Annotated in this window: 54 protein-coding genes (1 of these 54 cut by a window edge); 31 read left to right on the forward strand and 23 right to left on the reverse strand. The window is 35.3% G+C overall.

Annotated elements, in window-relative coordinates; translation table 11 throughout:
- Nucleotides 1-382: 382 nt before the first annotated feature.
- From hemE to NST77_RS02295, 6 genes are all read left to right on the forward strand, one after another.
- Nucleotides 383-1441: a uroporphyrinogen decarboxylase gene (gene hemE, locus NST77_RS02270; RefSeq protein ID WP_095330095.1), complete on the forward strand. Its 1059-nt coding sequence runs from the start codon at nt 383-385 to the stop codon at nt 1439-1441.
- Nucleotides 1442-1508: 67 nt separating this feature from the next.
- Complete coding sequence (gene hemH, locus NST77_RS02275) at nt 1509-2453, forward strand: ferrochelatase (RefSeq protein WP_095330094.1); 945 nt, start codon at nt 1509-1511, stop codon at nt 2451-2453.
- A gap of 269 nt (nt 2454-2722) precedes the next feature.
- Nucleotides 2723-3307: a TetR/AcrR family transcriptional regulator gene (locus tag NST77_RS02280; protein ID WP_123259082.1), complete on the forward strand. Its 585-nt coding sequence runs from the start codon at nt 2723-2725 to the stop codon at nt 3305-3307.
- 111 nt (nt 3308-3418) lie between these two features.
- Nucleotides 3419-5638 (forward strand): YhgE/Pip domain-containing protein, encoded by a 2220-nt coding sequence (locus NST77_RS02285; protein WP_095330092.1) that lies wholly within the window; start codon nt 3419-3421, stop codon nt 5636-5638.
- 251 nt (nt 5639-5889) lie between these two features.
- The gene (locus NST77_RS02290; protein ID WP_341122704.1) at nt 5890-6879 is read left to right on the forward strand and encodes a lipoate--protein ligase; all 990 of its coding nucleotides are present in this window, start codon (nt 5890-5892) and stop codon (nt 6877-6879) included.
- A 220-nt stretch (nt 6880-7099) separates the two neighbouring features.
- On the forward strand, nt 7100-8377 hold the full coding sequence (locus tag NST77_RS02295) for a M48 family metallopeptidase (RefSeq protein WP_095330090.1): 1278 nt from the start codon (nt 7100-7102) through the stop codon (nt 8375-8377).
- Between the two features lie 90 nt (nt 8378-8467).
- Here the strand turns inward: NST77_RS02295 and NST77_RS02300 are convergent, their stop codons facing one another.
- Nucleotides 8468-8698, reverse strand: a complete 231-nt coding sequence (locus NST77_RS02300; protein ID WP_341122705.1) for an IDEAL domain-containing protein — start codon at nt 8696-8698, stop codon at nt 8468-8470.
- A 187-nt stretch (nt 8699-8885) separates the two neighbouring features.
- Between NST77_RS02300 and NST77_RS02305 the strand changes: the two genes are divergently transcribed.
- Nucleotides 8886-9455: a competence protein ComK gene (locus NST77_RS02305; RefSeq protein WP_095330088.1), complete on the forward strand. Its 570-nt coding sequence runs from the start codon at nt 8886-8888 to the stop codon at nt 9453-9455.
- A 33-nt stretch (nt 9456-9488) separates the two neighbouring features.
- Here the strand turns inward: NST77_RS02305 and NST77_RS02310 are convergent, their stop codons facing one another.
- Nucleotides 9489-9854, reverse strand: coding sequence for a hypothetical protein (locus NST77_RS02310; RefSeq protein WP_095330087.1), 366 nt, complete (start codon nt 9852-9854; stop codon nt 9489-9491).
- Between the two features lie 241 nt (nt 9855-10095).
- Here NST77_RS02310 and NST77_RS02315 point away from each other — a divergent pair, with 241 nt between their 5' ends.
- The 6 genes from NST77_RS02315 to addA all read left to right on the forward strand — a co-directional run bounded on the left by NST77_RS02315 (nt 10096) and on the right by addA (nt 22253).
- On the forward strand, nt 10096-12081 hold the full coding sequence (locus NST77_RS02315) for a S9 family peptidase (protein ID WP_341122706.1): 1986 nt from the start codon (nt 10096-10098) through the stop codon (nt 12079-12081).
- Between the two features lie 328 nt (nt 12082-12409).
- Nucleotides 12410-13351 carry an LCP family protein gene (locus tag NST77_RS02320; protein WP_341122707.1) on the forward strand — a complete coding sequence of 314 codons (942 nt, stop codon included), beginning with the start codon at nt 12410-12412 and terminating at the stop codon, nt 13349-13351.
- A 217-nt stretch (nt 13352-13568) separates the two neighbouring features.
- Complete coding sequence (locus tag NST77_RS02325; RefSeq protein ID WP_095330084.1) at nt 13569-14189, forward strand: TVP38/TMEM64 family protein; 621 nt, start codon at nt 13569-13571, stop codon at nt 14187-14189.
- 38 nt (nt 14190-14227) lie between these two features.
- Nucleotides 14228-14782, forward strand: a complete 555-nt coding sequence (gene lepB / locus NST77_RS02330; RefSeq protein ID WP_095330083.1) for a signal peptidase I — start codon at nt 14228-14230, stop codon at nt 14780-14782.
- A gap of 252 nt (nt 14783-15034) precedes the next feature.
- Nucleotides 15035-18526, forward strand: a complete 3492-nt coding sequence (addB, locus tag NST77_RS02335; protein ID WP_095330082.1) for a helicase-exonuclease AddAB subunit AddB — start codon at nt 15035-15037, stop codon at nt 18524-18526.
- Nucleotides 18513-22253, forward strand: coding sequence for a helicase-exonuclease AddAB subunit AddA (addA, locus tag NST77_RS02340; RefSeq protein ID WP_095330081.1), 3741 nt, complete (start codon nt 18513-18515; stop codon nt 22251-22253). The genes addB and addA overlap by 14 nt, the downstream gene beginning before the upstream one ends.
- Nucleotides 22254-22340: 87 nt before the next feature.
- Here the strand turns inward: addA and NST77_RS02345 are convergent, their stop codons facing one another.
- From NST77_RS02345 to NST77_RS02375, 7 genes are all read right to left on the reverse strand, one after another.
- Nucleotides 22341-22559, reverse strand: coding sequence for a spore germination protein (locus NST77_RS02345; RefSeq protein ID WP_095330080.1), 219 nt, complete (start codon nt 22557-22559; stop codon nt 22341-22343).
- A 49-nt stretch (nt 22560-22608) separates the two neighbouring features.
- A complete protein-coding gene (locus NST77_RS02350) occupies nt 22609-22827 on the reverse strand; it encodes a spore germination protein (RefSeq protein ID WP_047943094.1) in 219 nt (72 codons plus the stop codon).
- A gap of 129 nt (nt 22828-22956) precedes the next feature.
- Nucleotides 22957-23469, reverse strand: a complete 513-nt coding sequence (locus tag NST77_RS02355; RefSeq protein ID WP_341122708.1) for a spore germination protein GerPE — start codon at nt 23467-23469, stop codon at nt 22957-22959.
- A 2-nt stretch (nt 23470-23471) separates the two neighbouring features.
- Nucleotides 23472-23651 carry a hypothetical protein gene (locus NST77_RS02360; RefSeq protein ID WP_016202027.1) on the reverse strand — a complete coding sequence of 60 codons (180 nt, stop codon included), beginning with the start codon at nt 23649-23651 and terminating at the stop codon, nt 23472-23474.
- Nucleotides 23648-24283, reverse strand: a complete 636-nt coding sequence (gene gerPC, locus NST77_RS02365; protein ID WP_095330078.1) for a spore germination protein GerPC — start codon at nt 24281-24283, stop codon at nt 23648-23650. Before gerPC ends, NST77_RS02360 begins: the two co-directional genes overlap by 4 nt.
- Nucleotides 24284-24316: 33 nt before the next feature.
- Nucleotides 24317-24556 (reverse strand): spore germination protein GerPB, encoded by a 240-nt coding sequence (locus tag NST77_RS02370; protein ID WP_095330077.1) that lies wholly within the window; start codon nt 24554-24556, stop codon nt 24317-24319.
- A 27-nt stretch (nt 24557-24583) separates the two neighbouring features.
- Nucleotides 24584-24805, reverse strand: a complete 222-nt coding sequence (locus tag NST77_RS02375; protein ID WP_095330076.1) for a spore germination protein — start codon at nt 24803-24805, stop codon at nt 24584-24586.
- A 382-nt stretch (nt 24806-25187) separates the two neighbouring features.
- Between NST77_RS02375 and NST77_RS02380 the strand changes: the two genes are divergently transcribed.
- The 4 genes from NST77_RS02380 (at nt 25188) to NST77_RS02395 (ending at nt 28324) form a co-directional block, all read left to right on the forward strand.
- Nucleotides 25188-26093: a fumarylacetoacetate hydrolase family protein gene (locus NST77_RS02380; protein WP_171509428.1), complete on the forward strand. Its 906-nt coding sequence runs from the start codon at nt 25188-25190 to the stop codon at nt 26091-26093.
- A 65-nt stretch (nt 26094-26158) separates the two neighbouring features.
- Complete coding sequence (locus NST77_RS02385; protein WP_171509429.1) at nt 26159-26497, forward strand: DUF1516 family protein; 339 nt, start codon at nt 26159-26161, stop codon at nt 26495-26497.
- A complete protein-coding gene (locus NST77_RS02390) occupies nt 26481-27677 on the forward strand; it encodes a sensor histidine kinase (protein ID WP_171509430.1) in 1197 nt (398 codons plus the stop codon). The genes NST77_RS02385 and NST77_RS02390 overlap by 17 nt, the downstream gene beginning before the upstream one ends.
- Nucleotides 27678-27679: 2 nt before the next feature.
- The gene (locus NST77_RS02395; RefSeq protein ID WP_095330072.1) at nt 27680-28324 is read left to right on the forward strand and encodes a response regulator transcription factor; all 645 of its coding nucleotides are present in this window, start codon (nt 27680-27682) and stop codon (nt 28322-28324) included.
- A gap of 160 nt (nt 28325-28484) precedes the next feature.
- Here the strand turns inward: NST77_RS02395 and NST77_RS02400 are convergent, their stop codons facing one another.
- Together NST77_RS02400 and NST77_RS02405 are read right to left on the reverse strand one after the other, a co-directional pair.
- The gene (locus NST77_RS02400) at nt 28485-29324 is read right to left on the reverse strand and encodes a YitT family protein (RefSeq protein WP_095330071.1); all 840 of its coding nucleotides are present in this window, start codon (nt 29322-29324) and stop codon (nt 28485-28487) included.
- Nucleotides 29325-29678: 354 nt separating this feature from the next.
- On the reverse strand, nt 29679-31007 hold the full coding sequence (locus NST77_RS02405; protein ID WP_171509431.1) for a hemolysin family protein: 1329 nt from the start codon (nt 31005-31007) through the stop codon (nt 29679-29681).
- A gap of 214 nt (nt 31008-31221) precedes the next feature.
- Between NST77_RS02405 and NST77_RS02410 the strand changes: the two genes are divergently transcribed.
- The 7 genes from NST77_RS02410 (at nt 31222) to NST77_RS02440 (ending at nt 38245) form a co-directional block, all read left to right on the forward strand.
- Complete coding sequence (locus NST77_RS02410; RefSeq protein WP_095330069.1) at nt 31222-32154, forward strand: ABC transporter ATP-binding protein; 933 nt, start codon at nt 31222-31224, stop codon at nt 32152-32154.
- 11 nt (nt 32155-32165) lie between these two features.
- Nucleotides 32166-33422: an ABC transporter permease gene (locus NST77_RS02415; RefSeq protein WP_171509432.1), complete on the forward strand. Its 1257-nt coding sequence runs from the start codon at nt 32166-32168 to the stop codon at nt 33420-33422.
- Nucleotides 33419-34513, forward strand: a complete 1095-nt coding sequence (locus NST77_RS02420; protein WP_171509433.1) for an ABC transporter permease — start codon at nt 33419-33421, stop codon at nt 34511-34513. Before NST77_RS02415 ends, NST77_RS02420 begins: the two co-directional genes overlap by 4 nt.
- Before the next feature lie 92 nt (nt 34514-34605).
- Nucleotides 34606-34734 carry a hypothetical protein gene (locus NST77_RS02425; protein WP_268877119.1) on the forward strand — a complete coding sequence of 43 codons (129 nt, stop codon included), beginning with the start codon at nt 34606-34608 and terminating at the stop codon, nt 34732-34734.
- 171 nt (nt 34735-34905) lie between these two features.
- The gene (locus NST77_RS02430) at nt 34906-35667 is read left to right on the forward strand and encodes a class I SAM-dependent methyltransferase (RefSeq protein WP_249937916.1); all 762 of its coding nucleotides are present in this window, start codon (nt 34906-34908) and stop codon (nt 35665-35667) included.
- A gap of 179 nt (nt 35668-35846) precedes the next feature.
- Nucleotides 35847-36629 (forward strand): ABC transporter ATP-binding protein, encoded by a 783-nt coding sequence (locus tag NST77_RS02435; RefSeq protein ID WP_095330123.1) that lies wholly within the window; start codon nt 35847-35849, stop codon nt 36627-36629.
- On the forward strand, nt 36626-38245 hold the full coding sequence (locus NST77_RS02440) for a hypothetical protein (RefSeq protein ID WP_171509434.1): 1620 nt from the start codon (nt 36626-36628) through the stop codon (nt 38243-38245). Before NST77_RS02435 ends, NST77_RS02440 begins: the two co-directional genes overlap by 4 nt.
- A 64-nt stretch (nt 38246-38309) precedes the next feature.
- Here NST77_RS02440 and NST77_RS02445 read toward each other — a convergent pair whose 3' ends face one another.
- Nucleotides 38310-39164 (reverse strand): MurR/RpiR family transcriptional regulator, encoded by an 855-nt coding sequence (locus NST77_RS02445; protein WP_171509435.1) that lies wholly within the window; start codon nt 39162-39164, stop codon nt 38310-38312.
- Between the two features lie 166 nt (nt 39165-39330).
- On the opposite strand from NST77_RS02445, the gene NST77_RS02450 reads away from it, so the two are divergent.
- Both NST77_RS02450 and NST77_RS02455 read left to right on the forward strand, forming a co-directional pair.
- A complete protein-coding gene (locus NST77_RS02450; RefSeq protein ID WP_171509436.1) occupies nt 39331-40347 on the forward strand; it encodes a Gfo/Idh/MocA family oxidoreductase in 1017 nt (338 codons plus the stop codon).
- 1 nt (nt 40348) lies between these two features.
- Nucleotides 40349-41347: a Gfo/Idh/MocA family protein gene (locus NST77_RS02455; RefSeq protein ID WP_171509437.1), complete on the forward strand. Its 999-nt coding sequence runs from the start codon at nt 40349-40351 to the stop codon at nt 41345-41347.
- A gap of 114 nt (nt 41348-41461) precedes the next feature.
- Here NST77_RS02455 and NST77_RS02460 read toward each other — a convergent pair whose 3' ends face one another.
- The gene (locus NST77_RS02460; RefSeq protein ID WP_095330063.1) at nt 41462-42364 is read right to left on the reverse strand and encodes an ArsR/SmtB family transcription factor; all 903 of its coding nucleotides are present in this window, start codon (nt 42362-42364) and stop codon (nt 41462-41464) included.
- A gap of 168 nt (nt 42365-42532) precedes the next feature.
- Nucleotides 42533-43396 (reverse strand): AraC family transcriptional regulator, encoded by an 864-nt coding sequence (locus NST77_RS02465; protein ID WP_123257232.1) that lies wholly within the window; start codon nt 43394-43396, stop codon nt 42533-42535.
- Between the two features lie 139 nt (nt 43397-43535).
- On the opposite strand from NST77_RS02465, the gene NST77_RS02470 reads away from it, so the two are divergent.
- The 3 genes from NST77_RS02470 to NST77_RS02480 all read left to right on the forward strand — a co-directional run bounded on the left by NST77_RS02470 (nt 43536) and on the right by NST77_RS02480 (nt 46729).
- Nucleotides 43536-45500 (forward strand): glycoside hydrolase family 127 protein, encoded by a 1965-nt coding sequence (locus NST77_RS02470; RefSeq protein WP_171509439.1) that lies wholly within the window; start codon nt 43536-43538, stop codon nt 45498-45500.
- 217 nt (nt 45501-45717) lie between these two features.
- Complete coding sequence (locus NST77_RS02475) at nt 45718-46248, forward strand: NUDIX hydrolase (protein WP_163187646.1); 531 nt, start codon at nt 45718-45720, stop codon at nt 46246-46248.
- Nucleotides 46238-46729: a GNAT family N-acetyltransferase gene (locus tag NST77_RS02480; protein WP_095330059.1), complete on the forward strand. Its 492-nt coding sequence runs from the start codon at nt 46238-46240 to the stop codon at nt 46727-46729. The genes NST77_RS02475 and NST77_RS02480 overlap by 11 nt, the downstream gene beginning before the upstream one ends.
- A gap of 77 nt (nt 46730-46806) precedes the next feature.
- On the opposite strand, the gene NST77_RS02485 is transcribed toward NST77_RS02480, so the two are convergent.
- Nucleotides 46807-47370, reverse strand: a complete 564-nt coding sequence (locus NST77_RS02485) for a DUF2777 domain-containing protein (protein ID WP_095330058.1) — start codon at nt 47368-47370, stop codon at nt 46807-46809.
- A 239-nt stretch (nt 47371-47609) separates the two neighbouring features.
- Between NST77_RS02485 and asnB the strand changes: the two genes are divergently transcribed.
- Nucleotides 47610-49457, forward strand: a complete 1848-nt coding sequence (gene asnB / locus NST77_RS02490) for an asparagine synthase (glutamine-hydrolyzing) (RefSeq protein WP_163187648.1) — start codon at nt 47610-47612, stop codon at nt 49455-49457.
- A gap of 49 nt (nt 49458-49506) precedes the next feature.
- On the opposite strand, the gene NST77_RS02495 is transcribed toward asnB, so the two are convergent.
- From NST77_RS02495 to NST77_RS02520, 6 genes are all read right to left on the reverse strand, one after another.
- Nucleotides 49507-50607: a GerAB/ArcD/ProY family transporter gene (locus NST77_RS02495; protein WP_171509440.1), complete on the reverse strand. Its 1101-nt coding sequence runs from the start codon at nt 50605-50607 to the stop codon at nt 49507-49509.
- Nucleotides 50608-50863: 256 nt separating this feature from the next.
- Nucleotides 50864-51769: a DMT family transporter gene (locus NST77_RS02500; RefSeq protein WP_123259789.1), complete on the reverse strand. Its 906-nt coding sequence runs from the start codon at nt 51767-51769 to the stop codon at nt 50864-50866.
- A gap of 137 nt (nt 51770-51906) precedes the next feature.
- Nucleotides 51907-53685, reverse strand: coding sequence for an alpha-glycosidase (locus tag NST77_RS02505; RefSeq protein WP_341123726.1), 1779 nt, complete (start codon nt 53683-53685; stop codon nt 51907-51909).
- Nucleotides 53686-53843: 158 nt separating this feature from the next.
- Nucleotides 53844-54719 carry an SDR family oxidoreductase gene (locus NST77_RS02510; protein ID WP_047943119.1) on the reverse strand — a complete coding sequence of 292 codons (876 nt, stop codon included), beginning with the start codon at nt 54717-54719 and terminating at the stop codon, nt 53844-53846.
- Nucleotides 54720-54888: 169 nt separating this feature from the next.
- On the reverse strand, nt 54889-55023 hold the full coding sequence (locus tag NST77_RS02515) for a hypothetical protein (RefSeq protein ID WP_341122709.1): 135 nt from the start codon (nt 55021-55023) through the stop codon (nt 54889-54891).
- A 131-nt stretch (nt 55024-55154) separates the two neighbouring features.
- Nucleotides 55155-55649 (reverse strand): YajQ family cyclic di-GMP-binding protein, encoded by a 495-nt coding sequence (locus tag NST77_RS02520; protein ID WP_095258820.1) that lies wholly within the window; start codon nt 55647-55649, stop codon nt 55155-55157.
- Nucleotides 55650-55848: 199 nt separating this feature from the next.
- Here NST77_RS02520 and NST77_RS02525 point away from each other — a divergent pair, with 199 nt between their 5' ends.
- Nucleotides 55849-56730 (forward strand): CvfB family protein, encoded by an 882-nt coding sequence (locus tag NST77_RS02525; protein ID WP_341122710.1) that lies wholly within the window; start codon nt 55849-55851, stop codon nt 56728-56730.
- 556 nt (nt 56731-57286) lie between these two features.
- Here the strand turns inward: NST77_RS02525 and NST77_RS02530 are convergent.
- Both NST77_RS02530 and NST77_RS02535 read right to left on the reverse strand, forming a co-directional pair.
- On the reverse strand, nt 57287-57418 hold the full coding sequence (locus NST77_RS02530; RefSeq protein WP_082138337.1) for a DUF3941 domain-containing protein: 132 nt from the start codon (nt 57416-57418) through the stop codon (nt 57287-57289).
- 90 nt (nt 57419-57508) lie between these two features.
- A protein-coding gene (locus tag NST77_RS02535) for a DegV family protein (RefSeq protein ID WP_095330044.1) crosses the window boundary here: on the reverse strand, nt 57509-57671 show its end. It continues 698 nt past the right edge of the window; 163 of the gene's 861 nt are visible here — the last part of the coding sequence; its start codon lies off the right edge, out of view — the gene reads right to left on this strand; its stop codon occupies nt 57509-57511.

Raw genomic sequence — 57671 nt, forward strand, 5'->3', positions numbered from 1 at the left:
TCTTATGATTTAACTTTTTGTGTGCGCTACCACATAATTCATAAGAGGTGTAATCTCCTTTATTTTCGGGTAAAAAATGTCTAAATTGTGACAAAGTGATAAGTTATCTATGCAAAGATAGTAAAAAAGATATATTATTGAAATATATGCATGATTGAGAATGAATATTTTTACATATAGTAAGGAAAAAAGAATGGAATGTCTAGGACAGGCATTCCTTTTTATTGGGATGGTAATAACTTGGAAAGAAACATAAAAAATTAGTTTAAAAACTTTTTACTTGCATATTATTTATAAATATTATAACTTAATAATTATTATAAATAACATTGATCACTATATAGAATGAAATACATACCTTTGAAAGGTGGACATCAAAAGGATGAATAAACAAATGAAAGATACATTTATTAAAGCGGCAAAAGGACAGCCCACTGAATATGTTCCGGTATGGTATATGCGACAGGCAGGTCGTTCGCAGCCTGAATACCGAGCAATTAAAGAGAAATATTCTTTATTTGAAATAACGCATCAGCCAGAGCTATGTGCTTATGTTACGAAATTACCGGTTGATCAGTATGATGTCGATGCTGCAGTATTATATAAAGATATTATGACACCACTGCCTGCCATTGGGGTAGATGTGGAAATAAAATCAGGAATCGGACCTGTGATAGAGAATCCTATTCGGTCAATGGAGGATATTACAAGACTTGGTATGTTACATCCTGAGCAAGATATTAAATATGTCCTTGACACGATAAGCCTGCTTACAACCGAGCAATTAAATGTTCCGTTGATAGGCTTTTCCGGTGCTCCTTTTACTCTTGCTAGTTACATGATTGAAGGTGGACCATCCAAAAACTATCATAAGACAAAAGCGTTTATGTATGCTAAACCAGACGCTTGGCATGCTTTAATGGAAAAGCTTGGTGATATGGTGGTTACTTATGTGAAGGCGCAAATTAATGCAGGTGCTAGTGCGATTCAAATTTTCGATTCATGGGTAGGCGCATTAAATGTGGAGGACTACCGCTTATTTATAAAGCCTGTTATGCATAGAATTTTTTCTGAGCTGGAGAGTGAAAATGTTCCCTTCATTATGCACGGAGTCGGGGCGAGTCATTTGGCACTTGAATGGAATGAGCTTTCCTTGGATGTAGTTGGCTTAGATTGGCGCTTACCTATATCAGATGCAAGGAAAATGGGAATAACTAAAGCTGTCCAAGGAAATCTAGATCCCGCAGTCCTTCTTGCACCATGGAGTGTTATTGAGGAAAGAGCGAAACAAATCATTGAACAGGGAATAGAACAGCCAGGCTTTATCTTTAATTTAGGACATGGTGTGTTCCCAGATGTAGATCCAGCTGTGTTAAAAAAATTGACTGGTTTTATTCATGAATATTCCGGTGACTTACTAAGTAAGCGTGCGCGCAAATAAAAGATATATTAAGGATAGCTAAAGTTAAAAAAATACAAAATAATACAATGAAATGAGGTAATGAAAAATGAGTCGAAAAAAAATGGGCCTTCTTGTTATGGCATATGGAACACCATATAAGGAAGAAGATATTGAAAGATATTATACAGATATTAGACATGGAAGAAAGCCGACAGATGAAATGCTTCATGATTTAAAGAGTCGCTATGAAGCAATTGGAGGAATCTCTCCATTAGCAAAAATTACGATGGAACAAGCAAAGGGACTAGAAGCGCATCTTAATGAAATACAAGACGATATTGAATTTAAAATGTATATAGGATTAAAGCATATTGAACCATTTGTAGAAGATGCAGTAAAGATGATGCATGAAGATGGAATCAAAGAGGCAGTGAGTATTGTGTTAGCCCCTCATTACTCTACCTTCAGTATTAAGGCATATAATAATCGTGCAAAAGAAGAAGCAAAAAAATTAGGCGGCTTAACCATTCATAGTATTGAAAGCTGGTATAAGGAGCCTAAATTTATTAGCTATTGGGTTAATCAATTAAAAGAGACCTACGCTAAAATGTCGCAAGAAGAACGAGAGAATGCAGCGTTAATTGTCTCTGCACATAGTTTACCAGAAAAAATCCTTCAATATGGAGATCCATATCCAGACCAATTAAAGGATACAGCAGAGTTAATTGCAAAGGGAGCAGGTATTTCTACTTATTATCTAGGCTGGCAAAGTGCGGGGAATACACCAGATCCTTGGCTTGGTCCAGATGTTCAGGATTTAACAAGAGATTTACATGCGAAATATGGATATAAAGCATTTGTATATGTGCCAGTAGGATTTGTAGCGGAACATTTAGAAGTCTTATATGACAATGATTATGAGTGCCTTGTTGTGACAGAAGAAGTTGGAGCAAGCTATTATCGACCAAAAATGCCAAATGCTCAGCCGGAATTTATTGATGCATTAGCGACAGTGGTTTTAAAAGAAATTGCAGTGCCAATTAAAGGATAAAATGCCGCAAAATTATTTTTTGTTGATGCTATTATGTTGTAAACGGAACCAAGTGATTTTTTCGAAAATCACTTGGTTTCTTTTGTTGCAACGAGTTTAACTCTGTGATATATTCTTTTTTGTACTAACTGACTGAAATGTTATTTTAGTCAGTTTTTTGATAAATCAATAATTAAGCTGTAATGGCGAATAAATGGATGGAGATAAAATTTATTCTACATAACTGGAGAGACTATCTTTATTCGCATGGAAAGAAAGAGGTGGAATATTTGGCTGTTGACCGTAGGAAGCTTATTTTAGAAGCGGCGACTAAATCATTTTCTATGTTTGGTTATAAAGCAACAACTATGGATCATGTTGCTAAAATTGCAAATGTAGGTAAAGGAACGATTTATACTTTTTTTAAGAATAAGGAGGAGCTCTTTTTTGAAATAGTTAATGATTTAATTACAGAAATGAAGGAAAGAGCTGATGAGTCATTTGATTCTTCTTCTACGTTTATGGAAAATGCCCATCGTGCAGTGATGAATATGCTTGAATACCGCAAAGAGCATCATCTGACGGTTAAGCTTTTTCAAGAACAGCGTGAAATTGGTACGCTGGAAGTAAAAGAAGTAATTAGCCATTTAGAAAATGCGATCTTAAATTATATGAAAACACGTGTACAAGAAGCAGTAGATAAAGGAGAAATTCACACACAGAATCCAGAGCTGACATCCTTTATTATTATTAAAGTATACTTAGCGCTCATTTTTGAGTGGGAGAAACATCATCCACCGCTTACTACAGAGGAAATCGCATCGAGTTTTGAATTACATCTATTTCATGGAATAGCAAATCCGCTTAATAAATGAGAAAATAGTCCGTTAGTTATTAACGTTAATAACGAGGATTTTTTTCTTTTAACAAGCTACTAGAATTGTTTTTTAAAGGATAAATGATTGATTAAAAATGGAGGGAATTATATGAAACAAAGTTTACTAAAGGCAGAGCTGTCCTCTATTTTTAAAAATAAAATGGTGCTGATCTCTGTTATCGCTATTGTGTTTGTTCCAATACTATATGCAGGTATTTATTTATGGGCCTTCTGGGATCCTTATGGAAACTTAGACAAATTGCCTGTTGCTGTTGTAAATGAAGATACAGGGACAGAGATGAATGGAAAATCATTAGATATCGGAAAAGATTTAGTAGAAAATTTAAAGGATAGCGAAGACTTTAATTTTAAATTTGTCGATAAAGAAACTGGTTATAAAAATTTAGAAAATCAGAAGTATTATATGCTGATAGAAATTCCAAAAGATTTTTCAAATAATGCGACAACATTGCTTGAAGATAATCCACAAAAATTGGACCTGAAATATGTTTCTAATCCAGGATATAATTTTATTTCTTCTCAAATAGGCAATTCCGCAATTGAAAAAATAAAGCAAGGTGTTAGTAAAGAAGTGACAGAAACTTATGCGGAATCTATTTTTGAAAATATTACGAAAATGTCAGACGGCTTAAAAACAGCAAGTAATGGTGCAAAAGATTTAAAAGATGGAACAGATAAAGTAAAGTCGGGTACCGAAGAAGTGTATAAAAATCTAGAAACACTTGCTGAAAAGTCTATACAATTTTCTGATGGTGTTAATAGTGCTAATAATGGAGTGAAAGAGCTCGCCAATGGAGCAGATGATTTAAATCAAGGATTAACGCAATTGCAATCAGCCCAAGGGAAATTAAATGATGCTGCACAGAAATTGCAAGGGGGAGACCAGGCAATTCTTGATGGTGTTTCGCAAGCGAAAGATGGAATCAACACAGTTAAAGCCAATATTCCTTCGTTAATTGAAGGGACAAATAAGCTGCAAACAGGCTCCAATACTTTAACGCAAGGCTTAACAGACTGGAGCGATAAATCAGCACAATTAGCTGCTGGAGCTAATCAGTTGCATGAAGGTGCAACAACCTTACAGGAAACAGTTAATGCGATAATGCCTATGCTGCAAGGGTTACCAGAAGAAAATAAGCAACAGCTTGTAGCAGCACTTAAAGGGTTGGTGGATGGTAGTTCTTCCATTGCCACCAATACAAAAGCGTTAAGTCAAGCAGCAGACCAGCTGGCAGCCGGCGGAACAAGCTTGTCTAATGGCATAACAGACTTAAATAAAGGGCAAAAACAATTGCAAACAGGCATTAATCAGCTGAGTGATGGAAGCAGCCAGCTAGAAAATGGGGTAAAACAGCAGGTAGCTGGTCAGGAACAATTTGTAGCTGGTATGAATAAGTATGCTTCTGAATTCGCAAAAGCTGTTAATGGTTCTACTAAATTATCCACTGGTGCAAACACCTTAGTATCAGGAATGAATACACTTGCAACAGGATCGAATGCTTTATCAGATGGAACCGATTTGCTAAAAGACGGATCAAAAAAATTGGTAAATGGAACATCTTCTTTATTAGATGGAAGCAAGGAGCTTTCGTCTAAATTATCAGACGGAGCTGAGGAAGCAAGTTCCATCCATTCTGATGAAAAAACATATGACATGATAGCAGAACCAATCTTAGTTGACCAAGATAAAGTATCGGATGTACCAAACTATGGAACAGGCTTAGCGCCATATTTCATTTCGCTAGGACTATTTGTTGGTGCATTAATGCTCTCTATTGTGTTCTCTTTTGCAGAACCAGAAGAACAGCCGAAAAGTGGAATTCGTTGGTTCTTAAGCAAAACGATTATTTTGATTGGGGTAGGAATCTTACAGGCTTTAGTTGCCTGCTTTGTGTTGCTAGTCATCTTAGGAATGGAAGTGGAAAGTGTACCATTATTTATCCTATTTACTATTCTAACTAGTTTAGTATTTTTCTCGATTATTCAATTTTTGGTTACTTTATTTGGAAATCCAGGACGATTTATTATTGTCATCATCATGATTTTCCAATTAACAACTAGTGCGGGTACTTTCCCGTTAGAGTTAATACCAAATGTTTTACAACATATTCACAATCTCTTGCCAATGTCTTATTCAGTAGCTGGATTAAAAGCAGTTATCTCTACTGGGGATATGGACTTTATGTGGCATAATGCAGAGATTCTTGGTATTTATCCACTTATATTCTTTGCGGGTACAGCTGCTTACTTTATTTTTAAATACAAACGGTATTATACAAATAAGGAAGTAGAAGTAACGGTAGAATAATTTGAAAAAGCTGCTAACTTTACTCTTCTTAAGTCACATCTATTGTGCGAAGCCTTGATAGAGTGTGGGGAAGATACATAGTTGCAGCTTTTTTGTGCTTAAAATATCACTCCATTTCTTAAACTTTGCCAATTCTATGAAAAAAGTACAAATGAAGTGATTATTTCCCGTTTTTTCGTTATAGTATAAAAGGGTAATTAAATTCGGGAAAATTGGATATAATTCTACAAAATTATAAGGGGTGTCTTTTTATGCTGTTTATAGATAATAAAGGGATAACAGATCCACGCATTAATCTAGCAATTGAAGAGTATGCTTTGAAAAACTTAGACATAAATGAAACGTATCTTTTATTTTATATAAATGAACCTTCTATCATTATTGGGAAAAACCAGAATACGATAGAAGAAATTAATACTGATTATGTAGAATCAAATGACATACATGTTGTTAGAAGATTATCTGGTGGCGGTGCCGTCTATCATGACTTAGGTAATTTAAGTTATAGCTTTATTACAAAAGATGACGGGAATAGCTTCCATAACTTTAGAAAGTTCACTGAGCCTGTTGTTCAAGCACTTAAAAGCATGGGAGTAAATGCTGAATTAAGTGGTCGTAATGATCTTCTTGCTGAAGGTAGAAAAATTTCTGGTAATGCACAATTTTCTACAAGAGGAAGAATGTTTACGCATGGAACATTATTATTTGATTCTGAAATGGATCATATTGTGTCAGCATTAAAAGTGAAAAAAGACAAAATTGAATCTAAAGGGATCAAATCAGTAAGAAGCAGAGTAGCGAATATTACTGAATTTCTTCCAGAAAAAATATCTATTCAAGAATTTCGCGGCCTATTATTAAGCTATCTCTTCGATGGGGAAGAGAATATTCAAGAATATGTCTTAACAGCAGAGGATTGGGAAAAAATTCATCAATTATCTAAAGAAAGATATCAAAACTGGGATTGGAATTATGGTAAATCTCCTAAATTCAATTTACAGCATTCTCATCGTTTCCCAGTCGGTCAAATCGATGTAAGATTTGATGTAGTAAAAGGAATTGTGAAAAACTGCAAAATTTATGGTGATTTCTTTGGAGTTGGCGATGTAGAAGATATTGAAAAACGACTGATTGGGGTCCGCTATGATCGCTCCGAATTAGAAAAGGCATTAGACGACATTTCCATTAAGCATTATTTTGGAAATGTGACAAAAGAAGATTTTCTGCAATTGATTTATTGATGAGATAGAAGAATAAAAAAAAGCATCTTAAATGATAGGAGGTATCTTATTTTAGATGCTTTTTTTGTTCTTTTTAGAAAGTGGAAGTGAAATGGAGTCGCTGGACACGCTTTTGCCAAAGGTAAAATAAATAGCAAAAATATCTCCTTTTAGTTCTAAAACAATCCTTTTTGGACTACTTATTAATAATAGGTTGTACTAGGCAGGCAGGAGGGAGATTATGACTAGAAAAATTGGCTTTTATGCAGTAGTTGCCTATGTGTTATATGGTTTGTTTTTTTATTGGTATTTATTTCAATATACTAGTCCAGCTTTGCCCTTTGAATATCAAGGATCTCAAGCAGATCCAAGTACTTTTTTAAATAGCAGAGAATTGGTATTAAGTGAAGAATATTCACGGGTAAGGAACTTCTTGTTTTTTATTTCTACACCATTTGAATGGCTTTTTTACTTATTTGTTTTGTTATTTGGCTTTTCCAAAGTATTTAAAAAATGGGGAGAGGCTTCTGCGAAATATAAGTCGATGCAAACGGCTATTTACTTATTCTGGCTGAATATTACTGCCTTTATCATCACCTTTCCACTTAGTTATATTAGTTACTCTGTATCAAAAACCTATCATATTTCTACTCAAAGCTTTCCTTCTTGGATGAAGGATCAATTTATTGATTTTTGGGTGAATTATGTCATTCTGTTTCTTATTGTTTCCGTTTTATACTGGCTAATGAACAAGAGTCAAAAGAGATGGTGGCTTTATGCCTGGGTTCTATCCATTCCTTTTACCTTATTTCTCACGTTTATTCAGCCTGTCGTCATTGATCCGCTATACAATGATTTCACTCCTTTAAAGGATAAAGAATTAGAGGCAGAGATATTGAAGCTTGCGAGTGCTTCTGACATTCCAGCCGATCATGTTTTTGAAGTAAATATGTCAGATAAAACGAGTGCATTAAATGCTTATGTTACTGGAATAGGGAGCAATGCAAGAATTGTGCTGTGGGATACTAGTTTAAAGGAATTAGAGAATGACGAAATTTTATTTGTAATGGCACATGAAATGGCTCATTATGTAGAAAAACATATTTATATAGGAATAGGTATCTCCTTATTTACATCTTTATTTGGTTTATATTTTATTTATAAATTGCTGCACTGGATTGTAAATAGATGGGGGGCAGCACTTAAAATTGCAAAAGTAGAGGATATACAATCCTTTCCTTTAATTCTTTTATTAACTTCCATGCTGCTATTTACTGTAAACCCATTAACTAATGTCATTTCAAGATATGAGGAAAAAAGAGCTGATCACTATGCGGTCGAATTAACAGAAAATCCAGAGGCTGGTATTGTGACATTTCAAAAGCTAGCAAAAACGGGACTGAGTGAAGTAAATCCACCTTTATTGGTGAAAATATTCCGCTATAGCCACCCGACGATGCTGGAGAGGATTAGTAAGTTGGAAGAAGAAAGCATTCGATTACAAAATCAGAAAAAATAATAATACAAAAATAAAGGATGACTCAAAGAGTTTAATCATCGTAGTGATTAGGCTCTTTGGGACATCCTTTGGCTTTATTTATTGGTATTATCAAGTTCCGAAGCGCTTACATAATAAGTTAAATTCGTTGCTCAGTTCGTTAAATGTTTTTCTGTCATGTTCATCAATGGCTTTATCAATCAAGGTCATCAAATTTGCTTTTTCATTTTTTAATTGAATTTCAGAAAGCAACATTTCAATATAGAGGTCTTTTACATAAGTATTTGTGTTTTTTTTCTGGCCACTTAACTTTGTAAACTCAGTATAGGACTTATCATTCATTGTCTTTCCCTCCTGATGCCTTTTTAATATTATATGGGAAAAATTGATAATTATCAATTTGTTTTTTTAAAATTATGAAATTTGATTATAAAGTATGTCTATATTCTGAAAAATTATTTTGTCTTAAGATTCATTAGGTAAAAAGTGCTATTATAGGGGAAGATTACTAAAAAAGGAGGATTTATAGTTGGAAGAAAATTATTTAATAGTCGAAAAGTATTATATTAATTATCATACGCTTGCAGTCTTGCCATACATTGTAGCTAATGGCGATATCTATTCAAAGGTATATGAACATAATAATGTTTTTTTATGCAAACGTAGTCCATTAATGATTGTGAAAGCAACATGTGGTTATCTGGGAAGTTCTTACGAAGGAAGAAGGGAGGGAACTCGCCAACTAATGACCTATTATCATAAGCTGCCAATTGTAATTGATGATTTTAATTCCGTTTATTTTTTTCCCACTCATTCTCCTAGAAATAACAATTGTGCATGGATTTCTCTTCATCATATTCTTGATACAAAAAAAATAGAAGCCTCTAAAGTGAGAATAACATTTCAAAATTTGCAAAGTGTAGAAATAGGGGTTTCGCTCTATACCCTAAGAAATCAAATAATGCGGACGAACTCTCTTAAAACATTACAGCGTTATAATCATGAAGCAAGTATTAATCCTAAGTTAACATATAAAAGTTTACTGGTGGATAAACAAAAAAAATTAGCAGAAGCTCAAGGGATGTATAAAAAAAAGTAGGATAGCAATTTAATCTTTTTTTATTTGTTTTTGTTAGCTAATAGTAAACCTTTTGTATAAATAATGCTCTAATAATTCTTGAACTTTATTGCGAAGGCGGGGGTTAAAGTAGTTATGATATTCTTCATAGCCGTTATAAATAAATAAAAACATGGTAAATGCTTCATCACGATTTACTTCTTGAATCTTCATTGTATGCTTATACATATAACTCTTCGTTTTTTTTAACTCCGATTGTACTACTTTCATTGCATTTTCGAGTAGATCTATATAAGGTTGTTTTAATTTTAAATTACTTATTTTGATGACCTGCAGATCTCGATTAAGTATTGTTAAAAGCATAGGAAGATAAATAGCTTTTTCCATAACATCTCTTTCTATTTCAGGAATTCTTGTCATACTCGTTACCCCTTTCCTTTAACATAAACAGAACGTTTGTTCTTTGTTTATGATAATACCTTTTTTATTTCCTATTTTCAAGTGAATAATGATAATTTTAGAGTGGCTTACAGAATTGCTTCAATAATTGTACAAAGCTCCCTTGCTATCTTTGATAAAATATAAAAGAAAAAAGACAGCTTAAGAAGGGAAAAGTATTTCAGTTGTCGAAATATATAACTACTTTAATTAAGAAAGGAAGATGGAAGTGAAAGAAAGTAAAAGAATAAATGCAGAAGATTTGTATGAATTAAATTCTGTGGTGGATCCTCAAGTAAAAGGGGAAGAGTGTTTGTATGTAGTCACTTCCATTTGCCAAGAGACTGATAAGTATTATTCCAATATTTATTATAAAGATCTAAACACACTTGAAACAATGCAATGGACGTTTGGAAAACATCAAAATCATTCTCCAAGATGGTCACCGAATGGAGAAGAAATTGTCTTTATTTCTAATCGTTCTGGAAAAAATCAATTATTTTTATTAAGTAAAAAAGGTGGCGAAGCAGAGCAGCTTACTTATTTAGTGAATGGAGTGAGTAATCCTGTATGGTCACCTGATGGCACAGAAATAGCTTTTCAATGCCATTTTAAAAAAGGAGAGACAGTAGAAGATAAAGAGATGAAAACAGATGAGAAGGAAGAAAAGCTCTCTGCTCTAGAGGTGACAAATATGAAATATAAATCAGATGGAAAGGGTTTTTGGGATGGCAGCTATGATCATATCGCTGTCTTAAATATTAAGAATAAAACAATCAAACAACTTACTTCTGGAGAAAATAATTATTATTTGCAAAGCTGGTCACCTAATGGTCAATACATAGCAATTAGTGCAGATGAAAGCAAAGAAAAGGACTTCAGCTTTATCTCTGATATTTATCTCTACAATAGAAAAGAAGAAAGTTGGAAGAAGATAACGGAAGGCAACGGAAATTATGGAAAAGCTACATGGACTCCTGATAGTAGAAGATTAGGATTAATAGGGAGTGACAGAGAGTATGAAAATGCCACTCTATCACAGCTATGGGTGTATGAGGTAGAAGCTGACTTTCTCCAATGTTTAACACCAGAATGGGATGTGAATGTTGGGGATTATGCAATCGGTGATTTTCAACAGGGAACTGTAACACCTGGTATGCTGTGGGGAGAGGACAATGAAAGCTTTACCTTTTTAGCAACAGATCATGGAAATACAGTTGTTTATTTTGGAAATACTTCTGGAGCGATCTATCCATCTCTTATTGATAACCAGCATGTATATGGCTTATCTACAGGAGGCAGTCTAAAAAAAGCGGTGGTGGCCATTAGTACACCTACACATCCCGGAGATTTATATACATTAAATTTAGAGACTGGAGAAACTAAGCAAATAACCAATGTAAATAAAGTGTTTGTGGAAACACGAGCATTTTCTGAAGCAGAACCGCTACAATTTACGTCTCGGGATGGTTGGGATCTTCATGGGTGGTTAATGAAGCCACAAGGTTTTAAAGAGGGTGAAAAATATCCGATGGTAGTAGAGATTCATGGAGGACCGCATGCAATGTATGCTAATTCTTATTTTCATGAATTTCAAACATTAACATCCAATGGTTTTGCTGTACTATTTATTAATCCGAGAGGAAGCCATGGATATGGACAGCAATTTGTAGATGCTGTCCGTGGAGACTATGGTGGAAAGGATTATGAAGACATTATGGATGCCATTGATTATGCAATAGAAACATTTGATTTTATTGATGCTTCTCGTCTAGCTGTTACAGGAGGAAGCTATGGCGGCTTTATGACAAACTGGATTGTTGGACATACAGACCGTTTCAAGGCAGCTGTTACACAGCGCTCCATCTCTAATTGGATTAGTTTTTATGGAGTAAGTGATATAGGGTATTACTTCACTGATTGGCAAATAAAAGCAGATTTAAATGATATAGAAACACTGTGGAAGCATTCTCCATTAGCCTATGTAAATAACATACAAACACCTTTACTAATATTACATAGTGAAAAAGATTATCGTTGTCCAATTGAACAGGCAGAACAGTTGTTTATTGCCTTGAAGGTACAAAAGAAAAAAACAAAATTTGTCCGTTTTCCAGAATCAAATCATGAACTTTCCAGAAGTGGCAAACCTGCACTTCGAATAGAGCGATTAAACTATATTAACAATTGGTTTTTAGAGTACGTATAATTAATCAATAAAAGAGGGTGCCGTTGGGTGCCCTCTTTTATTGATATGGGATTTTGGAATAAATACTTTGATATTAAGAGGAGCGTATATGGAGACAGAGAGAAAAAAGGACAATGTTACCTTGTAATGTAATTTTAAGCAGAAAAAAATGTAGAATGGAACATTTTTTGATATGATAGTAAAAAGAAAGATAATGACGAAGAAATTAAGGGGCTAGATAAAGCATAGGAATTTACATGGAAAAGAAGGTCTATAAATTTTTTACAAAGGCTACAATTAATAATGAAATAATTAAAAAATGAGATTGATATAGAAAGGATTAAAAGAAATGGGGAGAGAAGAATATAGAAAAGGAAAGAAAAGAAGGAGATTACGAAAAGGAAGAGTTTTCTTTCTAGTCCTTATTCTATTTATATTAGCTGTAACTATATATAGTATTTTTCAATATAAGCAAGGTGAGAAGCAATCGTTAGGGAAGATAGGAATAGACGAGGTTAAATATGAATTTAATGGGGAAAAAGATAGTAACGGAGGTACAAATATTCTTTTACTGGGAAGTGACCAGCGTAAAGGGGAAAAGCAATCTAGAACCGATACGATTATGATTGCCCAATACCATCCGGATAAAGGTACATATAAAATCATATCGTTAATGAGAGACATGTATGTAGATATACCAGGATATGGACAAGGTAGAATAAATACAGCTTATACGGTAGATGGTCCTGAATTACTAAGACAAACCATTAAACATAATTTCGATATAGATTTACAATATTATGCAATTGTCAATTTTGAAGGATTTGAAGCAGTAATTGATGAAGCATTCCCAAATGGTGTAGAAATCGATGTAGAGAAGCAAATGTCTAAAAATATTGGTGTGACATTAGAGCCGGGACTACAGCATTTAAATGGAAAGCAGTTACTGGGATATGTACGTTTCCGACATGATGCAGAATCGGACTTTGGAAGAGTAGCAAGACAACAAAAGACATTACAAGCGATCGCTGATCAGGTTTCCGCTGTTCAAACATTTGCTAAATTGCCTAAATTGGCAGGGGTTATTATGCCATATATTAATACGAGCATGGATACTGGCGATATGCTATTTATCGGCAAAGATTTACTGACTTCCAAAAGTCATGAGGTAGAATCGTTAAGAGTTCCAGTAGACGGAACTTTCCAAGATATGAAAGTGAATGGGGCTGCTGTATTATCTGTCGATTTAGAAGCAAATAAAGCAGCGATAAAAGAATTTTTAGCGCAATAAATGGAGTTTTTTTAACATATTCTTTATATTTAATTAGCGATGTACGAATTAAAATGGTATAGGCAGAGGGATTTTGGGGCTGCCAATGTTAAAGCGAAAATGTCTATATAAGGAGCGGAAAGATCCTTGTATTTTATTAGATTAATTAAAAAATCAACACTATTAAAAGAATACACATACGAAAAGATGCGTAAGTTATACAAGGGGTTTTGTGCTCATGGATATGAACTTAATTAAAGAATGGTTTACGCTTGAAAGAATAATGGATTTAATTGATAGTTATCGTTCATTTGGACCGTTGCCAGGGGTCTTACTTCCGCTGATAGAAGCGTTCTTTCCTTTCTTGCCGCTGTTTGTTTTTATTATGGCTAATGTGAACGCATTTGGGTTTTGGCTGGGATTTCTCTATTCATGGGTTGGAACAATTTTAGGAGCATTGCTTGTATTCTCTATCATTAGGAAATATGGAAAGAAAAGAATGCTGAGATTTTTAAGTAATCATAAAAAAGTGCAGAAGCCAATGATCTGGATTGAAAGACATGGATTTGGCCCATTGTTCTTGCTTTTATGTTTTCCATTTACACCATCTGCACTTGTAAATATAGTAGCTGGTTTATCGAGAATTAGTACGAGCCAATATATTCTGGCAGTAATTGCGGGTAAGCTCGTTATGATTAGCACGATTAGCTTTATCGGTTATGATTTACGCTCCATGATTGCCCAGCCATTACGTACGATACCTGTCGCGATTGCTATCTTTATTCTTTGGTTTATTGGAAAAAGGATCGAAATTAAAATGAATAATGTTGGGATTGATGAGAAAGAGAGAAGCCATTAATAAAATGGTTTGTAAATATTGTTTGGAGGAGATAGAGGTTGAAAGAAGCAATAAAGAAAGAAAGCATAGAATGGTTAAAGGCATTTGCTATCGGAATTATCATCTTTATTATAATTCGTGCTTTTTTCTTCTCCAATTATGTAGTGGAAGGTGAATCGATGATGCCTACCCTGCAGGACGGAAATAAATTAGTTGTTAATAAAGTTGGTTATAAAATGACTGACTTTAATCACTTTGATATTATTGTTTTTCATGCAAATAAAAATGATGATTATGTGAAACGAGTAATTGGCATCCCTGGAGATAAAGTAGAGTATAGAGATGACCACCTATTTATAAATGGGAAAAAGTATGAGGAGCCTTTCTTAGATGATTACCGAAAACAAGTATCTTCTGGAAGGCTGACAGGGAATTTTACATTAAAAGAGATTACTGGTGAAGCTACAGTTCCAAAGGGGAAATTATTTGTATTAGGGGATAATCGATTAGGAAGCTGGGATAGCCGACATTTCGGATTTATTTCTATTGACCAAGTAGTTGGGAAAGTAAGCTTGCGCTATTGGCCATTTAATGAAATACAATTTTCTTTTTAGGGAAGGGTGGACGTAAGCATCTTTTTTTAAATAAATAAATAGCCAAAAATTATATGAATCTTTTTTTATAATTGTTTGGGTCTATCTTAAGCTGGGATAATTATGTCCCAGCATCTTTTTTTTGTTAAAACTAGCTCTTCGAAAAAGAGAAAAATTATCCAGCAGCACTTTTCTATAGAAACATGTGTTTCTATGTTATGATGATAATTACATAAAAGGAATAATGGAGATAGAAAAAAAGGGGGTTATTGGATGACTGTTCGCTTATTAACAGGTCGGTCTGGAACCGGGAAAACAACGTTCTGTATAGAAGAAATTCAAGCGAAACTTGCTGAAAATCCAGAAGGGAATCCGATTATTTATATCGTTCCAGATCAGATGACCTTTATGTCAGATCAACGTTTATTGTCTGGCTCGAATGTTCAGGGAATGTTTCGTTCGCAAGTATATAGTTTTACCCGCCTTGCATGGAGAGTACTGCAAGAAACAGGCGGAATCAGCCGCTACCACATTAATAGTATGGGTGTAAGCATGCTGATTCGAAAAATAATAGAAGAGAATAAAAATGAACTAACTCTATTTAAAAAAGTTGCCGATAAGAACGGATTTATTGATCAGGTAGAACAATTAGTCACGGAGTTTAGACGATATACTGTTACTCCAGAGGAACTGTTAGCAACGAAAGCGCAATTAGCAGGAACAAAAGAATCAACCAAGGCTTTACAGGATAAAATCAGTGACCTTGAATTAATCTATGAAAAGTTCGAAGAAAGAATTATTGGGAATTACATTGATGGGGAGGATTATTTCCGTTTGCTTGCGGAAAAGATTAGCGAGTCCTCTTATTTGCAAAAAGCTGAAATTTATATTGATGGTTTTTATAGCTTTACACCTCAAGAGTATTTAATCATTCAGCAGTTAATGCATACATGTGAAAAGGTCACGATTACGAATACACTCGATCCTTTTTCTTCCCAAAATGATGACTTAAGTTTATTCCGAATGACTACAGAATCCTTCCAAACTATTCAAGCGATGGCTAAGCAATTAGGAGTAGAAGTCGAGGTTGTCAAACTCGCAAAATTCAAAAAAAGTAGCCATCCATCGTTAGTTCATATAGAAAGTCATTTTGATAGCAGACCAGCTAGAGCTTTTACTGAAGATGCAACTATTAAATTTGCTGAAAGCGTAAATCCGCGTGCAGAAATAGAAGGGATTGCACGGGAAATCGTAAAACTTGTTAGACATAAGAATTACCGCTATCGAGAGATTAGTTTACTGTCTCGAAATTTGTCAGCCTATCAAAATATTATAGAAACTGTATTTAGAGATTATCATATCCCTTTTTTTATTGATCAGAAAAGTAGAATGCATGATCATCCTTTGGTGGAGCTGATCCGTTCCTCTTTAGAAATTTTCGATACAAATTGGCGCTATGAGCCGGTGTTTCGTTCGATAAAAACGGAGTTACTATTTCCACTTCATGAACGTAAAAATAAGATTAGAGAAAAAGTAGACAGGCTTGAAAACTATTGTCTTGCATATGGAATAAAGGGAAATAAGTGGACTTCAAAAGAACGCTGGAAGTATCGAAGAATTAAGGGGCTGGAATTTGAACAAGGTGTACAGACGGATGCAGAAAAGGAATTCGAACAAGAATTAAATGAACTGCGTCTCTCTTTAACTGCTCCTCTAATCCGTCTTCAAAACCGTTTGAAAAGAGGAAAAACTGGTAGAGCGAAATGTGAAGCACTATATTTATTTTTAGAAGAGCTTGAAGTGCCGGTGAAGATGGAGTATTGGAAGAATGAGTTAGAGAGCAAAGGGGAGCTAGTAAAAGCTGGAGAGCATGATCAAGCATGGAACAGTATAGTAGATCTATTAGATCAATTTGTGGAGATACTCGGGGAAGAGGAATTTTCAACAAAGCAATTTGCAACGGTGATTAGTGCAGGGCTAGATACATTAAAGTTTTCTCTTGTTCCTCCAGCACTGGATCAAGTATTGATTGCTGACTTAGAACAGTCTCGTTTAAATGATATAAAGGTTGCGTTTGTTATCGGTCTAAATGAGGGTGTTTTTCCATCGAGATTTCAGGATGAGGGAATACTTGCAGACACAGATAGAGAATCATTACAACAAAAAGGGATGAAGCTTGCTCCTACAAGCAAAACAAGGTTATTAGACGAGGAGTTTCTTGCATACAAAGCATTTACAACGCCAACGGATTATCTTTATTTAACCTATCCACTAGCAAATGATGAAGGAAAGTCTATCTTGCCATCTACTTATATCAAAAGAATGCAGGATCTATTTCCAAAAGCTGAAACTGTCTATTATATGTCTGATCCGAAAGAATTGTCAGAAGAAGGCCAGCTTGATTATGTGGTTCATTTACAAACAACTTTGTCTTACCTTACTGGCCAGCTTTATTTGAAGAAAAGAGAGTATCCTATCTATGATTTCTGGTGGGATGTTTACAATGAGTATATCGAACACCCAAATTGGAGAGAACCAGCCAAAAAGGTTTTTTCTAGTTTAACTTATCAAAATAAAACCGAGAAATTATCGGAACAAACAAGCAGTGAATTGTATGGAGATACTATTTCAGCAAGTGTTTCGAGAATGGAGTTATTTCATGCTTGTCCATTTTCGCATTTTGCTACCCATGGATTAAAGCTCCGCGAACGGCAAGTATATCGTTTAGAAGCACCTGCTATTGGTGATTTATTTCATGCAGCCTTAAAATATATTGCGGAAACAGTTATGCATCAAGAGTTAATGTGGTCTAGTTTAACAAGAGAGCAATGTGAAAGTTTAGCAAGAGATGCGGTAGAAATGCTCGCACCTAAATTGCAGAATGAGATATTGCTTAGTACTAATAGACATCATTATATAAAAAGAAAGCTAGAACAAATCATTAGCAGAGCTTCTCTTATTTTAAGCGAACATGCCAAACATAGCGGTTTCTCGCCAATTGATTTAGAACTTGAATTTGGACCAAAAGGTAAGCTGCCATCGATTTCTTTTCCGCTGAAAAATGGCACAAATATGAATCTGATTGGTAGAATTGACCGTGTTGATAAGGCTGAAGTTGGGGATGAAGTATATTTACGTGTAATTGACTATAAATCAAGTGGTCAAGAATTAAATATGAATGAAGTTTACTATGGCTTGTCCTTACAGATGCTTACTTATTTGGACTTAATTATTACAAACAGCACAATTTTGGTGGATAAGAAAGCGAGCCCGGCTGGAGTATTATATTTTCATGTTCATAATCCGATGATTTCAAGTAAAAAAATCCTTACATTAGATGAAATTGAAGAAGAGCTATTAAAGAAGTTTAAAATGAATGGGTTAATGCTGGGAGAAGAACGAGTCATTCAGTTAATGGATGAAACATTGGAAAAAGGGAATTCGCCAATTGTCCCGGCAGGTTTTAAAACTGATGGCACCCTTACGAAGGCATCGAAGGTAGCTACAAGAGACGACTTTAGCAAAATGCAAAAATTTGTACGTCACAAATATAAAGATTCAGGAAATAAGATTATTAGTGGAGAAGTAGGTATAGAACCTTATCGATTAAATGACAAGAAGCCTTGTACTTTCTGCTCGTTTAAGTCTGTCTGTCAATTTGATGAAGCATTAGAAACAAATCAATATAGACAATTGCCAGCCTACTCAAAAGACGAGGTACTGCAATTAATTAGAGAGGAGGCTAATACAAGTGAAAGAGATTAATATACCGGACAAGCCAGCAGATGTTACCTGGACAGATGATCAGTGGAAAGCGATTATGTCTAGTGGACAGGATATCTTAGTCGCAGCGGCAGCTGGCTCAGGTAAAACAGCCGTATTAGTTGAAAGAATGATTCGAAAAATCGTTTCCGATCAGCCAATCAATGTGGATGAATTGCTCGTTGTTACGTTTACGAACGCATCAGCAGCAGAAATGAAGCACCGGATCGGCGAAGTGCTGGAAAAAGAAATCAATGCAAATCCAGCCTCCCAGCATTTAAAAAGACAGCTGGTACTTTTAAATAAAGCCCATATCTCCACCATACATTCTTTCTGTTTAGAAGTTATTCGAAAATATTATTATCTAATTGATTTGGATCCAGGCTTTAGAATTGCTGATGAAACAGAAGGACAATTATTAAGAGATGAATGCTTAGAAGATCTTTTTGAAGAGGAATACGGGAAGGAAAATAATCTCGCCTTTTTTGATCTAGTAGATGCTTTTACAAATGACCGCAGTGATGATGCTTTGCAGCGAATGATTCAAGAAATATATGATTTTTCCCGCTCTAATCCATTTCCGTCTGCTTATTTACAGTCTTTAATCGAGATGTATGATAGGAAAGAAGATGCAGATATTACTGAATTGCCATTTATGAAGCATTTAATTGATGATGTGGAGCTGCAGCTAGAAGGTGTGAGGAAGCTGCTTGAGTATGGCTACGAATTGACAAAGCTTCCAGGAGGTCCCGCCCCGAGAGCGAGCAACTTCTTGGACGATTTAGAATTAGTCTCTATTTTAGAAAAGGCAAAGGCGCATTCCTGGGAAACTTTATATGAGGCCATGCAGTCATTGAAATTTTCACGGGCAAAACCTTGCAAAGGAGACGAATATGATCCAGCGCTAGTGGAAGAGGGACAAAGAATCAGAGATCGCGCAAAAAAAATATTGCAAGAAATGCAAAGCGATCTTTTTACAAGAAAACCACAGAACTTCTTAAAGGATATGGCGGCGATGAAGCCACATGTAGAGACACTTGTTTATTTAGTGGAGGCCTTTGGGCAAAGATTCCAACAAATAAAAATGGATAAAGGGTTAGTGGACTTTGCTGATTTAGAGCACTTTTGTCTAGCTATCTTAAGTCAGCCAGAAGAAAACAATACGGAGCTTATTCCATCAGAAGCAGCATGGTTTTATCGAAATCAGTTTAAAGAAGTGCTTATCGATGAGTATCAGGATGTAAACTTAGTGCAGGAATCTATTTTAAAGCTAGTAACAAAGGATAGTGAGTCGGAAGGAAATCTATTTATGGTTGGCGATGTAAAACAAAGTATTTATCGCTTCCGATTAGCAGAGCCTAATCTATTCTTAGCGAAATATCTTCGGTTTCAAGAACGGGAAGATGCTGGTTATAAAATCGATTTAGCGAAAAATTTTCGCAGTAGAAAAGAAGTATTAGAAGGAACTAACTTTCTCTTCAAACAAATTATGGGTGTAAAAGTAGGCGAAATCGAATACGATGAAAGTGCAGAATTAAAGCTAGGTGCAAGTTATCCAGAAGAAACTCCTTATCCGATTGAAGTTGCATTAGTAAATCAGCGTGATTCAAGCGAAGACATGGAGATGGACGGAGAATCAACGGGACTTGATGCAGCAGAACTGGAACAATCCCAATTAGAAGCAAGAGTAATTGCTGAAAAGGTAAAAGAATTATTTGAAACAAACCAAGAGGTATATGACGCAAAACAAAAAGCATATCGACCAATTCGTTATAAGGATATGGTCATCTTATTGCGATCCATGACATGGGCTCCGCAAATAATGGAAGAATTAAAGCAGTATAATATCCCGACCTATGCGAATTTAACAACTGGCTATTTTGAATCCACAGAAGTGGATATCATGATGTCTTTACTAAAGATTATCGATAATCCATATCAAGATATTCCGCTTGCTTCGGTTCTTCGCTCTCCCATCGTGGGATTAACCGAAGAGGAATTAAGTAAGCTGCGGATTGCCAAGAAACAAGGAGCTTTTTATGAAGCTATCCAAGCTTTTATTCAATCCAATAATCAGAAAGAAGAAGCTTTGTATGCAAAAATAAGACCATTCTTTGATAAATTTGCAGATTGGCGCTCTGAGGCAAGAAGAGGGGCGTTATCTGAACTAATTTGGAGGCTTTATCGAGAAACATATTTTTATGATTTTGTGGGGGGATTACCAGCAGGAAATCAGCGTCAGGCGAATTTGCGTGCACTTTATGACAGGGCTCGGCAATATGAAGAAACATCGTTTCGCGGGTTATTTCGCTTCCTGCGATTTGTAGAGAGAATGAGGGATCGCGGCAATGATTTAGGTGCTGCAAGAGCTTTAACCGAACAAGAAGATGTTATTCGAATTATGACAATTCACAGCAGTAAAGGTTTAGAGTTCCCATTTGTATTTATGGCAGGGTTGGGCCGGAATTTCAATACAATGGATTTAAGAAAGAACTTTTTATTGGATAAGGATTTAGGTTTTGCTACGAAATATATTGATGCCAAAAAGCGAATATCTTATCCGTCCCTCCCGCAAATTGCATTTGCTAAAAAGAAAAAAATGGAGTTGCTGGCAGAGGAGATGCGCGTCTTATATGTTGCATTAACTAGAGCAAAGGAAAAGCTGATTTTAATAGGTGCGGTGAAGGATATCGAAAAGGCAAAGCAGAAATGGTCCCAAATCGCAGGGCATTCAAACTGGCTTTTAAATGAATTTGATCGTGCCCAAGCGAAGTCATACTTAGATTGGATCGGTCCTGCATTAGTAAGACATCGTGACAACAAATGGATTCATTTAGAAAGTTGGAGTGAGAAAGAGGAAATTTCTTTCCATCCATCTAATTGGGAAGTGAAAATTCTTCAAAAAGAGGAGCTTCTAAACCGATCGGTGGAGGAAGAAAATAAAGAAAACGAATGGCTAGAAAAAGTATCGGAAGGAAAGCGAATGGATCGTTCCTCTGTATATAAAGATGACATTAAGGAAACTTTCGGATGGTCCTATTTTTCCAAGGAAAGCACCTCTCATCGCTCTAAGCAGTCTGTATCCGAATTGAAGCGTCAAGGAGAACTGCGGGATGCTCAAAGTGGGACAGATCTTGCTAAGAAATGGAAGCAAACGGTCTGGAATCGACCGAAGTTTATGCAGGAAAAAAAATTAAGCCCCGCAGAAATCGGAACTGCTATGCATATGGTTATGCAGCATGTAGATGTAAAAGCGATAGTTACAGAAGCTAGTCTGACGCAATTATTAGAAGATATGGTCAAAAAAGAACTATTATCGTCTGAGCAGGCAGAAGTTATTGATATTGCTTCTATTTTATCCTTTTTCCAATCACCTTTAGGAAAAAGAATGCAGCAGGCACCAAAGCTTGTAAGAGAAATTCCTTTTAATATTGCTTATCCAGCAAGCCGAGTATATGCAGACTGGCAGGGAGAAGAAGAGCCAGTTCTCGTTCAAGGAATTATTGATGTATTCTTTGAAGATGACTTAGGTACTGTATTGCTTGATTATAAAACAGACACAATATCTGGTCGTTATAAGAGTGGATATGAAGAAGCAAAACCAATATTAGAATCACGCTATAAAGTGCAAATAGAGCTTTATACAGAAGCATTGGAAAAAATCTTAAAGCGAAAAATAGAAGAGAAATACTTATTCTTTTTTGATGGTGCACATGTGTTGAAGTTGTAAAAATTCTCGTGTCCTATTCGTATAAAATGGCCTCCTGCAAAGCTTGTAGGAGGCCGAATTAATGTAGAAAGCGGAGTGGGATATTTATTAATTATTACCGGAAATAGGCTGATCAACCCCGCTGCTATCTGTATAATTGCTGGAATTGACTGCATTATTAGTGATTACAAATGCACCATTATTTCCAGTACCTGAACCTACTGTTGATTTTGCGTTGTCCTTAGGAGAAATAAATAGAGAATCTCCAAATTGCACAATTCCCTCTCCCGTGTTAACAATTTGAATCGGACCTATTATAGTAGGCATAATTATTTCCTCCTTGAAAAATATAATGGAACCTTAAGGGGCTTAGCAGCTAGTTATTTGCAACAACTGGTTGATCAAGTAAACTTGTATCTATATAGTTACTAGCGTTTAATCCATTATTTGTTATAATAAATGCTCCCGTATTGGAGGTACCAGAGCCTAAGGTTGCCTTTGAATTTCCTTTTGGAGAAATAAATAATGAATCCCCAAATTGTACAATTCCTTCCCCTACGTTAACAATTTGTACTGGTCCTACAATTGCAGGCATTTTTTTACCTCCTTGTTTCTATAACATGTTATTAGTTTATCTTTAGCCAGTATGGCCTATTAACATGGAAGATTTGGCTTTATAAAAGAAAGTGTAATTCCGAATGCATACACAATGGCATCTTTTTGATTATTCCGGTGCTGATGTTTCCACGTCTGAAATAGGCGAACCAGAGAGAGCCGTGCCAGTAACAGAGACAGAACTTTCACTTGCTGACATATCTAATTGGCCAGGTTCATTTAATGGAATTAAGTTATTTCCAGCTTCTGTCGCCATATCTTGCTCGAATTGACGAATGTGTTTAATTCTTGCTTCGGTATATATATGACGGCAATTCCCTATTTGAAGCAAGGAAGCAGAAGATATTCCTGTAATATTTATATGATGAACTTTAATAATCGGTTTAAGATTTTCAAAATAACATTCTACATTTTCCATAATCGGAATTAACGGGATAGGCTCCTTAAAAACATCATAGTCTTTATAATCACTTTCCGATCCATAAAAGAGTTCCTTTTGTCTTTGAACAGCTATAGCACGTGAAAGGGCTTGATGGTAAGTGGCGTCACCAAGCTCCACAATGGAAGAAAAGGACACAGTACTAATATTAATCGAATCGACAACAGAAGTACGTTGAAACATCATTAAATTTTGGGATGCAGTGGAACAAAGGGACCGATAATGAGAGATTCAGCAGGTGTATCAAAGGTGGAAGCTAATTGAATAGTTTGGGCATCACCCACTAAGCAGATAGAGGAGCTTGCAACCCCAATAATATTTATATTTCCTACTTGAAGCTCTCGATTGTATACTTGAAAATTCATTCTTTTCCACTTCCCTTCATATTATCCGGTATATTGCTTAAAAATAAATGCACGCCATTTTCCATTTCTTCCTTTAACGCTTTGATAATCGCTTCATTTGTTAAAATACTTCCATTTTGTTTACGGTTAGCACCTTGTTGTAAGTAATATTGAATTCTAGTGGGCAATTGTTTAGAAATATCATCTTGAATAAAGGTGACATATGATTCTTCTTCAGACATATTCAACTCTAATTGTTTCTTTCGAATGATATCTGGTAGTTCTAATTGAATAAATTGATTCATTTCCTCTTCTATATCCATAGATCGATTCATCATTTGCTTTGGATCAATTGGCGGATAGAAAGGGGCATGTGATTGACTAATTGGTGAACTTGGATTAATAGCCAGCTCTTCGATGTTGCTTAAATCCTCAGGGTTAAGTCCAATATTTAACGTTCCTTCTAACGTCTCTACTTTTAATTGGTCGAAGCTATAATCTATTCGTTCAATATGAACGGTTGGTTTTTCTTTTATCGCTGTAAGATCGTTGGTTAAGGCAGCCACTTGTTTCTCTAAATCGATTATTCTCTTTTCAAGCTGCTGTAAATAATGACGCATTTTTTCGCTGTATTCATAAAAATCATATGACAATTCTATCCCCCCTTTCCTTCGTGAAAATTAGTCCTATTTACGAGGAGACTGCAAGGGAACTGCTGGCGTAAAAACTGTTTCTTCTTCTGCAATGTTTAGTCCCGGCTCACTTGGAGAAAGCTCAGGAGCCGATTCTGTGAATCCACCTGTATTATATAAATAAGAAGCGGGTTTAATAATACCTGCACTTCCTATTTGTAATACGGAAGAGTTAGAGATACCTCCAATTTTAAGTGTATTTATTACGATAGATTGTTGAATAAAGTAATTCATGTTCACACACCTTTTAGTCTACTTACGCTACGCATTTGCTGCAATTGGCTGATCTATGCCATCATTATCATACGTATTAGTAGAACTACGATAGTTAGTAACATTTAATCCATCACCCGTATTAAAAGAGCCAGATCCAGAAAAAGTTTTCGCGCTAGAGATAGGCATCATTTTGTATACATCACCAATATTAAAAATAGAGCTACCTCCAACTGATATAACTTGAGCTACTCCAACAATAGCTGGCATATACAACATCCTTTATCCAATATTCTTATACATACTATGGAACTCAACGGAATAGGTGATACATTTACCTAGATAGATAACTTCACCAGTGAGTTTCCTTATCGATATTGATGGGTTAGTTGAACCATTCGGCCCATTACTAAGGCAATTCTTTCACCCGTCCTAAAGTCTTACTGTTCGTTATGAGTGGAGATTATCTTCTCTTAATTAGCCTATTCTTATGAATGGTTGTACTATGACAAGAAAACTGTCCATATGGATTGGCAAAAAATACTTATGACAGGACTATATTTTTTGTTAGGTTTTTTCTATTTGGAAAAAACATTTAGAAAGTTTATAATTTTCTTAAATGAGATAGCATGAAAAATGGAGGAGAAGCGAATTGAAATTTGCGACAGTTGCTATAGAGGAAAGAGTTTTGGTGGGGATAGTGGAGAAGAAGGGAATATTATCTTTAAATGATGTAGAGGAAAAACGTTCAGGAAGACGTCCTTATGCAGATGATCTTGTGATATGCCTAGAACAAGAAGATTTTTTAGAGAATGTGAAAGGTTTAATCGAATGGGTGGAAAATCAAAATAATAAAGATAATCTTTTTATACCAATCGAGAAGGCGAAGTTTCTAGCACCTATTCCTAGACCGCGAAAAAATATCTTTTGTGTTGGCAAAAATTATGAAGAACACGCAATAGAAATGGGAAGTAAAGCGGACATTCCTGAGCATGTGATGATTTTTACGAAAGCTCCAACAACGGTTATTGGTCATATGGGGGACATTATGGAACACAAACAAGTAACGGAGCAGCTTGATTATGAAGGGGAACTAGCTATTATTATTGGGAAAAAAGGAAAAGGAATTGAGAAAGAAAAGGCATTGGATTACATATTTGGCTATACGATCTTAAATGATATCACCGCTAGAGATCTACAGAAGAAGCATAAGCAATTTTTCATTGGAAAAAGCTTAGACACGACGGCACCAATTGGACCATGGATTGTAACAAAGGATAAAATTCCTAATCCGAATGAATTAAATATTATTACTAAAGTAAATGGAGAAATAAGACAACAATCTAATACAAAGCATTTTATTTTTCCGATCGAGGAAATAATAAGTGTATTATCTAAAGGGATGACATTAGAACCTGGAGATATTATTGCCACAGGAACGCCTGCTGGAGTTGGGAAAGGATTTAACCCGCCACGCTTCTTAAAGGCTGGGGATAGCATTGAAATATCAGTGGAAGGCATTGGTACATTGATAAATCAAGTGGTAGCTGAGGAATAATGAGTCGAAAATAGAGCGATTAAAGCGATCTATGTTAAAATAATGGAGAAAAGGAGGGGATATATATGAGTTCAACAGATGCTCATGTACTGACATGGATTATCGGGCTAATTCTATTTGCCTTGTCATTCGGTTTACATAAAGCAGGAAAAGAAAAAGGAAGTAAAATCGTACATATGGTGTTACGGGTAGTGTATATTCTGATTATTGGTTCTGGAATTGGCCTAATTGCCAAAACAGGGATGGATTTCATGCATACAATTAAGATGCTTGTAGGCATTTGGGTTATCGGTATGCTTGAAATGGTACTTATTCGCACTAAAAAATCCGAAAATACAAAAACACTATGGATTTTATTGGTAGTTTCTTTTGCGCTTGTGTTAGTGATTGGATACAGCATTTAATAGAAACGAGCTTGTAGAAGAGATATCTTTTACAAGCTTTTTTATAAAAGAAGATCAAGGAGAAAAGGGAGAAACAATGAAGGACTTTTCGATAAAAATAGTGGTTCTGATTTTTTTATGTTTGGGCGCTTTATATCAGGCATATAACATTGATGCTTGGCATTTTGCTATGCACTTATTTCTATTTTCAATTATTATAGGATTCTATTTTCTCGTTCCTGTATTTCAAAGAAAAAGCATACCGTTTCTTGCTATCGTTGTTATGCTTGAATTAATCCTGTTTACAGTAGGAAGAGAGTTATATAGCTATCTATTACTAATGCTTTTGTATTTTATGATAGTAATGAGTAGGTATATATCAACCAATTTATTTCGGATTGTTATTAGCTTGTTTCTTATAATAAATGCTGCAACAGTTATTATAATTTCTCCCTATTTAGCTTTGATTTGGATAAGTTTTCTCCTGTTAATCTCCTATTTACTTATACATGCAAATGAACTGGAGGAGGATTATCGCCAAATAAGAAATACATATGAATCTTTACTAAATGATTATCGTATACAGAAAAGACAATCTTACTATAATGAGCATGCAGCAAGAGTGGAGGAGAGAAATTTAATTGCCAGACAGATGCATGATTCCGTCGGTCATAAATTGACTGCTTTAATGATGCAAATCGAACAATTTTGGATTAAGGAGAAAAAGGATCAATATTTAACTTTGAAAAATATGACAGCTGACAGCTTAGAAGAAACAAGAAAAGCAGTACGTCTTTTACAAGTAGAAGAGCCAAGAGGAATTGCTTCTATTATTACGCTGATAAAAAAATTGGAAAGTGAAAACAATATTCACGTCCATTTTACAACAAAGCAGGGGGTACTCCAAGCAAACCTGAGTAATAAACAAAGTGCTGTTCTCTATCGATCCGTACAGGAAGGTATCACCAATGCAATGAAGTATGGAAGTTCGAAAGCTGTCCATATTACACTAGGTGTTTCCCCGATTGGGCATTTGACATTTGAAATCAGAAATCCTTATATTCATAAGCATCCCTTTCATTATGGTTTTGGTTTAGAAAATATGAAAAAAAGAATAGAAGAAAGACATGGGAAATTAGAGGTTCTTCAATCAAATGGAGAATTTATCCTGCAAGGAAATATTCCTGTTGGGGAGGAATGAAGATGATTCGCGTGTTAATTGCGGAGGATCAAGCAATTGTTAGAAATGGCTTAAAGATGATTATTGAACAAGAAGAAGACATCAAGGTGGTTGCTGAAGCGGAAAATGGAAAAGAAGTGTTGCTTTTATTAGAAAAAACAATCGTTGATATTGTTTTAATGGATATTCGTATGCCAATTATGGATGGAATGGAAGCAACGAAACAAATTCGTCAGCAATTTCCACATATAAAAATACTTATCCTCACTACTTTTAATGATGAGGACTACGCAATAAAAGCATTCCAAGAAGGAGCAAATGGTTTTCTGCTAAAAACGACAGATAATACTACTTTAGTAAATAGTATCAAAAGTTGTTTGTCGGGTGGCATGTCGATACATGATCAAGTTGCCGCAAAATTAATGCCAAAGCTGTTAAAAAAAGAGAACATGCCTGAGAAAGAACGGGATCAGACGGTTGTGTTAACAACACGGGAAATTGAAATCCTCAAAAAAATAGGCCAAGGGAAAACAAATAAAGAAATTTCCCGTGAGTTATTATTATCTGTTGGAACGATTAAAAATCATATCACTCAAATTCTAGCAAAATTAGAATTAAGAGATCGAACGCAATTGGCTATATATGCGGTGCGGAATGATTATATTTGATCTCCTTGCCTGCTAAGTAATAGGAAAGCGAAGTGGAGTCATTTGCGGCTGCTTTCTTTTAACCTTCTTTTTTGAAATCAAAACCCAAACGATTATACAAGAGGTTTATTAACATTTCTGTATAATGGTTCGGGTTTATATGCTGACTGAAATAGCCTCATTATGCTTTAGAAAGGTGAATAAACCCTTCGCCAAAGACGTCTCTTACATCATGAATGGTAATAAAAGCATCCTCATCTGTTTGTTTTACTATTTTCTTTAGTTTTACAACTTCTTGTTTATTAATAATAATATAGAGTATTTCCTTGTTCTCTTTTGTATAGTAGCCATGACCTGATAGTACAGTAACGCCACGGTTTAATTGTTCGTTTACTTGATCCGCAATTTCAGCAGGATGATTGGAAATAATCGTGACTGCCTTCTTTGGATTAACTCCTTCTATCACAAATTCCATCACCTTTGTTCCCACATAGAGCATAATAATTGTCAGCATCACACCTTCTGCCTTTATTAGGAAGAAGGAGGCGAAAACAACAAGGAGATCAAAAAACAGTAAGCCATAACTAATACTCCAGCCGAGATATTTATTGGTTAGTCTTGCTAGAATAGTCGAGCCAGCTGTTGTCCCGCCTACTCTTATAATTAATCCAATTCCAACTCCGGCAAATACACCGCCGAAAATAACATTAACAAATAATTCGTCAGAATGGATCGACCATGTCTCTGTTAGATGCAAAAATAAAGAGTTGAAAAAAACAGCAATAATGGTATAAATAATCATTTGTTTATTTAAGAATTTATAACCGATTATAAGCAGAATGGTGTTTAAAGCAAAGTTGACGATACCTGGAGACCATTGAAATAAGTAATAAGCTATAATGGCTAACCCGGTTACTCCTCCTTCTCCCAAATCATTAGGAATAACAAATAAATTGACAGCTAATGCAAAAAGGAAGGCTCCAAAAATAATCACTAGGATATCCTTTCCGTATTTTTTCATGAAAAAAACCTCCAATAATAACAGAAACTTAATGCAAACTATTACCAGTATAATAAAGAGAGAGCCTAATTCAAAGGAAAAGTTTTAGAAGTGATTAGATTTAGTTACTCAATTGGATAAATGTTGGTATAAAAGGGATAGCTGCGGAACATATGGAGAAGGGAGTTTAAATGGCGCTGTAATCTTTGTAAAGACACCATGAAATAGAGAGTAGGCGAAAGACAGGGGTTTTCATGTAGTCTAATAGAAAGAGAAGTATATTCAGCCTGTGGGGATAATCACAGATATTTATATTATGGCTGGGAAACTTATGTCCCAGCCAAAACATAAATTTAAGTCAGTTCATTGGAAAACTTATGTTTCTAAAGAAGTATTTGATGGGAACTGCTCTTCGATTATTTTTGTAACCTTCACTTGGCTGATTCTGCGGTCCACAATATCCTCGACTTGAAATTCGAAATTGTTAAAGAGGATGGTTGGTTTTTCATTCTCGTTAGGAATATAGCCAATCTTGCTGATGAGAAAACCACTCAATGTATCATAAATTTCTATCGGCAAGGTAATTTTCAATAACTCTTGCACATCATCTAGACTGATAGTTCCTTGCAATAAATAGGTGTGTTCCCCGATAATCTTAATCTCAGGAGGTTTTGGTTCATCATATTCATCAAAAATATTGCCGACGATTTCTTCCACTAAATCCTCCATTGTCACAATACCGTCTGTTCCGCCGTATTCATCAACGACAATTGCGAAAAGGACATTATTTTTTTGAAGCTGGATAAATAATTCATCAATTCTGTTTGATTCTAGTACAAAATATGGTTCGCGAATAATCTTACTTAGTTGAAAAGAGGTCTCTTCTTTCCCCATATAGGCTAATAGATCTTTAGAATGGAGGATACCGATAATATTATCTATATTTCCCTCATATACAGGATAGCGAGTATACATTTCACGATTCACCAGAGCAGTTATCTCTTTTAACGTATAATGGGAAGGAATAGCTACCATATTAGAGCGATGGGTCATAATATCTGTGACATCTTTATTATCCAATTCAAAAATATTATGTATCATCATTCGCTCATCTTCATCAATACTTCCTCTTTCATTTCCTACATCAATCATCATTTTTATATCTTCTTCTGTTACTTCCTCCTCTTCATCATCTGGACGAACGCCGAACAGCCGTGCAACCAAATTAGTGGAGAAAGTTAAGAACGCGACAAATGGAGCTGTTATTTTAGAAAGCATTGTTAGAGGGCTTGCAGCGAACATCGCAATTCCCTCTGCTTTCTTCAAAGCAACTCGTTTAGGAACTAACTCACCAAAAACGAGCGTGAAATAAGATAACAACAGTGTAATAATAATGACGGAAATAGAATCAAGCAATCCTTTAGAGAGAGGAATGCCCACCCTTAAAAATAACTCTGTTAAGTGACCAGAAAAGCTGTCCGCGGCAAAAGCACTGGCTAGAAATCCTGCTAGAGTAATTCCAATTTGGATTGTCGCCAGAAATTTACTCGGCTCTGACAGCAATTTATGGACTATTTTAGCCTTCTTGTGGCCAGTGTCAGCCATATGTTTAATTTTATTGTCATTTAAGGAAATGAGCGCAATTTCTGCTGCAGCAAAGAAAGCGTTTAAAGCAATTAAGATGACCAGGACTAAAATGCCCAAATCTTTCAGCTCCTTTCCGATGAGTATCTTTTATTTGTTTTACCCTTTTTAAACGAAAGTATGCTTGTTAATAAGCAGCTGCTTATTGCGTTAGCATAAAAAGAAATGACTGTAGTAAATGACTATAGTCATTTTATTTTTGGAAAAAAATGACCTTTAGGTATAGGAATGGAAGAGTCTTTTCTTTATTCTGTATATAGAAAGGATGATGGCCTTGTTAGAAATAATGAATTTATCTAAATCATTTAAAGGGAAGCAAGTTGTGAATTCTGTCAATTTATATTTAGAGCGTGGAGAAATTGTAGGCTTACTTGGACCGAATGGTGCAGGTAAATCTACAACAATATCTATGATATCTTCTTTAGTTTCTCCTCAAGAAGGGGACGTACGTTTAAATAATGAAAGTATTTTAAAAACACCGCAGGCTTTACGGAAGGTTCTTGGAGTAGTACCACAAGAACTTGCTGTTTATATGGATTTATCTGCTCGAGAAAACTTACTCTTTTTTGGTAAAATGCATCGGATTCCTAAAAAAATTTTACAGAAGAGAGTAGATGAAGTTCTTGAAATAATTGGTTTAAAAGAACGGGAAAAGGATTTGGTCAAAACCTTCTCAGGCGGAATGAAACGAAGATTAAATATTGGTGTTGCTTTAATCCATGAACCAGAAATTATTATTATGGATGAACCAACTGTTGGAATTGATCCACAATCCAGAAATTATATTTTAGAAACAGTAAAAAGACTAAATAAGGAAAAGCAAATGACAGTCCTTTATACAAGTCATTATATGGAAGAAGTAGAGTTTCTTTGTAATCGAATTTATATTATGGACCATGGTGAAATCATTGCTTCGGGAACGAAGGAGGATATTAAAAATATTCTTTCGGCAGAAACAGCCATTAACATTAAGGTGGAAATCGTCAAACATGAATTTACAGAAGCCCTCCGTCATCTTGAAAGCATTAAGAATATCTCGATTCAACAATCAGTGATTACGGTTATTGTACCAAGGGAAGTGAATTTGTTAAAAGATATATTGCGGATTGCCGAAGAACAGAAGACAAATGTACTCTCTGTAAATATTGAGGCGCCTACTTTAGAAGATGTGTTCTTGCATTTAACAGGCCGTCAATTAAGAGATTAGGAGGATTCCAGATGCTTTGGCAAATGATAAAAAAAGAATTATTACTGATTTGGAGAAGACCGAGAGAGCTGGTTGTCTTGTTGTTAATGCCGTTTGTGCTTATCACGATTCTTGGCAGCGCATTAGGAGCTTTGGATAATGATAGCGAAGTGGAAGGAAAAGCGAAGCTAGCTGTGGTGGTAGAGGATCAAGAACAGCAAGCCCAACAAGAAATAATAGAAAAAATAAACCAGTCTCCTTTAAGCAATCAAGAGAAAAATGCAAAAATAGCGCATATTCAGGCTCTGCAGCCGATAGCTACATTTATGAAAGCAGTCGGGGAAAGTCCTGATTTGAAGAAATTCCTTTCCGTTACGGAATATAATGACCGGACCAAAGTAAAGGAAAAGGATTTTGACGGTGTATTATTGATTCCCGAAGGATTTACTTCTGACTTTTATACGAATTTTTTAGAGGAAGAAACCGATCTTCCATCGTGGATAATAAAGACAAAAAACCAAGAGTCCCTTCAGGCAACTATTATTGAGGATATTTTGGCGAATTATCAAAAAGAGTGGACGTATCTAAAGACAGCCCAAGATCTTCAAATTGATTATTCAACATTAGTTAGCGAAAAAGCAAATGGACAAATCAAAAATATCGAAAAGAAAAAGGAAATCAGCGCTTTTGCTTATTATGGAGTGGGCATGTCTGTGATGTTTGTATTCTATATATCTACAACGGTAGCAGGCTTTGCGTATCAGCAAAAAGAAGAGCTTTTGTATGAACGTATCTTACTAGCAAATGTTCCGAAAATCGTGTTTTTTGCTGGTATTTTTATCTCAGCCTTTATTCTGTCTTTTTTACAGCAGACCATTCTGTTTAGCTTAATAGCATTGATTTATGGAGTCGTCTTTTCTAGTATGATAAATCAATTAATTGTTATTTTAACGGTAAATCTAATGGCAGCAGCATTTGCAACTATAGCAACTGCAATTTCCTTTGCTGCTAAGTCACGAAATGTGGAAAGTATTTTTTCTTCCTTAATCGTCCCTATTCTTGCGTTTATTGGCGGCAGCTTTTTTAATGTTAGTGCGATTGGTGGATTTATGGAAACATTAGGCGAATATTCTCCAGGAGGAGCAGCACTTACTGCCTATTTAAAAGCATATCAAGGCTACCCATTGGTGGATTTATGGAGCCATCTTAAAGCAATCCTCCTATTTTCTCTTGCTTTGCTGTTGATTAGTGGGATTACCTTGAAAACAAGAGGAGGGGTTCGCCGATGAATGCAATTCTATGGGGGAAATGTAAGAAATTTATCAGACAGCCGGGTGGATTTATTATAACCTCCTTCATTTGTATCGTTTTTGCTTATTTAGTTGGAATCTCTTCTTTCACAAAAGTAGAAGTGCCAGTTTATACAGAACACTCGGAGAAAACAACTGATATTCTAGAAGTTTTAAATCAAAGTGAAAGTTATTCGTTTGTTATGTATACAGAAAAAGAAGTAAAGGAACAGTTAGCAAAAGGAAAAACAGATATGGGAGTGGCGATAAATCCAGATACTTATACTATGTTTCGAGTAGCTGATACGTCCAATGTATTAATGGTTCAAAATTATCTTCAAACCTATTATGCGAATATGCTTAAGGAAAAGGCGCTGATCAATGAAGCAGCGGATAAAGAAGAAGCTAAAAGGGTGCTTGCACATAATAAAGAGACACCAATTATACCTGTTGAAACAGAACAAACATTAACGGAAAAAGAAGCAAGCTATAATCAATCGCTCCAGTCGCTCTTTGGGTTTACTTTATTCTTTTGTATTTATACCGTTTCCTTTACTGTTATTGAAATTCTAAGAGATAAACAAAGTGGAATATGGGATCGATTTATCTTATCCTCTACTTCCAAAGCACAAATATATTTGGGGCATTTATTATTTAGTTTTTTAATAGGTTATGTCCAAATAATCATTATTTTTCTTCTTTTTAAGTATGGATTAAATATTGATTTTAATGGAAATTTCCATCTGGTATTTGTTCTAATCATTCCATATTTGTACGCTATTGTGGCATTGACTATTCTCTTAACAGGTCTTGTGAAAACACCAAGCCAGTTTAATGCCTTCATTCCGTTGGTATCTGTGAGCTTTGCGATGCTAGGCGGAGCCTACTGGCCAATCGAAATTGTTACATCCAAAATAATGATTTTGTTATCTAAAGTTGTTCCTATTACTTATGGAATGGAACTATTAAAAAAAGGTGTTATCGACAGTGCTTCTTGGAATGATATCATGGTTCCAGCAGGGATTCTTTGTTTGATGGGAACAATTATGCTAGGTATTGGTATTCAGCTTATAGAAAAAAGACATGTATAAGAAAATATAAAGTGGAATATTTCGAAAAAATAAAAAATAGTGTATAATAAAGGAAAAAGATTTCCAAGTTTAGGAAGAGGGAGCTGAAACAGTTGATCCGAAAAATAGTGAAAGGCTATTTATATGTTGTAGTTCTTCCTTTGACATTTTTAATCTCTGTTATTTTTGAGCCGAGTGGAAATCTTGTTTGGTTAACAAATGACACCATTAGAGATTTGTAGGGCTTAATGGTAGTTGATAAGCTTCTGATAGTCTTTATAGAGATTAACAGAAGGAATAAAGGAGAGAATATGAGATTATGAAATCGCTGGAACATGAAATATAAAACCATTATTGTAGAGGACCTCCTCCCTATTCTTTATTGAAAAATAAAAAATAGGGAGGAATAAAAAGTGAAAGATATTAATTTTCATAGGTATTTAGAGGAAATAAACGAGAAGTTTTCAGGATGGGACTTTTCTAGCATTTATGATACAGGCAGAATCCAAAACAGCATGATTTCTTGGTCTTACGGGAGCAAAGTGATTTCTGCGATGCAGGAGGCCACAGCTGTATTGGATATGGGAACGGGGGGAGGAGAGTTTCTTTCTTTATTGAAAGGCTATTTTCCAAGTACCATTTATGCGACTGAAGGGTATAAGCCGAACGTACCGATTGCCAAAAAGAAGCTAGAGCCTTTAGGAGTGAGAGTGATGGAAGTGGTTGATGAGAATGAATTGCCATTTCCCGATAATCATTTTGATTTAATCATTAATAGACATGAGTCTTACTCCGAGAAAGAAGTGAAAAGAATTTTAAAGCCAAAAGGTATTTTTCTTACCCAGCAAGTTGGAGGTTTAGATTGCAAGGAAATAAATGACTGGTTTGAAGTTCCGCTCAATCCTGAATTTAAAGAGTGGAAACTTTCCATTGCTCTCAACCAGTTTCCTAATGCTGAATGGGAGGTTCTGGAGCACCAGGAGGAGTTTCCTGTCCAGCGTTTCTATGACTTGGGCGCACTTATTTATTATTTAAAGGCGATACCTTGGCAAGTTCCTGATTTTAGTGTGGAAAAGTACCAAAATGAACTCTATCGTTTGCATCAGTACATCGAAAAAAACGGCTTTTTTGATGCCAGCCAATCTCGTTTTTATCTAAAGATGAGAAAGAAATAACATAAGAACTATACGAGAAACTCAGTTAATACCTTAAAGGTTTAGCTGAGTTTTTTTTAGTTTTTCTAAAAAAAGGAAAATTTATTACAAGGAGAATGGAGAAATGTTACAATAAAAGAAGGATTAATTCTTTTTTTGTAAATTGGAACAATTATGAAAAGGGAGGGGAGTTAGTGGCTGTGGAAGAAATCATTACGATAAAAGGACTATGGAAAAACTATGGTGCAAAGGAAGTTTTAAAAGGAATAGATCTTCATGTTTCTCGAGGGGAGATTATTGGATATATTGGGCCAAATGGGGCTGGGAAAAGTACCACTGTTAAGATTCTTCTTGGGATTGAAACGTATGTCAAAGGGGAAGTAAAACTTTTTGGTAAGGAGATTAACCAAAATTCTATCGAATATAAACGGAGAATTGGTTATGTGCCAGAGATAGCAGAGGTTTATGATAATTTAACTGCATATGAGTATTTAACCTTTATTGGTCAATTGTATGGGATGAAGGTTGAATTTGTTGATCAAAAAGCCCAAAAGTTAATGGAACTCTTTGGAATTGGGGAGGTCTATCATTCAAGAATATCTTCTTATTCAAAAGGAATGCGGCAAAAACTACTAATTATTTCTAGCGTATTGCATAATCCGGATATTTTATTTCTAGATGAACCCATCAATGGGCTTGATGCCAATAGTGTGATGATATTTAAAGAAATTCTTGCACAGCTGGCATCCTCTGGCAAAACAATCTTTTATTCTTCGCATATTATGGATGTGGTAGAAAAGATAAGCAGTCGGATTATTTTATTAAATGACGGAAAGGTTGTAGTAGATGGAAGCTTTAAAGAGCTGCAGGCACAAAATCAACAAGGTAGTTTAGAAGGTATCTTTAACCAACTTACAGGCTTTTATAATCATAGAGAAATAGGTGAATCCTTTGTGTCTGTTGTGCAAGAGGTGCAGACATGACAGATTATAAGGTATTAAAACTTCTTGATCACTTTAAAGCTTTTTTTCTGAAAATAGGCATCGATTATGAGGTGTTAAGAGCCATTTTGCAAGTAAAGCTTATAATGGATCAACGGAAGCTGCCAACTATCTTTTCACAATCCATTCAAAAGAAAGAAAAAAAAGAGGATAAATACGCCTATATCAAATCTTTGTGGTTATATGCCTTAATGGGATTAATTCTTATTCCCTTTATGGCTTTCGGGGATAATTATCTTTTTCAAATGAGTATCTCTTTTGGAATCATTTTATTTCTTGTTATGACCTCTATGATTTCCGATTTTTCTGCTGTCTTATTAGATGTTCGCGATAAGCATATTGTCCATTCGAAGCCAGTTAATAGAAAAACCATTAATGCAGCGAAAGTGTTGCATATAATGATTTATTTGTCACAACTAACGATTGCCATAACGCTTGTTCCGCTAATGGTAAGTTTGATCAAACAAGGAATCGTCTTTTTTCTATTAACCATTGTTCTTCTTGTGTTAGCCAATTTATTTATTGTTGTTATGACAGCATTATTATATTTGGCTATTTTGCGTTTTTTTGATGGGGAAAAGTTAAAAGATGTTATTAACTATGTGCAGATCGGTCTATCTATCATGATTATGATAGGGTATCAGATTGTAATTCGAAGCTTTGAATTTGTTGATTTAAATATTATTTATGAAGTGCATTGGTGGCATCTATTCATTGTTCCTATGTGGTTTGCAGGACCGTATGAATGGGTTTTGAACGGAAATACGGAAATGATGATGATCCTTCTTGCGACAATCGCCTTTGTTTTACCGATCCTCGCTATTATTATTTATGGAAGGCTAGTTCCTGTTTTTGAGAAAAGTTTAGAAAAATTAACAAGTCAAAGTAAGGCGAGAAAAAGAAAGATATTGAAGATTAAAGAGTGGGTATTATCGCTATATATAAAAAGCAGGGAAGAAAAAGCCTTTTATCATTTCACAGAGCAAATGATCAGCCAGGAAAGAGATTTTAAGCTAAAGGTTTATCCGTCAATCGGTTTTTCGATCGTTATTCCCTTTTTATTTCTTTATAGTGGAACGAATTTGGAGGATATCGATTTTTCCACGAGTTCGGCTTATTTAACGATTTATTTTACCATGATTAATATCCCAACAATTATTTTTATGTTGAGGTTTTCCGGAAAATATAAAGGGGCTTGGATTTTTACTATTCTCCCCGTCGCTGACTTTTCTGCGTATTATAAAGGTTCATTAAAAGCAGTCATTAGCAAATTATATTTACCTATTTATTTTTTATTAAGCTTTGTGTTTTTATTTCTGTTTGGAATAAGAATTATTCCTGATTTGCTAGTAGTCTTTCTATCTGCTTTCTTTTATGCTATTGTTTGTAATTTGTTATTAGATAAACAAATCCCTTTTTCACTGTCTTTTGAATCAGGTGGAAATCAACAAAGCTGGAGATTATTCCTTCTGCTCATTCCATTGCCGATTTTAGCAGGTATCCATTATATCAGTAGTACTTTTCCTTATGGTGTATATATTTACGCTCTGTTGCTTTTCTTTGTAAATCTTTTATTTTGGAAGAAATGGAAGCCTTAGCAGATAGTGTCGTTTTTAAATCCCCTAGTTTAACTATATTTAGACTAAGGGATTTTCTTATATTTTAAAAAGAAAAGCGATCTATTAATTCCGTACTTTTTCTTTGATGCTCTCTGTTCTGTGTGTAATTTATTTGATACAAGCTGGAAAATAAGACATTAAGTACATAATCAATGGATACTTGTGATGCAAAGGTAGCGATTTTGTCTGTTTCTTTCTTTTCTAAAGCTGGTATGGTTAAAACAACATCTGCCATTTTGGCTAATTTACTTTCAGGAAAGGCGGTTAACAATAAAATCGGCACCTTTCTTTCTTTTAATATACGAGCAGCAATGAAGTCCTCATTTGATTTAGCTTCATAAGTAATAAAAAAGGCGCAGTCATTCCTTTTAATGTTAACAGTGTTGTTGGCAAATTCATTACGGGCCGTTGCGATTATGGCATATTTATTTATCTTCAAAAGTTTATTTTGGAAACTTTCGGCCCGAATTTGCGAATCTCCTACAGCATACATAAAGATGCGGTTTGAATTGTATAGATACTTAGTCATTTTAAAAAGGGATTTTTCCTTTAAGAGCTCATAGCTTTCTTTGATGGCCTGTTGCGTTAAATACATCATATCCTGGCTGATTTTCATAAGAGAAGCATCATCCTCAAATGGGATATTCGGATTAATTTCAGATAAAACATGGTTTTTTTGCTCGATCGATTTAACAAGCATAATTTTAAAATCTTTAAAGCCCTTCATTCCTAACTTTTGTGCAAAGCGAATGATAGAAGTATGAGAAGTAAATGTTTTTTGTGCTAACTCTTGGATTGTCATTCTCTCAATTAAGTTAGCATTCTCCAAAATATATTTTGCAATATTTTTTTCTGCTGCTGTATAATCCGTTCTATTGGCAATTTGTTTTAGCAACAAATCGGCTCACCCCTTTAAAATTGAACATTTTGTTCATTAAATCAGCTTAATTTCAGATGGAAGCTTGAACATTTTATCCTAAATCCATTAATGCAAAAGCTTTACATGGAATTCTCTGTTATTCCATCCTATAATAATCCCATTAAGGAAAAAAGGAGTGCCTTTTATGCTGACAATTGGATACATAGGAAATGGCAAAAGTACAAATCGGTATCATCTTCCTTTTACTTTACAAAGAGACCATATTAAGGTGAAAACAATTTATCGTAGAAACCCAGCCCATGATACATGGAAGAAACATAAACATATTCATTATACTACGGATTTAAATGAGATACTCAAGGATCAAGAGATTCAATTACTCGTAGTAACAACATCTCATGACTATCATTATGCATTTGCTAAGTTAGCTTTAGATCATAATAAACATGTGCTAGTGGAAAAGCCATTTATGATGTCGGTAGAAGAAGCCGAAGAAATATTCCTATATGCAAAAGAAAAAGGACTTGTTGTTCAATGCTATCAAAACCGCCGTTATGATTCAGATTTTCTGACAACAAAAAAAGTGATAGAGAGTGGTAAATTAGGAGATTTATTAGAAGTAGAATTGAATTATGACTATTATCGACCAGAAGTGCCAGAATCAGTCCAGGTTTATAATAATTATCGCAGCTTTATGTACGGACATGGTACCCATACGATCGACCAGGTCATATCTTATTTTGGAAAACCGCAGCATGTTCATTATGATGTAAGACAATTACTAGGACAAGGACGAATGAATGACTATTTTGACTTAGATTTTTATTATGATCAGTTAAAGGTTTCGATTAAGTCAAGTTACTTCCGTCTAAAAGAAAGACCAAGCTTTGTTGTTTACGGTAAGAAGGGAAGCTTCATTAAACATTCGAAAGATAGACAAGAGGAACATTTAAAACTTTTCTATATGCCTGATGGAGAGAGTTTTGGGATAGACCAACCAGAACATTATGGTACCCTAACTTATATAGATGAGAACGGAGATTACCATGAAGAAAAAGTTGTATCAAAGGCAGGGGATTATGGGCGAGTGTATGATGAAATGTATAATACAATCATCCATGGGGAAGAAAAAATAATAAAAGATGAGGAAACGCTATTACAATTGGCAATTTTAGAAGCGGGAATGAAGGGATGTAAATAAAATGAAACTTGGAATAGTGGGAGCAGGAAAGATTGTTCAAGATTTATTACCTATGTTTAAATCTATTCCACAAATTGACTTGATGGCGATTTTTGGAAGACCCAATAAAAAGGGATTTTTGTTAGACTTACAAAAGGAATATCTTATAAACAAAATATATGTTGATTATAAAGAGATGCTTGCAGATACTGATATAGATGTCGTTTATATAGCATTGCCTAATCAGCTTCATTATTCCTATACAAAACAAGCTTTGGAAGCCAGAAAACATGTTATTTGTGAGAAGCCTTTTACCTCTAATTTAAAGGAATTGCAGGAATTAGAAAAGATTGCCCAAAGGAATGATCTTTATTTAATAGAAGCAATTACTAATCAATATAGAGGGAATTTTTTACAAATAAAAGAGTTGCTTCCTAAGTTAGGAGATATCAAGGTGGTAGAAGCAAATTATTCACAGTACTCCTCACGTTATGATGCTTTTAAAGAGGGAAACATTTTACCAGCTTTTAATCCAGAGATGTCAGGTGGCGCCTTAATGGATATTAACAGTTACAATATTCATTTCGTTGTTGGATTATTTGGAAAACCAATGGAGGTGCAGTATTATCCCAATTTGTCACGAGGGATTGATACCTCTGGAGTCTTGGTTTTAGAGTATGAGCGCTTTAAAGCGGTATGTATAGGTTCTAAAGATAGCAGGGGAGCATCATTTGCGACTATTCAAGGCGATAATGGCTTTTTGACAATTGATGGGCCTGTTAACAGCATAGATTCATTTACTATCAGCAATGCAAGTAATGTAGAAGAGAAGATAAATAAAAATGAGCATAAACATCGAATGTATGAAGAATTTGTTGCATTTGAAAAAATAATACGCGAGAAAAACAAAAGTGAAATGCTAAAAAGACTAGAACATAGTCTTCAAGTGATGGAGATTCTTACAATGGCAAGAAAAAAGGCAGGAATCATTTTTGCTGCCGATAAAGGGATAAACGAATAGGCTTGAAAGAAAGTCTTCTATATAATAGAGGACTTTTTTAATTGGGAAGGAAGCAACGAGGAAGGTAAGGGAAACAAGTGACTGTTTCCCAATGCATTAAAGTAAGTCCTTCTCTTATAAATAATAGACTTTGAAAATAATGTCCTGTGGGTGATTTCCGAATTTCTTCCCAAAAATAGTGGCGCCTCCAACATATTCAGCATCTTCTTTCACTTCAATTCGAAATGTCCAGCGATCACAGTTGTCATCCAATTCATTGATGGTAACTGCGGATATTGGATCTCCATCAATATATGTACCATGGTTTGTAATTCGCAGTGTTTTAAGAAGCCCGTATTGATTTAGATTATGCGGCCACCATTCAGGTGTAAGTTTACCTCGTGTATCTGCAAAGTCTCCTGGACTTCTCCAAGTTCCAAGTTCTAATCCATTTAGTGAAAAGGTAATATCAGAAGGCCAATTATCATTAGAAAATGGAAATTCTGAACACACTTCTAAACTAATTTCAAATTGCTGGATTTTTTCTTCCTTTTTTAAAAAGTTTGGGATGGTGTATTGGATAAAGCCTTGAGTAAACCACAAAATTTCTGCTTCCACTCTTTTTGGATCCATAAAGAGTTTCGGTTCATCTACTCTGCCAATAAAATCCTTTTCAGAAGCTAATCCACAGGTTGGTTTTAAATCATAATCTGTGTAATGACCAATTGGAACAGAGGTTTCGTAAGAAGCAAAAGAATGATAGATTTTCTTCGGAAAATTGATTTCGATGTGGTCTACTTTTAACATGGAAATTTTTTGTAATCCGGACTTTCCTGGAATCTTTTCAGTCTTTATTAGACCTGCATCTTCTAATTTTTTTACATGCTTTGTTACAATTGCACTGCTGATGCCCAATTCTTTGGCAAGCTCTTTTATATTCATTTTATTTTTAGACAGTAACTGAATAATTGTCATTCGAACTTCACTTGCTAAAGCTTCGTACACGACTAAAGAGGATTTATCGATCCCCAATTGCATATAGACCCCTTCTTTCAGTATGTTTGATTAACTGTAAAGTTTCTTTCTTATACAAAAAATAACACGGAAATTAATCTCTGTAAATGTTTTCTTTTAATCCAAAGAATGATTAATATTAATGTTAATATTTTTATTGATAAAGTTTATTAAGTTTATAGTATCATTATCTTAAATATTATTTAATTTAATATGCCTTAAGGCAGAACGGAAAGCAGTTGGTGTCATGTTTTCTGTTTGCTTAAATACTCTCATAAAATATTTCTCATCTTTAAAACCACAGTCGGCAGCAACTTTCGTAACAGTATCATTCGTGTTTAATAATAATGATTTTGCCTTCTCTAATCTAACTTGAAGAATAAATTGGCTAATTGTTGTTCCGATATTTTTTGAAAAAGTATGTGATAAGTAAGCTTTATTATATCCAAAATGATTGGCGATTTCTTCTATTGTTAAGGGGTGATTGCTGTTCATCCGAATCCATTCTTTTACATAGTGTAAGAAACGATTATGTGGTTCTCTCTCGGCAGAATCTTCATAGACACTACGGGCTTCCTCACTAAGCTCTAATAGGATAGCTGTTACTAAATAATCAAGAAAACCATTATTTGTTTGAGATGATTTCATGCTTGCGATTAATTGATTTAACAAAATGATGGTTTTAGAAAGATTCATTTCAGATGAATACAAAGGTAAATATATTTCTGGAGAGGAGCTTTTTTGTGCGTAGGGATTTGAAACAGCCTTTTTTCCTTGTGGAAGATAAAAGTGGAACCAATAGAATGATAGGCCCTTTTCTGAGTGTTTACTACCTTTAAAGGATGTGTTGGCAGGAATGAAAAGAAATTCATTTTCTTTTAATTCATATGCGGTATTATCTACCTCTAAATAGAGAGTACCAGAAATACATAGGATAATTTCTTCATTTGGATTTTTTCTTGGTGCATGAGACCATGGAACATCTGACACAAATAAACCAGCTGAATGAAAGGGTACCGCTCCTGTTAGACGGGAAAGTATATACGTTTCTTGCATCTTTTTTCCTCCTTTTGAAGATATGGTAGCATGATCATCTAGTTTATGTCCACCACATCTATTTGTTATCCTACTTACATCATACGTGAAAACAGTTAAACTATTGAAAACGGTGTCAAAAAGGAATGGAGGAAGTAAATTGTTAAGTGAATTTGCCTTAAACAAGGTGCATATAAAGGATACATTTTGGAATTATTATGTCAAAAATATTAAGCACAAAACAATTCCCTTTCAATATAAAGTGATGGATAACGATATGGATATTAATATTGAGAGGGAAAGAGAGGATGAGAGTTTACCAGCAGAGAAAAGCAATGCTATCGAAAATTTTCGCATAGCAGCTGGATTAAAAGGTGGAGAACATTACGGCTGGTTTTTTCAAGATAGTGATGTGTACAAATGGCTAGAAGCAGTTTCATACAGTTTGCAAATTTCTCCAGATAAGGAATTAGAGGAGCTTGCTGACAGTGTCATCGATTTAATTGGCAAGGCACAAGAAAAAGATGGCTATTTACAAACTTTTTTTCAAGTGAAATTTCCTAATAGAAAATATCGTGAGCTGTACTATAGTCATGAATTATATTGCGCTGGACACTTAATTGAAGCGGCTATAGGCTATACAGAAGCTACAGGGAAAAGAGCATTATTGCAGATTGCATTAAAGGTAGTAGACAATATTGCAAAGCATTTTGGTTATGAAGAAGGAAAAATACAGGGAGCTGATGGTCACCAAGAAATTGAACTAGCGTTAGCAAAATTGTATGAGTTTACTGGGGAGAAGAAATATTTAGATTTAGCAGCCTTCTTTATAGATGTGAGAGGAAAAGATCCATTATTCTATGACAAGCAAGTAGAGCAAAACAATAAAGACGGAATAACAAATGAGCATCCAAAGATTGATTTAAAGTATTTACAAGCATATATTCAGCCGAAAAAGCAGACAACAGCAGTTGGCCATGCAGTTCGAATGTTGTATATGGCAACTGGGATGGCAAGGATTGCAAAACATTCAAACGATGAACAACTATTTATGGCTTGTAAAGAAATTTGGCGGGACGTTATCAAGAAGAAGATGTATATAACTGCTGGTGTTGGTTCTACTGTTCATGGGGAGGCATTTACAGGTGAATATGATTTGCCGAATGACACCATGTACTGTGAGACATGTGCCTCTATCGCTCTTATTTATTTTGCGTATGAGATGTTTAAAATAGAACAAAAGGCAGAATACATAGAGATTATGGAACGGGCATTATATAATGGTGCTCTTTCTGGAGCATCTATTGATGGAGAACATTTTTTCTATGTGAATCCACTGGAAGTATATCCGTCCATAAGTAAGAATAATCCTGGGCAAGGGCATGTGAAGTCCCAGCGGCCAAATTGGCTTGGTTGTGCTTGCTGTCCGCCAAACTTTGCGCGAACAATCGGTTCCATCCAGCGTTACTTTTATACATGGGATGAAGAAAGACAAATCATTTACAGCAATCTATTTGTTTCTAGTAACCTAGACTTTCCGGGAGGCACCTTAGAGCAAATGACAGAATTTCCGAAGCAAAATAGGGTGAAATATCGCCTCAAAACGGATGGGCAATTAGTTACTTTAAAAATTCGTATTCCCGAGTGGCTAAAAAATCCATTACTATATGTGGAAGGAACTACAATCGAAATAAATATGATTGATGGCTATATGGAATTAAAAAGGAAGTGGAATGGAGAAATAGTGGAACTTGTCTTTGAGACACCAGTGTTGGCTGTCACGGCAAATCCTAACGTAGTTGCCGATGTTAATCGTATAGCTATACAAAGGGGCCCTTTTGTTTACTGTGCAGAATCGATAGATAATGAAGAGAAACTACAAACCTATCATATCAACCCCAAAAACCTTGAATGGGCAAAGGTATGCTATCAGCCAGGTGTATTAAATGGGATTACTCAACTTATGGTGGAAGCAGATCATGAACTAGTCGATAGAAGTTGGCATGAAACATTATACCAATTTAATTTCAGGGGGAATACAGAAAAGAAAGAACTTACACTCATTCCTTATTATTCCTGGGGAAATAGAGGAGAATGTGAAATGGTTGTATGGCTATATAAGTAGAGTGCTTAAAGCATAAGGATAGATAGACTTCCTTATGCTTTTTTACTTTTTTGGAGAAATAATGGATACATGGGAGAAGGCTTCCTTCTTTCTGGAAGCATGCTGACTATAACAATAGTAGTTGGTTTTAGAGAATGGAGTAAGCTTTTGAATTCTGATAAAATCAAGTTAATTATCTTTAGAAAGAGTGCAATCAAATGAATAGGGGGGGATAGGATTGAAAGAAGAGAGAAAGTTTCATCGGCCGTTTGGGGTGTATGGGGTTAACACGGAAAATGATAAATTACTCGTAATACATAAGAAAAGAGGACCTTATGCTAATCGCTTTGATTTGCCAGGAGGAAGCTTGGAACCAGAGGAAAGTTTGGCGACAGCCATGAGGAGAGAGTTTCTCGAAGAGACGGGGATAAAGATTGCCATAGAGAAGCAAATAGGTATGGCTGATTTTTTATTTCCTTGTATATGGAGAGAATATACTCATATTCATCATATCGCTGCTTTTTATACAGTAAGGAAAGTAGGCGGGGAAATTTCAATACCAAAGCAATTTGAAGGACAGGATTCGTTTGGTGCGGAATGGGTCGCCTTAAACGATCTGTCTATACATAATGCTTCTCCACTTGTGCTAAAGGCAATAGAGTGGATACAAACAGGTTCAATTGGACTTGAAGTAACTTGGTTTGAGAAATGGGAAGTGAAGAAATCCCTCCAAATAGAAGGAAAAAAGGAGAGCACAGATGATTATTAGAAAAGCGAAGGATGAGGATGCCAAAAGGATTGCAAAAGTACATGTAGATAGTTGGCGCACTACTTATAAAGGAATAGTTCCGGATTTATTTTTAGAAAGGCTTAATTATGAGGAAAGAGAAGAGATATGGAAGAAAGCAATCCCGACTGGAAGTGTCTTTGTTGCTGAAAATGAAACTGGAGAAATTATTGGTTTCGCTAATGGAGGAAAAGAAAGAAGCGGACAGTATCCAGGTTATGTTGGTGAGTTATACGCCATCTACCTTTTGGAAGCATTTCAAGGACAAGGGATTGGAAGCTTGTTAGTAAAAAAGGTAATGGAATATTTAAAGGAAATCGGTCTCTTCCCGATGATTATTTTGGCTTTAGCAGATAATCCGGCTTGTAAGTTTTATGAAGCCAATGGCGGGAAAAGAATCGGGACTGAAGAAGTTGAAATAGGCGGCAAAAAATTAACGGAAGTTGTTTTTGGATGGAAATAAGGGAGCTTCGATTGCTTATCAGACAATGAAAACTGTCGGCAGGCATTCATTCTGTCGACAGTTTATTCAGATCATTTTTAAGAAGTCAATTTTTCCACAATCATTCGTTTTCCAGTATTTAAGGTGAATTCAAAGCGGTCTGTGCTTTTTTCATTATAAAAGAAATGATGATTAACACTACAAAGTCCTTCTTCATTATCAAAAATCATCATATTAACCCCGTTCTTTCGTTTTTCATCCTTTAAAAAAGTAAGATGATTATAACAGTATATACAATCGTATATGGAGAACTTCATCGAATTTAAAGTAGTGATAAACTGATAAAAGCTATCGTCGCTTAAGTCGTCTAATAATTCTTCTAAAGCAAACACAAGGTGTTTTCTTATGCGGATAGGATCTTCGTGCTCTAGAAAATGAATGGTACCAGAAACATTTACTTTGCCATCCTCCAGGAGAATGCCTTTTCGCCAGCGATTGAAAGAACGTATCTCAATTTCTTGGTGTAAATATTCATCCAGCATGGCTGCTTCTTCTGTTTCTTCATCAAAAAAAATCCATTGATTATTTATATATTCGACTGTACCTTTCGTAAAGGCACGTGTTTGAAATTCAATAAGTTTTGATCTATGCTGATTGTTCATTGTAAACCTCCCAAAGATTACACGCCCATAAATTCTTTTTAGACAGATAAACAAAATTTTATAACTAATCCTTCTTTTTCCTTCCTTAAAACATTGAAAACGATTAATTTCTCTTTTTTGAATGGAACATATATAAACCTGTTATGGACAAATAACCATTTTTGATTTGGTGCATAGAATACCTCATACTGATTGATTGGTATCTAATCATAAGTTCCACGAAAGAAAGGATGATAATCATGTGTGGAATAACAGGTTGGGTTGATTACAAAAAAGATTTAAGAAACGAGTCGGAAATTTTATCGGCTATGGCTGAAACATTGGCAAAAAGAGGCCCTGATGATACAAATGTTTGGACTGCATTACATGCAGGATTCGGTCATAAACGCTTAGTGGTAGTAGATCCGCTAAATGGTATTCAACCAATGACAAAAGAAAAACAAGAATTTCACTACACTATTTGCTACAATGGTGAGTTGTATAATACTGAAGACATAAGAAAAGAATTACTAATAAAAGGATATTCATTTCAAGGTCATTCTGATACAGAAGTTTTACTTACTTCCTATATGGAGTGGGGAGAAGATTGTCTGCAATACTTAAACGGAATATTTGCTTTTGCTGTTTGGGATGAGAAACGGAACTCCTTATTTATTGGAAGAGATCGTTTAGGAGTGAAACCATTATTTTACACGGAAATTAGCACTGGTTTTATTTTTGGGTCGGAATTGAAGGCATTACTAGCCCATCCAAATGTGAAAGCAGAGCTGGATAGAGAAGGGTTAGCTGAGGTGTTTGCACTTGGACCTTCTCATACACCAGGAAGTGGTATTTTCAAAGGGATTAAAGAGCTTCGGCCAGGGCATGCATTAAAATTTACTCAGGATGGACTTAAAGTATGGCGTTATTGGAATGTGAAGAGTGAAGAACATACGGATACTTTTGAGGAAACGGTCGAAAAAGTACGCTTTCTTTTTAAAGATGCTGTGAAAAGACAATTAGTATCAGATGTACCATTAAGCACGTTTCTTTCAGGTGGAGTGGATTCAAGTGCTATTACAGCAATTGCTTCCATGGAATATAAAAGAACAGGGAAAGGACCGCTTCATACGTATTCCATCGATTATGAAGGCAATGATAAGTTCTTTAAAGCAAATGAATTTCAGCCAAATTCAGATGGTGTGTATATAAAAAAAATGACAGATACATTTGGAACCATTCACCATAATTGTATCATCACCCAAGAGACATTAGCTGACTTTTTACATGAGGCAGTAACAGTCAGAGATGTGCCTGGTATGGCAGATGTAGATTCTTCCCTTTTATGGTTTTGTCGAGAAATAAAAAAAGACTTTGTCGTTAGCTTATCTGGGGAATGCGCAGATGAAATTTTTGGAGGCTATCCATGGTTTAGAAGAGAGGCCGATTTGCAAAGAGGAGGCTTTCCATGGATGAGATCGATCCAAGAACGACAAAACTTATTGAAAGATTCGTGGAGCAATAAATTGCAATTAGAAGATTATATGATGGATAAATATAATCAAACCATTGCAGAAACACCAAAGTTAGCAGGAGAAAGTAAAGAAGATGCTAAGCGTCGAGAATTGTTTTATCTCAATCAATTATGGTTTATGACTACTTTATTAGAGCGGAAAGATAGAATGAGTATGGGAGCAAGCCTAGAGGTGCGTGTACCATTTGCTGACCATCGTTTAGTTGAATATGTGTGGAATGTACCATGGGAAATGAAAAATTACATGGGAAGAGAGAAAGGATTATTACGGAAAGCGTTAGAAGGAATCCTACCAGATGAAGTGCTCTATCGCAAAAAAAGTCCATATCCTAAAACACATAATCCCATTTACACAAAAACAGTAAGTGATATGCTGAAAAGTGCTTTAGCAGATAAAAGTTCTGTTTTATATGAATTCTTTGATAAGGAAAGTCTCACCGAAATTATTGAAACAGAAGGCTCTGCATTTAAAGAACCATGGTTCGGCCAATTGATGACAGGTCCACAATTACTTGCCCATTTAGTACAAATCCATTATTGGTTTAAAGACTATCAGATTAATATTGTCGAATAAAATAGTGAATAATTAAACAATCCCTAGCTAGCAGGAATGACTCTGCTAGCTAGGGATTGTTATGTGATTTAACCTTCTTGATTAATAGAATAAATAATAAAAAGCAAGGGAAGGCAAATTGCAAAGGTATATATAGGAGATACGGAACAACCACTGCACCTTCTCGAACATGGTCATTTATTTCCATACTAATGAAAATAGAAAACATCGAAATAAGACAAATAATAGGTACAACATAGAAGCGATAGGGCTGTTTAAAAATATATTCTAATCCCTTTAAGCCGGAATAAATAAAGATAGAGCTCTTGATAACTATTCCTAATATGATAATAAAAACAGCTAGAGCATCTATTCTTTCAATAAACTCTCCAATTGAAATAAGTCTTGTCGTACTTAAAAGGGGAAATGTAGCCCTGGAGGAAGTATTAATCCCTAATGATAAAATAATAATTAATGTAGCAATGGTGAGCAAAAAACCTGATACAGCTACGGAAGCTAGAACAGATTTTTTTCTCCATTTTACATTCGTTATGAGAGGAAATATACACGTCATAACAAGCATTTCTCCATAAGGTCTACTCACTTCGATTGGAAATATAGCCTTCACTATTGGTAGTATCCCTCTTGCTAATACAGGTTGAATCTTTGTAATAGACAGATTGCCACTAGCAAATAAAAAGATAATAAGCAAGATCAGAAATACTGCTGAGTATGGAGTAAATATTTCTGTTGTCCGCCCTAAGATTTCAATTCCCAAATACAAAATATAGCCAATAATAAGCATTAAAGTAATAACGATGATTTCAATAGGAGTTAAAGGAAGGATAAAGGTAGATGTTAATTCCCCAAAATCCCTGATCGTTCTTGCGGCTAGATAAAAAAAATAAAGGGAATAGACGAGGGTAATAGGGATTGCCATAAATCTATTGAATCCAAACTCAATAATTTCAAACAAATTTTTAGAAGGTACTAGCTCATTTATATGAAGAAAAAAGGAGGACACTACTAAGCCGATAATGGTAGATAGAAGAACGGTAATCCAAGCATCCTCTTTTGCTGTAATACCAAGCACCACCACAAGCGTTGTCCCTAAGTTAAAGCCTATAATAATGGCAAATAACTGACTTAAAGATAGATTTTCTTTTAGCATGAAAAAGAATCTCCTAATTAGAAATATGGTATATGCTTAAAGTAGTATTTGCTAATTTACTAGGAATATGCAGAAGAGGAAAAGATTTTTGCGATTTTTAAAGGATTGATTGGTGAGGTTTGGAAAGAAAAAGGGCCGGAATAATATTTCCGGCCTAAGATTTACACTATTATCTATTGCACTTAAATATATTGAATAGCTCGCCTTATAAAAATCATATTTGATTATATTCTAGTCTTGCTGTTTCCTTGTTAATCTAACCAATTGGTTTTTCTTGCGTAATGGTAGATTTAGGTTGCTTTTGTAGGAGGAAAAAGAACACCCCGAACAAAACGAGTAATCCACCTAAAAGTTGTGCGAAGATTAATTGCTCATTCAATAGTAAAACAGCTAAAAGTGTGGCTCCGACTGGCTCACCGAGAATACTCATGGAAATAGTTGTTGCATTAACATAATTAAGTAACCAATTATTAATGACATGTGCAAGTGTTGGAACAATCGCAAGCAAAACAAATATACCCCATTCTCTGCCAGAATAGCCTGTTAATGCCTCACCAGCCAATAGATTATAAACGGTTAACAAACAAGCAGCGAAAAAGAAAACAGTAAACGTATAGATCCAGTGAGTCATTTTTTTGATAATATTTTGACCGATTAATAAGTAGCCGACTACAGCAATTACACTTAAGAAAGAAAGAACATCTCCTATAATAGCATTGCTGTCTAATCCAATGTCTCCCCAGCCAATCATTATCGCCCCAATAATGGCAATCCCCATAGTCATAATAGCAGTAGAGGTAGTTCTCTCCCGAAAGAAAATAAACCCGCCAAGAAGAGAAACAATAGGCTGTAAAGCCAATATAATCGTAGAGCTGGCTACCGTAGTAAACTTTAGAGAACTAAACCATAGGGCAAAATGCAATGCCAAAAAAGAGCCTGAAAAAAATAAGAATGCCCAATCTCTTTTTGTTAGTTTTTTAAAATCATTTCGATGGATGTAGACCATAGGAATCATAATAAGACAGGCAAGCCACATCCTGTACATACTTAAAATAGTGGCAGGTGCCTCCGACCATTTTACGAAAATCGCAGAAAATGAGATAGCGATAATCGATATAAGGAGTGGAATCCCAATGGATTTAGGTACTGTTTGCTGATTCACTTTGTTTCCCCCTGACAATTGTAACAATTCGATATAATAGTAAATATAGTACGTTCAAAGATAGGAAACAATCATTATTTTGCATCTTTTGGAAAAAAGAATCAGGTGATCATCTTAATCGATGTTCGCCTGATAGATTACCTTGTATGGATATATTCATAATTCATATTGAAACGAAGGATACTGCATTCATATGGTCCTAGTATTACGGCAAGATCATCTGATTCAGCAGCATACTCTTCTTCTGTTAATAAAAGAGAGATTTTTTTTCCGCGTAATGGAAAGGGGAGAAGAAATTGTGCTTCCTTGTCACTCTTATTGATAACCGTTAAAAGAATTTCCTCTTCCTCTTTTGTATAATAGGCTAAACAGGAATCAGACTGGGATAGAAAATAAAAAGTGCCATTATTGATAAGAGGGGAACTTTGTTTGTGTACTTGAATCAATCGCTTAACAAATTCTTTTAGCTCCGTATCATGTTCTTCTGTATTCCAAGGCATACATTTTCGACATCCAGGATCGCTGCCGCCACCTAAGCCGATTTCATCTCCATAATATATACAAGGGGTGCCAGGGTAGGTGAAAAGAAAGGTAAATAAAAGCCTCACTCGTTCTTTCCGGTAGCTGCATTCATGAAGAATTCGTGGTGTATCATGACTGCCGATAATATTAAATAATACATTATTGACTGTATCTGGATAGGCTTGTAAGGTTGTGGTCATTTCTTCCATAAATTGTTGAGGGGAAATCATATCATATGCAAAAAATTGTAATGCTTTTGTTAGTAATGGATAATTCATTACCGAATCAAATTGATCTCCTCTTAACCACGGTAAGGAATCATGCCAAATTTCCCCGAGAATGAAAATGTCAGGCTTTAATGATTTTACAACAGATCGGAAGGAACGCCAAAATTCATGGTCAATCTCATTGGCAACATCTAAGCGCCAGCCATCAATATCACATTCTGTAATCCAATATTTCGCTACATGAAGTAGATATTCTTTTACTTCTGGATTGGCTGTATTAAATTTAGGCATGGCTTCATAGAAACCGAATGTTTCATAATGCAGCATATCATTTTCTTTTAACGGAAATTTATGTATATGGAACCAATCTTTATAGCGTGAACGCTCTTCATTCTTTAGTACATCTTGAAAGGGCGGAAAATGATAGCCGCAATGATTGAAAACGGCATCAAGCATCACTCGAATCCCTCGATTATGACATTCTTTCACAAGGTACTTAAGCATCTCCCTATCGCCAAATTGCGGGTCTACTTCTAAATAGTTAATCGTATCGTATTTATGATTGCTTTTAGCGTGAAAAATTGGAGTAAGATAAATCCCTGTAATCCCAAGGTCTGTAAGATAGTCTAGGGAGTCCATAATACCTTGAAAGTCTCCGCCGAAGAAATTATATAAGCCAGGCTCCTCTTGTCCCCATTGTGCAGTATCAACTGGATTTAAAGAGCTATCCCCATTGCGGAAACGCTCTGGAAAAATTTGATACCAAATCGTTTGTGATACCCAAGATGGTGGAGTAAAAACGTCTTTCAGATGAAGATATGGCAAGCAAAAGTAAAAGCCAGCATCTTCTGGAATAAATGGAAAGAATCCCTTTTCGGTATAAGTTACTTGCTGTTCCGAATCTCGGAGAATAAAGCCATAGCGAACTCTTTTTTTATTTGTTATCGTACAATGCCAATAATCAAATAGAGAATCAGAACCGCTTTTTTCCATCGATAACCGCTGGGATACCCACTGATAGTCGACTATTTCGTATTGATCTCCATAGATTAATTCTATTTCAGTGACATTTGCCTTTTTTGTCCGGATCCGGATATGGAGAGTGTCTTTATTTTGTAAATAACAGTAATTATCTCCACTGCGATGGTAAATAGAGGCTAAATCAATCACTTTTCTCACACTCCCTTTGTAATCTTGCTATCTCTTTTGCCACTAGTGTTGCCAGTTTAGCTAGATTTTAAAAGGAGAGAAGCGAATTGTTTACATTAAAAAAAATCGCTCGCAAAATGCATGCGAGCGATTCTGAGTGAATTTATATAAAAAGATTAGCCGTTAACAATCGTACCGCCGTTGACATGGATAACCTGTCCAGTTACATAGGTAGAATCATTGCTAGCTAAATATACATACGCTGGGGCAAGTTCACAAGGTTGGCCAGCACGTTTAAAAGGAGTATTTCCTCCAAAAGAAGCAACTTGCTCACTATCAAAAGTAGATGGGATAAGTGGCGTCCAAATTGGCCCTGGTGCTACCCCATTGACTCGAATTCCTTGTTCCGCAAGAGAGCCTGATAAGGAACGAGTGAAAGCCGTAATAGCTCCTTTTGTTGCGGAATAATCAATTAATGTCTCATTACCTTTATACGCAGTAATAGACGTTGTATTAATAATCGCATCTCCTTTTTGTAAGTGGGGCAGAGTGGCTTTTGTTAAGTGAAACATTGAGAAAATATTGGTGCGGAAAGTTTTTTCTAATTGTTCTGACGTGATATCTAGAATGCTTGATTGTGGATGTTGCTCTGCAGCATTATTTACAAGAATATTAACCTTGCCGAATTCTGAAACGGTCTTTTTTACAACCTCTTTACAGAAGCCTTCATCACCAATGTCCCCAGCAAGCAGTAAGCACTTTACTCCTTCAGCTTCGACTAATTCTTTCGTCTTTTGGGCATCGTCATGCTCATCTAAGTATACGATAGTGATATCAGCACCTTCTTTTGCATAATAGATAGCAACAGAACGTCCGATTCCACTATCGCCTCCAGTGATGATAGCAGTTTTTCCTTTTAATTTTTCAGAGCCTTTATAAGAGGGATCGACATCTTTAGGTATAGGATTCATCTCTGTCTGAATGCCTGGCTGCTGATCTTGATGCTGTGGTGGAAATGTTTGTTGTAATTGTTCCTTATTACTATTAGTCAATTCAATCACTCCTTCTAATTCTGTACATGTTTACTTATTTTTCCCAAATTTTTTTAAATAAACATGGTAAAAATAGGGTTGAGTGATATGGAGTTGTGGAAAGGAAGGGGTAAGCATGATGAAAGTTGTTTGATTAAAGTGGCGTTCCTTTGTTTAATGAACACCATAACTATCTTGTTTGGAAAGAAAAGTGGTGTTCATCCGCCTGATGAACGCCATAAAAACCTTTTTTGAAAGAAAAGTGGTGTTCATCCGCATGATGAACACCATAAATACCTTGTTTTGAAAGAAAAGTGGCGTTCATACACATGATGAACACCATAAATATCTTGTGCTGAAAGAAAAGTGGTGTTCATACACATGATGAGCACCATAAATATCTTGTTCTGAAAGAAAAATGGCGTTCACCAGCTTGGTTTCCGCTGTTATTTTTCATTAACGATAATTGACAAACTGTACATCAATCGTAATTTTTGATTCATCTTTCACAGCAGCAATAATTTTTTGTAAATCATCACGGCTTTTAGCAGTAACCCGAATTTGATCGTCCTGTTGTTGAGTTTTCACTTTTAAGCCACTGTTTTTAATTAATGAATTAATAATTTTGGCATTATCTCGATCAATTCCCTGCACTAATTTCGCTCTTTGACGAACTGTACCGCCGGAAGCACCTTCGATTTTGCCATAATCCAAGTTTTTAATAGGAATACCACGTTTAAACATTTTGCTAATAAGAACATCTTTAAGCTGTTCTAATTTATATTCATCATCAGAAACAAGAACCAATTCTTCTTTATCCAGCGTCACATTACTCTTGCTACCTTTAAAATCATACCGATTTTGAATTTCTTTCATTGCAAGCTGGACAGCATTCGTAACCTCCGAAAAATCTACCTTGGATACAATGTCAAATGAACTTTCTTTTGCCATATTTACCTCCTGATTAATTGGAATTTAACACAAATTAAAAGCAACTCTGTAGTAAATCCAATTTCTTTTATGCTTGTATTATAGTAAAATTAAGCAGTTGTAACAACTTTAGGCATGAAGTATTCGTTAATAAGGGAATAATTAGGATAGCAGAATATAGATAAAGTTGAAATAGACAAGAATTTAAGGAGGAAACAAAATGTCGTTAAGAGATTATATGGGACGCGTAGAAATATTAACAGTTGCTAGGATTGCATCTTTTGGGTATTTTTTGACAATTGAAGAGGAAGACGAAGATGTGCTTTTACACTTCAGTGAAACTGATCAAAAATTTGAAGAGGGGGATGAAGTCCGCGTTTTTATATATAGTGATTCACAGGGAAGAGCTTGCTCAAGTACCTTTATTCCGTCCATTGCAGTAGGTAAATACGATTGGGTGAAAGTAACAGACCGCAAAGAAGAAATTGGCTGTTTCTTTGATATAGGGCTAAAAAAGGACATGCTATTAGGGGAAGATGATTTACCAGTACATGAAGAGGTATGGCCAGAAGTGGGCGATATGCTTTATATAACATTAAAGGTAAATAAGAATAACTATTTATATGTAAAACCAGCAACGGATCCTATTATTGAAGAAATGGCAGCAAAAGCAACAAGAGAAGATTTTAATAAAAATATTCATGGGTATATTTATCGAACAGCAAAAGTAGGAAGCTGGATTTATACAGCAGAAGGCTTTAAAGGATTTATTCATGAATCTGAGCGAGGCAAGGAACCAAGATTAGGGGAAAAAGTAAATGGGCGTATCATTGATGTTAAGCTAGATGGAACTGTAAATGTTTCATTATTGCCGAGAAAAGAAGAAGCGCTTGATAAAGATTCCCAACTAATCTTAGACTATTTAATAACTCGTAAAGGCGCAATGCCTTATGGGGATAAGAGTATGCCTGAGGACATTAAGGAACGTTTTAATTTAAGTAAAGGTTCGTTCAAACGAGCGCTTGGGAGACTAATGAAAGAAAATAAAGTGTACCAAGAAGAAGGCTGGACGTATTTAAAGGAAGATAATCAAAATAATTAAAATGTAGGCGGATATAAGGGGATTTCAAAGTGGTTATAGCTTTGGAATGCCTTTTTTATTTAGAAAGATCTAGGAATTCAGGAGGTGCTCGCCTCAGAGCCCGTTTCGGCAGTAGAGAACGATAAAAGGGAAGAGAGAAGCAATCTCAGAGCCCGTTTTGGGAAAGAGAAAGCTAAAAGGGAACAGAGAACTCGCCTCAGAGCCCGTTTTGGGAAAAGAGAAAGCTAAAAGGGAACAGAGAACTCGCCTCAGAGCCCGTTTTGGGAAAAGAGAAAGCTAAAAGGGAACAGAGAACTCGCCTCAGAGCCCGTTTTGGGAAAAGAGAAAGCTAAAAGGGAACAGAGAACTCGCCTCAGAGCCTGTTTGGTAAAAGAAAAGCTAAAACGGGAACAGAGAATCCACCTCAGATCCCTTTTCCGCAAAACGGAATAGAGGATGATTTAGATAACTTTCCATCAGCTAGAGGTAGTGCCAAAACTGAACTGAAATCTTTCAATCAAAAAGAACTGCCTATAATCTGGCAGCTCTTTTTCTTATTCATCTAGCAACCATTTTCTTACAAATGATCTGTCTTTTTACTGTATTGATGTTTGCCTTTTTTGCGGTTTTTTTCACGCATCATGTTCTTTTCATGACGCAATGCATTATTGTCTTTTGCTTTTTTATCATTATCAGAAGTATGTGGCATAAAAAAATACTCCTTTCAACGTCAGCTTTTGTTCAGTTAGAACATTGTTAGTATGAGTGAAAGAAGTAAATTTTATACTTTTTACCGTGCTTATTCAGGTAGCTTATTTAAGAAGAAAATAGCGATTGTTCCAGCACCAGTGTGCGAGCCTACGGAGGCACCGATAGAGGAAATGAATACTTCTTTTGGCTGGAATTTTTCCATAATCATTTCTTTTACTTCCACAGCTGTTGCTTCATCATCTGCGTGGCTG

Source organism: Niallia sp. FSL W8-0177 (assembly GCF_038006285.1).
GTDB classification, from domain to species: Bacteria; Bacillota; Bacilli; order Bacillales; family Cytobacillaceae; genus Niallia; species Niallia circulans_A.

Bases quoted from the DNA above. Each gene is read 5' to 3' on its own strand.
- hemE (WP_095330095.1), top strand. From the start codon at position 383: ATGAATAAACAAATGAAAGATACATTTATTAAAGCGGCAAAAGGACAG.
- hemH (WP_095330094.1), top strand. From the start codon at position 1,509: ATGAGTCGAAAAAAAATGGGCCTTCTTGTTATGGCATATGGAACACCA.
- NST77_RS02285 (WP_095330092.1), top strand. From the start codon at position 3,419: ATGAAACAAAGTTTACTAAAGGCAGAGCTGTCCTCTATTTTTAAAAAT.
- NST77_RS02290 (WP_341122704.1), top strand. From the start codon at position 5,890: ATGCTGTTTATAGATAATAAAGGGATAACAGATCCACGCATTAATCTA.
- NST77_RS02295 (WP_095330090.1), top strand. From the start codon at position 7,100: ATGACTAGAAAAATTGGCTTTTATGCAGTAGTTGCCTATGTGTTATAT.
- NST77_RS02300 (WP_341122705.1), bottom strand. From the start codon at position 8,698: ATGAATGATAAGTCCTATACTGAGTTTACAAAGTTAAGTGGCCAGAAA.
- NST77_RS02310 (WP_095330087.1), bottom strand. From the start codon at position 9,854: ATGACAAGAATTCCTGAAATAGAAAGAGATGTTATGGAAAAAGCTATT.
- NST77_RS02315 (WP_341122706.1), top strand. From the start codon at position 10,096: ATGGAAGTGAAAGAAAGTAAAAGAATAAATGCAGAAGATTTGTATGAA.
- NST77_RS02320 (WP_341122707.1), top strand. From the start codon at position 12,410: ATGGGGAGAGAAGAATATAGAAAAGGAAAGAAAAGAAGGAGATTACGA.
- NST77_RS02325 (WP_095330084.1), top strand. From the start codon at position 13,569: ATGGATATGAACTTAATTAAAGAATGGTTTACGCTTGAAAGAATAATG.
- addB (WP_095330082.1), top strand. From the start codon at position 15,035: ATGACTGTTCGCTTATTAACAGGTCGGTCTGGAACCGGGAAAACAACG.
- NST77_RS02345 (WP_095330080.1), bottom strand. From the start codon at position 22,559: ATGCCTACTATAATAGGTCCGATTCAAATTGTTAACACGGGAGAGGGA.
- NST77_RS02350 (WP_047943094.1), bottom strand. From the start codon at position 22,827: ATGCCTGCAATTGTAGGACCAGTACAAATTGTTAACGTAGGGGAAGGA.
- NST77_RS02355 (WP_341122708.1), bottom strand. From the start codon at position 23,469: ATGTTTCAACGTACTTCTGTTGTCGATTCGATTAATATTAGTACTGTG.
- NST77_RS02360 (WP_016202027.1), bottom strand. From the start codon at position 23,651: ATGAATTTTCAAGTATACAATCGAGAGCTTCAAGTAGGAAATATAAAT.
- NST77_RS02370 (WP_095330077.1), bottom strand. From the start codon at position 24,556: ATGAATTACTTTATTCAACAATCTATCGTAATAAATACACTTAAAATT.
- NST77_RS02375 (WP_095330076.1), bottom strand. From the start codon at position 24,805: ATGCCAGCTATTGTTGGAGTAGCTCAAGTTATATCAGTTGGAGGTAGC.
- NST77_RS02385 (WP_171509429.1), top strand. From the start codon at position 26,159: ATGAGTTCAACAGATGCTCATGTACTGACATGGATTATCGGGCTAATT.
- NST77_RS02395 (WP_095330072.1), top strand. From the start codon at position 27,680: ATGATTCGCGTGTTAATTGCGGAGGATCAAGCAATTGTTAGAAATGGC.
- NST77_RS02400 (WP_095330071.1), bottom strand. From the start codon at position 29,324: ATGAAAAAATACGGAAAGGATATCCTAGTGATTATTTTTGGAGCCTTC.
- NST77_RS02415 (WP_171509432.1), top strand. From the start codon at position 32,166: ATGCTTTGGCAAATGATAAAAAAAGAATTATTACTGATTTGGAGAAGA.
- NST77_RS02420 (WP_171509433.1), top strand. From the start codon at position 33,419: ATGAATGCAATTCTATGGGGGAAATGTAAGAAATTTATCAGACAGCCG.
- NST77_RS02440 (WP_171509434.1), top strand. From the start codon at position 36,626: ATGACAGATTATAAGGTATTAAAACTTCTTGATCACTTTAAAGCTTTT.
- NST77_RS02450 (WP_171509436.1), top strand. From the start codon at position 39,331: ATGCTGACAATTGGATACATAGGAAATGGCAAAAGTACAAATCGGTAT.
- NST77_RS02455 (WP_171509437.1), top strand. From the start codon at position 40,349: ATGAAACTTGGAATAGTGGGAGCAGGAAAGATTGTTCAAGATTTATTA.
- NST77_RS02460 (WP_095330063.1), bottom strand. From the start codon at position 42,364: ATGCAATTGGGGATCGATAAATCCTCTTTAGTCGTGTACGAAGCTTTA.
- NST77_RS02465 (WP_123257232.1), bottom strand. From the start codon at position 43,396: ATGCAAGAAACGTATATACTTTCCCGTCTAACAGGAGCGGTACCCTTT.
- NST77_RS02480 (WP_095330059.1), top strand. From the start codon at position 46,238: ATGATTATTAGAAAAGCGAAGGATGAGGATGCCAAAAGGATTGCAAAA.
- NST77_RS02485 (WP_095330058.1), bottom strand. From the start codon at position 47,370: ATGAACAATCAGCATAGATCAAAACTTATTGAATTTCAAACACGTGCC.
- asnB (WP_163187648.1), top strand. From the start codon at position 47,610: ATGTGTGGAATAACAGGTTGGGTTGATTACAAAAAAGATTTAAGAAAC.
- NST77_RS02495 (WP_171509440.1), bottom strand. From the start codon at position 50,607: ATGCTAAAAGAAAATCTATCTTTAAGTCAGTTATTTGCCATTATTATA.
- NST77_RS02515 (WP_341122709.1), bottom strand. From the start codon at position 55,023: ATGAACGCCACTTTTCTTTCAAAACAAGGTATTTATGGTGTTCATCAT.
- NST77_RS02520 (WP_095258820.1), bottom strand. From the start codon at position 55,649: ATGGCAAAAGAAAGTTCATTTGACATTGTATCCAAGGTAGATTTTTCG.
- NST77_RS02525 (WP_341122710.1), top strand. From the start codon at position 55,849: ATGTCGTTAAGAGATTATATGGGACGCGTAGAAATATTAACAGTTGCT.
- NST77_RS02530 (WP_082138337.1), bottom strand. From the start codon at position 57,418: ATGCCACATACTTCTGATAATGATAAAAAAGCAAAAGACAATAATGCA.